At 71.3% G+C, this 57671-nt stretch carries 37 protein-coding genes and 3 pseudogenes (1 of these 40 running past the window's edge); 22 read left to right on the top strand and 18 right to left on the bottom strand.

The window, feature by feature from the left end:
- Positions 1-1095, top strand: partial view of a primosomal protein N' gene (locus WA762_RS13290; RefSeq protein ID WP_335935760.1) — the 3' portion only. It extends 1050 nt beyond the left edge of the window; only the last 1095 of its 2145 coding nucleotides appear in the window; its start codon lies beyond the left edge, outside the window; its stop codon occupies positions 1093-1095.
- Positions 1096-1423: 328 nt separating this feature from the next.
- Here the strand turns inward: WA762_RS13290 and WA762_RS13285 are convergent, their stop codons facing one another.
- Complete coding sequence (locus WA762_RS13285; protein WP_335935759.1) at positions 1424-1972, bottom strand: hypothetical protein; 549 nt, start codon at positions 1970-1972, stop codon at positions 1424-1426.
- A gap of 564 nt (positions 1973-2536) precedes the next feature.
- On the opposite strand from WA762_RS13285, the gene WA762_RS13280 reads away from it, so the two are divergent.
- The 6 genes from WA762_RS13280 (at position 2537) to WA762_RS13250 (ending at position 13915) form a co-directional block, all read left to right on the top strand.
- The gene (locus WA762_RS13280) at positions 2537-4045 is read left to right on the top strand and encodes an APC family permease (protein WP_335935758.1); all 1509 of its coding nucleotides are present in this window, start codon (positions 2537-2539) and stop codon (positions 4043-4045) included.
- 1258 nt (positions 4046-5303) lie between these two features.
- Entirely contained in the window at positions 5304-6020 is a 717-nt protein-coding gene (locus WA762_RS13275; RefSeq protein ID WP_335935757.1) for a lytic polysaccharide monooxygenase, read from the top strand.
- A 488-nt stretch (positions 6021-6508) separates the two neighbouring features.
- The gene (locus tag WA762_RS13270; RefSeq protein WP_335935756.1) at positions 6509-6688 is read left to right on the top strand and encodes a hypothetical protein; all 180 of its coding nucleotides are present in this window, start codon (positions 6509-6511) and stop codon (positions 6686-6688) included.
- Positions 6689-7296: 608 nt separating this feature from the next.
- A complete protein-coding gene (locus tag WA762_RS13265; RefSeq protein WP_335935755.1) occupies positions 7297-8325 on the top strand; it encodes a helix-turn-helix domain-containing protein in 1029 nt (342 codons plus the stop codon).
- Between the two features lie 492 nt (positions 8326-8817).
- A complete protein-coding gene (locus WA762_RS13255; RefSeq protein WP_335935753.1) occupies positions 8818-12207 on the top strand; it encodes a S8 family serine peptidase in 3390 nt (1129 codons plus the stop codon).
- 670 nt (positions 12208-12877) lie between these two features.
- The gene (locus WA762_RS13250) at positions 12878-13915 is read left to right on the top strand and encodes a PP2C family protein-serine/threonine phosphatase (protein WP_335935752.1); all 1038 of its coding nucleotides are present in this window, start codon (positions 12878-12880) and stop codon (positions 13913-13915) included.
- A 167-nt stretch (positions 13916-14082) separates the two neighbouring features.
- On the opposite strand, the gene WA762_RS13245 is transcribed toward WA762_RS13250, so the two are convergent.
- The 6 genes from WA762_RS13245 to WA762_RS13220 form a co-directional block, all read right to left on the bottom strand.
- Positions 14083-14955, bottom strand: a complete 873-nt coding sequence (locus WA762_RS13245; RefSeq protein WP_335935751.1) for a hypothetical protein — start codon at positions 14953-14955, stop codon at positions 14083-14085.
- A gap of 64 nt (positions 14956-15019) precedes the next feature.
- Positions 15020-16351, bottom strand: coding sequence for a Dyp-type peroxidase (locus tag WA762_RS13240; RefSeq protein ID WP_335935750.1), 1332 nt, complete (start codon positions 16349-16351; stop codon positions 15020-15022).
- Positions 16352-16385: 34 nt separating this feature from the next.
- Positions 16386-17399, bottom strand: a complete 1014-nt coding sequence (locus WA762_RS13235; protein WP_335935749.1) for a hypothetical protein — start codon at positions 17397-17399, stop codon at positions 16386-16388.
- Between the two features lie 68 nt (positions 17400-17467).
- The gene (locus tag WA762_RS13230; protein WP_335935748.1) at positions 17468-18001 is read right to left on the bottom strand and encodes a hypothetical protein; all 534 of its coding nucleotides are present in this window, start codon (positions 17999-18001) and stop codon (positions 17468-17470) included.
- A gap of 203 nt (positions 18002-18204) precedes the next feature.
- Positions 18205-19071, bottom strand: a complete 867-nt coding sequence (locus WA762_RS13225) for an alkaline phosphatase family protein (protein ID WP_335935747.1) — start codon at positions 19069-19071, stop codon at positions 18205-18207.
- 67 nt (positions 19072-19138) lie between these two features.
- On the bottom strand, positions 19139-21265 hold the full coding sequence (locus WA762_RS13220; RefSeq protein ID WP_335935746.1) for an alpha-galactosidase: 2127 nt from the start codon (positions 21263-21265) through the stop codon (positions 19139-19141).
- A gap of 181 nt (positions 21266-21446) precedes the next feature.
- Here WA762_RS13220 and WA762_RS13215 point away from each other — a divergent pair, with 181 nt between their 5' ends.
- The 8 genes from WA762_RS13215 (at position 21447) to WA762_RS13180 (ending at position 33523) form a co-directional block, all read left to right on the top strand.
- Entirely contained in the window at positions 21447-22637 is a 1191-nt protein-coding gene (locus WA762_RS13215) for an ROK family transcriptional regulator (RefSeq protein ID WP_335935745.1), read from the top strand.
- Between the two features lie 139 nt (positions 22638-22776).
- Entirely contained in the window at positions 22777-24063 is a 1287-nt protein-coding gene (locus WA762_RS13210; RefSeq protein ID WP_335935744.1) for an ABC transporter substrate-binding protein, read from the top strand.
- Positions 24060-25073: a carbohydrate ABC transporter permease gene (locus WA762_RS13205; protein ID WP_335935743.1), complete on the top strand. Its 1014-nt coding sequence runs from the start codon at positions 24060-24062 to the stop codon at positions 25071-25073. The genes WA762_RS13210 and WA762_RS13205 overlap by 4 nt, the downstream gene beginning before the upstream one ends.
- Positions 25074-25080: 7 nt before the next feature.
- The gene (locus WA762_RS13200) at positions 25081-25926 is read left to right on the top strand and encodes a carbohydrate ABC transporter permease (protein ID WP_335935742.1); all 846 of its coding nucleotides are present in this window, start codon (positions 25081-25083) and stop codon (positions 25924-25926) included.
- A 71-nt stretch (positions 25927-25997) separates the two neighbouring features.
- Entirely contained in the window at positions 25998-27938 is a 1941-nt protein-coding gene (locus tag WA762_RS13195) for a glycoside hydrolase family 5 protein (protein ID WP_335935741.1), read from the top strand.
- A 38-nt stretch (positions 27939-27976) separates the two neighbouring features.
- Positions 27977-29731 carry a glycoside hydrolase family 35 protein gene (locus WA762_RS13190; RefSeq protein ID WP_335935740.1) on the top strand — a complete coding sequence of 585 codons (1755 nt, stop codon included), beginning with the start codon at positions 27977-27979 and terminating at the stop codon, positions 29729-29731.
- Positions 29732-29756: 25 nt separating this feature from the next.
- On the top strand, positions 29757-32810 hold the full coding sequence (locus WA762_RS13185) for an alpha-mannosidase (protein ID WP_335935739.1): 3054 nt from the start codon (positions 29757-29759) through the stop codon (positions 32808-32810).
- A 53-nt stretch (positions 32811-32863) separates the two neighbouring features.
- Positions 32864-33523, top strand: coding sequence for an HAD family hydrolase (locus WA762_RS13180; RefSeq protein WP_335935738.1), 660 nt, complete (start codon positions 32864-32866; stop codon positions 33521-33523).
- Positions 33524-33585: 62 nt separating this feature from the next.
- On the opposite strand, the pseudogene WA762_RS13175 reads toward WA762_RS13180, so the two are convergent.
- Positions 33586-33879: pseudogene (locus tag WA762_RS13175) on the bottom strand (response regulator transcription factor); the annotation flags it as partial.
- Positions 33880-34220: 341 nt separating this feature from the next.
- Positions 34221-36032 carry a hypothetical protein gene (locus tag WA762_RS13170; RefSeq protein ID WP_335935737.1) on the bottom strand — a complete coding sequence of 604 codons (1812 nt, stop codon included), beginning with the start codon at positions 36030-36032 and terminating at the stop codon, positions 34221-34223.
- Positions 36033-36263: 231 nt separating this feature from the next.
- On the opposite strand from WA762_RS13170, the gene WA762_RS13165 reads away from it, so the two are divergent.
- The 5 genes from WA762_RS13165 to WA762_RS13145 all read left to right on the top strand — a co-directional run bounded on the left by WA762_RS13165 (position 36264) and on the right by WA762_RS13145 (position 43868).
- A complete protein-coding gene (locus tag WA762_RS13165) occupies positions 36264-37646 on the top strand; it encodes an extracellular solute-binding protein (RefSeq protein WP_335935736.1) in 1383 nt (460 codons plus the stop codon).
- Positions 37647-37863: 217 nt separating this feature from the next.
- The gene (locus WA762_RS13160) at positions 37864-38895 is read left to right on the top strand and encodes a carbohydrate ABC transporter permease (RefSeq protein WP_335935735.1); all 1032 of its coding nucleotides are present in this window, start codon (positions 37864-37866) and stop codon (positions 38893-38895) included.
- Positions 38895-39821 (top strand): carbohydrate ABC transporter permease, encoded by a 927-nt coding sequence (locus WA762_RS13155; RefSeq protein ID WP_335935734.1) that lies wholly within the window; start codon positions 38895-38897, stop codon positions 39819-39821. Before WA762_RS13160 ends, WA762_RS13155 begins: the two co-directional genes overlap by 1 nt.
- Before the next feature lie 169 nt (positions 39822-39990).
- Complete coding sequence (locus WA762_RS13150) at positions 39991-42786, top strand: hypothetical protein (protein WP_335935733.1); 2796 nt, start codon at positions 39991-39993, stop codon at positions 42784-42786.
- Between the two features lie 107 nt (positions 42787-42893).
- Complete coding sequence (locus WA762_RS13145) at positions 42894-43868, top strand: acetylxylan esterase (protein ID WP_335935732.1); 975 nt, start codon at positions 42894-42896, stop codon at positions 43866-43868.
- A 408-nt stretch (positions 43869-44276) separates the two neighbouring features.
- Here the strand turns inward: WA762_RS13145 and WA762_RS13140 are convergent, their stop codons facing one another.
- From WA762_RS13140 to WA762_RS13115, 6 genes are all read right to left on the bottom strand, one after another.
- Positions 44277-47288 (bottom strand): alpha-mannosidase, encoded by a 3012-nt coding sequence (locus WA762_RS13140; protein WP_335935731.1) that lies wholly within the window; start codon positions 47286-47288, stop codon positions 44277-44279.
- A gap of 156 nt (positions 47289-47444) precedes the next feature.
- Positions 47445-48551: a Gfo/Idh/MocA family protein gene (locus tag WA762_RS13135; RefSeq protein ID WP_335935730.1), complete on the bottom strand. Its 1107-nt coding sequence runs from the start codon at positions 48549-48551 to the stop codon at positions 47445-47447.
- Between the two features lie 95 nt (positions 48552-48646).
- Positions 48647-50281 carry an FAD-dependent oxidoreductase gene (locus WA762_RS13130; protein WP_335935729.1) on the bottom strand — a complete coding sequence of 545 codons (1635 nt, stop codon included), beginning with the start codon at positions 50279-50281 and terminating at the stop codon, positions 48647-48649.
- 14 nt (positions 50282-50295) lie between these two features.
- The gene (locus tag WA762_RS13125) at positions 50296-51468 is read right to left on the bottom strand and encodes a LacI family DNA-binding transcriptional regulator (RefSeq protein WP_335935728.1); all 1173 of its coding nucleotides are present in this window, start codon (positions 51466-51468) and stop codon (positions 50296-50298) included.
- Positions 51469-51729: 261 nt separating this feature from the next.
- A complete protein-coding gene (locus WA762_RS13120) occupies positions 51730-52800 on the bottom strand; it encodes a LacI family DNA-binding transcriptional regulator (RefSeq protein ID WP_335935727.1) in 1071 nt (356 codons plus the stop codon).
- A 216-nt stretch (positions 52801-53016) separates the two neighbouring features.
- Positions 53017-53967, bottom strand: coding sequence for a DUF6807 domain-containing protein (locus WA762_RS13115; RefSeq protein WP_335935726.1), 951 nt, complete (start codon positions 53965-53967; stop codon positions 53017-53019).
- A 493-nt stretch (positions 53968-54460) separates the two neighbouring features.
- Here WA762_RS13115 and WA762_RS13110 point away from each other — a divergent pair, with 493 nt between their 5' ends.
- Entirely contained in the window at positions 54461-54871 is a 411-nt protein-coding gene (locus WA762_RS13110; RefSeq protein ID WP_335935724.1) for a RidA family protein, read from the top strand.
- Between the two features lie 168 nt (positions 54872-55039).
- On the opposite strand, the pseudogene WA762_RS13105 reads toward WA762_RS13110, so the two are convergent.
- From WA762_RS13105 to WA762_RS13095, 3 genes and pseudogenes are all read right to left on the bottom strand, one after another.
- Positions 55040-55183, bottom strand: a pseudogene (locus WA762_RS13105) (transposase); the annotation flags it as partial.
- Positions 55184-55477: 294 nt separating this feature from the next.
- A complete protein-coding gene (locus WA762_RS13100; RefSeq protein WP_335935723.1) occupies positions 55478-55750 on the bottom strand; it encodes a hypothetical protein in 273 nt (90 codons plus the stop codon).
- Positions 55751-56035: 285 nt separating this feature from the next.
- A pseudogene (locus tag WA762_RS13095) lies at positions 56036-56191 on the bottom strand (MarR family transcriptional regulator); the annotation flags it as partial.
- 281 nt (positions 56192-56472) lie between these two features.
- On the opposite strand from WA762_RS13095, the gene WA762_RS13090 reads away from it, so the two are divergent.
- The gene (locus WA762_RS13090; protein ID WP_335935722.1) at positions 56473-57621 is read left to right on the top strand and encodes a serine hydrolase domain-containing protein; all 1149 of its coding nucleotides are present in this window, start codon (positions 56473-56475) and stop codon (positions 57619-57621) included.
- The last annotated feature ends 50 nt before the right edge of the window (positions 57622-57671 follow it).

The following is a 57671-nucleotide window of genomic DNA, read 5'->3' as shown; positions in this document are numbered from 1 at the left end:
TGCACCGTGGAGGCCGCCCAGCTGGTGGAGAGCGGCTGGGCGCTGCCTCTCGCTCCGGACCGCGAGCGGCTGCGGGCCGCGGCGCCGCTGGTGCGGACCGTGGGCGACGGCGAGCTGGCCCGGGACGAGGCCGCCCGCGCGGCGCGGCTCCCGAGCCTGGCCTGGCGGACGGTCCGCGACGGGCTGCGCGACGGCCCCGTGCTGGTGCAGGTGCCGCGCCGTGGATACGCGCCCCGGCTGGCCTGCGAGCGCTGCCGCGAACCTGCCCGGTGCCGGCACTGCGCCGGACCGCTCCAGGCGCCGGACCGGCAGGACCTGGAATGCGCCTGGTGCGGGCGGGCCGAGACCGCCTGGCACTGCGTCGCCTGCGGCTCGACCCGGCTGCGGGCCCGGATCGTCGGCGCCCGCCGGACCGCCGAGGAGCTCGGCCGGGCCTTCCCCGCCGTGCCGGTCCGCACCTCGGGGCGGGACCACGTCCTTGAGTCGGTGCCGGACGCGCCGGCGCTGGTGGTCAGCACCCCCGGCGCGGAACCCGTGGCCGAGCAGGGCTACGCGGCGGCGCTGCTGCTGGACGGGTGGGCGCTGGTCGGGCGCCCCGATCTGAGGGCCGGCGAGGAGGCGCTGCGCCGGTGGACGGCGGCGGCCTCGCTGGTGCGGGGCCGCCCGGAGGGCGGCACGGTGGTGGTCGTCGCCGAGCCGACCCTGCGGCCGGTGCAGGCGCTGGTGCGTTGGGATCCGGTCGGGCACGCCCGCCGGGAGCTGGCGGAGCGGGCCGAGCTCGGTTTCCCGCCGGTGTCCCGGATGGCCTCGGTGACCGGTACGCCGGACGCGCTCGCCGCGTTCTTCGACGTGGCCGCGCTGCCGTCCGAGGCCGAGGTGCTGGGCCCGGTCCCGGTCCCGACGGGCGAACCGGGCAGGCCCCGCAGGCCCGGGGACGCACCGCCGGGGGAGTCCTGGGAGCGGGCCCTGGTCAGGGTCCCGCCGGGGAGCGGCGCGGCCCTGGCCGCCGCGCTGAAGGCCGCGCAGGCGGCCAGGCTCTCCCGCGGCGGCGGCGACCAGGTCCGGATCCGCGTGGATCCGCCGGACATCGGCTGACGACGCGCGCCGGGGGGAAGGACCGCGGGGGTGCGGCCGCGGGATGTGGCCGAGGACGCGGGCGGGGCGCCGCCGGACCGGGCGGGCTCCCCGGCGGCGGGGCCATGACGGGGATTCCGCAGTGGGGATCCGCGGTGGGGGTCCGCGGTGGGGGTCCGCGGTGCTGGGGCGGGGCGCGGGATCCGTGCGGGGCTCCGGCACGGGGCCGTGACGCCCGGGGCCCTGCCCTAGGCCGTGGACGGGCAGGGGCGGGCGAGGCCCGGGTACGGCGGCGGACGCGCGGCTGCCCCGCCGGGCGTCGGGCGCGGCGGGGCAGTGGACGGGACGGTCAGCCGTTGCGCGGGCCGGGGAAGACCCCGGGACGCAGGTCCTCGCGCAGGACCGGGCGGTCCATCGAGGGCTGCGGGGGCATGGAACGTGCGGCCGGCACGGCGGGCAGGCCCGGCGAGCCCGCGGAGCCGGGCGCCACGGGCAGCGGGCGCGGCACCGGGGCGTCCCCGGCCGGCTCGCCCGCTCCCGGCGGCCGGGCGTTGCGCCGCGCGCCGTAGCGGCGGTGCACCGCCTGCTTGGTGACCCCGAGCGCGGAGCCCACCGCGTCCCAGGAGAAACCCAGCGAACGGTCGAAGTCCACCGCGGCGGTGACCAGGGTCTCGACGCTGTCGCGCAGTTCCTGGGCCAGCCTGACGGTGGGGGCCGGGGCCCTGCCGTAGACGACGAAGCCCGTGGACGGGCCGGAGCGGCGCGGTCGGTAGACGTTGCCCAGTTGGGCGGTGAGCGTGCGCAGCGCGTCCACCTGCCGCCGGACCCGCTCGATGTCCCGCACCAACAGATGCAGGCTGGCCCGCGCTTGGGCGTCGTGGGTTGCGTGGTCGGCCATGAAGAAGCCTCTCGAACCGGCGTTGAAAGGGATCGGGCCGCACCATGGCGGCTCGCTTCGGTCAATCTCTCTTGACCAACGCGACAGTCGGTGATCTGGTCACGTGCGGGGGCGCGAGTGTGATCACGAGGGGCGCGCAGTGTCGCGTACGCCCCCCGGCGTCCGGGCCTCGGAGAATCGTGCCTGCGAACGCCGGGGCCGGCGGCGGGGTCCGGGCCCCGGCCCGGGCCGTGTCGTCGCGCCGCCCCCGCCGACCGGCGCCGGTGCGGCGACGCGTCCTAGGGGGTGTCTGACACATACCTGCGGTGTCGCGGGGGCCGGCACGCACGCTCGCGGCGTTGCCGAACCGCCCACGTGGCTCCGCCACGCAGACGCTCCGGCGCCTTGCGATCGCACGCACCGGCCCCCGCTCCTTCTCCCGCACTCATTTATCAGACACCCCCTAGCCCACAGCATGTGTGCGGGCCCGCCCCGGCGCCGGAGCGCCACGGCCCCGGCCTCCTCCCGAAGCGGTCTTCATCCTTTGCGTCCCGCAGTGACCCAGCGCATCCACCTAGGAGTTCCGTGTCCGTCACCAGCGAACCCGGCGGCGCGCCCGCCGCACACCCGAACGCCTCCGCCCCACAGCCCGGTGAGCCCCAGGACCCGGGCGGCACCGCCCTGAGCAGCGCCGCCATCGGCGTCTTCGACCTGGTCTTCTTCGTGGTCGCCGCCGCCGCGCCGCTGACGGCCGTGGCCGGGGTCGCTCCGGCCGCGATAGCCATGGGCGGACTCGCCACCCCCTTGGGATACATCCTGTCCGGCGGACTGCTGGCACTCTTCGCAGCGGGCTTCACCGCCATGAGCCTGCACGTCCGAAACGCCGGTGCCTTCTACGCCTACGTGGCACGTGGCCTGGGCAAGGCCACCGGCATAGGCACGGCCTACGTCGCCGTCGTCTCCTACAACCTGGTGGAGATCGGGCTCGTCGCCTGCTTCGGCTTCTTCGCATCGAGTGGTGTGGAGGACCTCACCGGTTTCGGCGCACCCTGGTGGCTCTGGTCGGCGGTCTGTATCGCCGCCGTCGGTGTCCTCGGCTGGCTCCGGGTGACCCTCAGCGCCAAGGTGCTGGGAATCGCGCTGGTCCTGGAGGTCGTCGTCCTGCTGATCCTGGAAGGCGGCGTGCTGAATCACCGGGGCACCGCCGCACTCGACCCCGCCGTGCTGAACCCGGCGTCGCTGGGCGGCGCGGGGGTCGCGGGCATGTTCGTCCTGGCCATCGGCGCCTTCACCGGGTTCGAGGCGACCGCGATCTATGCCGAGGAGGCGCGGGAGCCCAGGCGCACGGTGCCGCGGGCCACCTTCATGGCGGTCGGCTTCCTCGCCGCCTTCTACGCCTTCGCCGTGTGGGTGGTGATGGGCGCCTTCGGCGCCGAGGACGCCGTGCGGGTCGCGCGTGGCGTCGACGGCCCCGACATGGTGTTCAGCGCGGCCGGCCGCTTCGTCGGCCCATGGCTCTCCGACAGCATGCATCTGCTGATCATCACCAGCGCCTTCGCCGCCACCCTGGCCTTCCACAACGCCGCCGCCCGCTACATGTACGCCCTCGGTCGCGAGGGGCTGCTGCCGCGCCCGCTGGCCCGTGTCTCGTCCCGCAGCGGCTCCCCGAGTACCGCCGTGGTGGTCCAGAGCCTCCTCGCGGCGGCCTTCATCGCCATCGGGGCCCTCAGCGGCGCCGACCCGTACGCAGTGGTGTTCCTGTGGCCGAACGGCACCGGAGTCCTGGGCATCATGGTGATGCAGGCACTCGCCGCCCTGGCGGTGTACGGCTTCTTCCGCCGCGATCGGCGGGGGGTCTCCGTCTTCCGTGCGCAGTGGGCGCCGCTGCTCTCCTGTCTCGGGCTGACCGTGCTCGCGGTCCTCGCGGTCCTGCGGTTCGACCTGCTCACCGGGGCTTCCGGTGCGGTCAACATCGGACTGCTCGTCCCGCTGCCCGTGGTGTTCTGCGTCGGACTCGTCGTCGCCCGGCACATCCGGCGCACCGATCCGCAACGATATGCCCGCCTGACCACCGTGGACGTGGAACGCGACTGACGCCGGAGCCCGGACGGGCGCCGTGGCGAACCGGTTCCCTGGCCGCCCATCCGACGACCCCGGCGGGTCGCCGTTGCCGGACGGGCGGCTGCTCCGGAGCCGGAGTCTCCGCCCGACGGGAGTCGGCCGGGGCGTCATCGCACCGTTCTTCGACCTGCTCGGCGCTCACCGAACCTCTGCCCACGGGCCGGCATGACGGTCCGTGGGCAGCTCCACGGTCTTCTGCATGGACCCCGGCGTATGGGACCGGTCCGCGGACGTACGCGGACTCTGGCCGGCTGACCGTGTGCCGGAAACCGTCGGCCTGGGCGACGAAGACCCGCCACGAGCAGGCCCACGTCTTCGAGGCCGCCAACACCTCGGCAGGCCGCACGGTTGTCGGCACCCTGCGATCCCGACTCCCGGCACGGTGCCGGAGCCCGAGCCGACCGACACCGATCGGCGCCCGCGGCCGTGCCCGCCGGCCGACGCGTACCCGGCAGACCGCCGCGGACAGCTACTGCCGCGCCCGCGCCGAGCGGGCCCAGTTCAAGGGGGGCGGCGACAACGCGGTCGAGCGATCCCGTCCGCAGGGGGAAGCGAACTGATGGCGAGTGGACCCGCGCTGAGTTCATCCGAGCTCGCCCCGGGCCGGATTGTCGAGTAACCGGCGCGTCGGGCAGGGACGGCACCCGCGCCTCCACGAGGTGAGGTTCGACGACCGTGATCGCCTCGTCCACCCGTCCGGCATGTGGGCCGGGTACCGCGCCGACCCGATGACACTTGCCCGCCCGCGACCGTGACCCCTGTCGTTTCCGTGGGTTCACGGCCGCCCTGCCGACAGCATCGACACGTACGAGGTCCCGGGCGCGGTGACGGCACCTGGGACCTCTCTGCGCTCTGCGCATTGGCGTGTCGACCCTGCTCACCGACCGGTCACGGCCGGGGCCTCGGAGCAGACTGCTCTGGCCGCTCTGTATCGCGCGGACTCCTTCTTCACCGGCCCGCACATCGGGGCGTCGCGCGACACCAGTCGCGTGACCACCGGCGCTGTCCGTCCTCGCTGCCGAGTGGTGTGTCCCGGGCCGGGGCAAGCACGCGACGTCTTCCCGTGCACGCACCGAACGCGGCACCCGGGCCCGAGCGGGGCGCGGCCCACGAAGTTGCCCCGACCTGCGCGCTACCTCTTGACCGGGCCCCGTTCGCCGCTATGGTCTAGACCTAACGCGCCGCGGGTCTGGACCAAGTCTCGGCAAACGCATCGAAGGAAGTGCATGTCATGAACATGAAAAGACGGGTGGCTGTCGCCGTCGGGGCCCTGGTCGCTCCGCTGCTCGCCGTCAGCCTTCCGGCCGGCTCCGCCAGTGCCCACGGTTGGGTGACCTCGCCCAACAGCCGCCAGGACCAGTGCGCCGCGGGCGTCGTCCAGTGCGGTCAGATCAAGTATGAGCCGCAGAGCGTCGAGGGGCCGAAGGGCCTCAAGAGCTGCAGCGGCGGCAACGCCCAGTTCGCCGAGCTGGACGACGACAACAAGGGCTGGCGCGTCACCCCCGTCAGCTCCACATACACCTTCACGTGGCACCACACCGCGCGGCACGCCACCTCCAACTGGCAGTACTTCATCGGCAACACGAAGATCGGCGAGTTCAGCGGCAACAACGCCCAGCCCGCTCCCGACGTCAGCCACGAGGTGAACTTCGGCAGCTTCACCGGCAAGCAGAAGGTGCTCGCCGTCTGGAACGTGGCCGACACCGGCAACGCCTTCTACTCCTGCATCGACGTGAACATCGGCGGCACCGGTGGCGGTGACGGTGGCGGCACCGACCCAGGCAGCTGCACCGCGACGGCCTGGAGCTCCAGCAGGGTCTACAACGGTGGCGACACCGTCTCCCACAAGGGCCACAACTGGCGCGCCAAGTGGTGGGTCCAGGGCGAGGAACCCGGCACCACCGGCGAATGGGGCGTCTGGGAAGACCTCGGAGCCTGCCCCGCCTGATCCCGCATGAGCAGGTCCGGCGTGCGCTCGGCGGAGCGCACGCCGGACCGGTGAACTGGTAGACGGTCGCTGTTCCTCGCCGCCCTCGCCACCGGGTTCGCCGCCGAGCCCGGCGGTCGGTTCTGGCCACTGCCCATGAAGATCCAACGGCCTCCCGGTGGCGGCGGTGGCTTCGGTGCACTTGTGACTTCAGCCTCCGGGCCGGGTGGTGTCGTACCGGGCCACGCACGGGGGATTCTCGGTGAGTGGGCGGCCAGGAGCGGTACTGGTGCGGCTGGGTCGGATGTCCGGGGCGGCACGGTCTCCGGCGGACTGCCCCGGGCGTGGAGTGGCCCTGCACCTCCACTCGACATCAACCACCCTGACCCGAGCCGCATAGACGCGTTCGAGATCCGGGGTCAAGGACCAAGAAACCCCAGCTCACGCTACAGATCGTCAAACGCGGCGATGACATGAAGGGGTTCGTGGTACGGCCAAGAAGGTGGGTAGTGGAGCGCACGCTGGGGTGGCCGATGCGCTCGCCCCGCCTGCTACGGGACTTCGAGACACTGCCCGCCAGCAGCGAGGCGTTCATCTCCTTCTCCCCGGCCATGCTCATGAGCCGTCGCCTCGCCCGCTCGGCTTCCCGGTGGCGGCAGGAACAGACACGGTGGGCTGCCGCGGTGTGAACCGTCCGTCCGGACGGAGAGAAGGCCAGCCAGCCTCGTTCGGCCAGGCGCCCCGCCTGGGACCGCACCCTCTCGATCTCCGCCGGCACCGACTCCAGCCCCCGCCCGCTGCCGGCGGCCACCCGATCTCGGCGCAGGTCACGGGCCTTGCCGGCAGCAGGGAGAACGCCTCGGCGATGGCAGGCCGCACCTCCGGCCCGGGCACGGACCCGGCGATCCAGTGCGACACGGACGTCTTGTCGTAGTGCGGGCGCAGCCCGAGCTCACGGCCTGCGTCGGCCCGCCGAGGAATCCCTCGCTCGCGGCCCGTCACGGGTAGGCGCCGCCGGCCCCGCCGAAGCGGCCGAGGCGAGCGGCGAGCGCGGCCGCCACGATCGGGGCGCCTGTCGACCTCAGCCACGTCGACGTCGCCGCCCATGTCCACGCCGCGCTCGACATCAACCCCGACCCCCACCGGCCCTTGGACGGCACCTCCTTCACCGCCTGCCCGCCGAAGGAATCTCGGGTGAGACCGGGCAGCGAGATAGGGTTCGGGGAAAAGAATCCGTTCGGTCCACACGAGCTGTGACAAGGACCGAACACCGCAGTTGCCCCGCGAGGAGGACCGGATGCTGCAGGCGCTGGGACTGGGGCCGGCCGAGGAGATCGTCTACACGGCACTGATGGCCCAGCCGACGGCCTCCGCGCACGACCTCGCCCGGCAGACTGGAATCGTCGTGGCCGAGGCCTCCCGCGTCCTGGCGGACTTGGAGACACGGGGTTTGGTATCGGTCGCCACCGAGCCGGACCGCGAGGAATCCGGCTCGGCCGGGCAGCCGACCGGGTCCCGGTCCGTCCGCTACCGCCTTGCTCCGCCCTCTGTGGCCCTGGCCCCGCTCCTGGTCGAACAGCGTAATGCGCTCCACCAGGCGGAGAGCGCGTTCTCCATGCTCATCGAGCAGTACCGCAATACCGCCGTGCACTCCGCCAGTGGTGTCGTGGAGGTGGTCGTCGGTATGGAGCAGGTCGCCCACCGGTTCCATCAACTTCAGCGCGGAGCCCAGCGGGAGCTGCTCGTCTTCCTCGTCGGCGCGCCCGTCGCGGTGCCCCGCGAGGAAACCGGCATGTCGGAGAGTTCTGTGCTGGATCGCGGAGTCGACTTCCGGGCCGTGGCGGTCAAGGACTACCTCGACACTCCCAACGTTGCGAGGGATGCGCGTGCGGCCATCAAGGCAGGCCTTGAGCTCCGGCTGGTCGACTCGTTGCCACTGAAATTGGTCGTCTCGGACCGGGAACGCGCCATGGTGCCGCTGGACACGGCGGACTCCGACGCCGAGCCGAGCGCGATCGTGGTGCACCGCAGCGGCTTGTTGGCAGCCCTGGTCCATCTCTTCGAGATGGAATGGGCCCGTGCCCGGCCGCTGCGCATCACCACCACGGGTGTGCACGCGGAGCAGACAGTCGATCAGCAGCCGACCAAGGGGGAGCTCGACGTCCTCGCCCTGCTGCTGGCAGGATTCTCCGACCGGCGGACGGCCTCCCAACTCGGCGTCTCCCTGCGCACCGTGGAGCGGAGGACACGCCGTCTGATGGACCTTGCCAGAGCGGATTCGCGCCTGCAACTCGGGTGGCACGCCGCACGTGCGGGCTGGCTTTGACCTCGTCGGTCTGAGGGCCGAGGAGTCTGCGCCTGTTGCGGGTCACCCTGTGAGGGCCGCCGTCAACTCCTGGCGCGGATACCTGCTTCACGGCCGGGGGATGTCACGCCGGATCCTGTCGGTCAGGCGTACGGCGAGTGGGGTGCCGAGGCGATCGACGATCACACGGTGCTCGGACTCGGGGCAGCTGCGGTCCACCGGCGACGACGGCCCGACATGAGCCCCCTCTTTCAGAGGCCTGACGTGAGATCCGTCGATCCCCGCATCGTCCACGTCCGGCAAGCCGACTGTCCGCAGGTCAACGCCGTGTCGGCCGGACGTCCCCCCATCGGCCCCCGAAGCCTCACGGAGCCGACGAACCACCAGATGTGACCTTGTGGCGGAGACCCGTCATGCGGGAAACCCGCCACGCCCGGCGTCCCCCACGCAATCCGCAAGTCTGCCAGGCTGCGGCTCCAGCATGGCATGTTCACAGCGTCAACGAGGAGATTCATGCGCCCCATAACCCGTATAGCCTTGGGCGCGGCGACCGCCACCGTTCTGGCCGTCACCGCAGTCGCGCCTTCCGGGGCGGCGGATATGCCACCTGACGGGACCTCGGGGAAGAGGCCAGTCATCGGCAGCGGGACCGCCGCAACGGGCGGCAAGCAGGTGACGGTCACGCTGATCACCGGCGACAAGGTACTGGTGACCACGGACGCGTCAGGCCGCAGTTCGGCGGCCGTGCTGCCCCGCGAGGACGGTACGCAGCCGATGGCCCAGACCTATCAGATGGGCGAGGACCTTTACGTCTACCCGGAGCACGCCTCCCAGGCGATCGCCGAGGGCAAGGTCGACGAGCAACTGTTCAACGTCACTGGGCTCATTCGCCAGGGATACGATGACACGCACACCGACGCGCTGCCGCTTATCGCCACCTACCGGAACAGTGTGAGCGTTGCCGCGAGCGCGCCAGCGGCTCCTCGCGGGGCCGAGCGGAGCCTGAGCCTCCCGGCTGTGAACGGTGTCGCGCTCAGGGCGGGCAAGGACACCGCCGCCGCCTTCTGGCAGGACATCACCAACGCCCGCTCACGTTCCGGCTCCACGGTGAACAAGCTGTGGCTGGACGGCAAGGTCGAGGCCACACTGGACCGGTCCACCGCTCAGGTGCACGCGCCGGAGGCCTGGGCTGCCGGCTACGACGGCAAGGGCACCAAGGTCGCCGTGCTGGACACGGGCGTGGACGCCGAGCACCCGGACCTGGTGGGCAGGGTCGCCGAGGCAAAGAACTTCACGGACTCCAAGACCACCGACGACAGGCAGGGGCACGGCACCCACACCGCCTCCACGGTCGGCGGGTCCGGAGCGGCCAGTGACGGCCGCAAGAAGGGCGTCGCCCCCGGTAGCTCCCTGCTCGTCGGCAAGGTCCTCAACGACCAGGGCTACGGCCAGGACTCCTGGATCATCGCGGGTATGCAGTGGGCCGTCGACCGGCAGGCCGACGTCGTCTCCATGAGCCTGGGCAACCCCACGATCGGCGACTGCGGCGACCCGATGGCCCAGGCCACGCGGGAGCTGTCGAAGAACAAGCACACCCTGTTCGTCGTCGCCGCCGGCAACGCCGGTCCGGGCGCCGAGACCGTCTCCTCGCCCGGCTGCGTGCCCGGCGTGCTGACCGTCGGCGCCGTCGACCGCGACGACACCACCGCGCAGTTCTCCAGCCGCGGCCCCGTGGCCGTCACCCACACCCTCAAGCCCGAGATCGCCGCCCCCGGCGTCGACATCTCGGCAGCCGCAGCGGGCGGCCGCGGCGTCTACGCCTACCGGACGATGTCCGGCACCTCCATGGCCACCCCGCATGTCGCGGGCGCCGCGGCCGTCGTCCGTCAGGCCCATCCGGACTGGACCGCACAGCAGATCAAGGCCGCCCTGGTCTCCTCCGCACGCACCGGCGGCAAGGTCGCGGGCGCCGACCAGACCGGCGGCGGGGTCCTCGACGTGTTCGGCGCCGTGAACCAGAAGGTGCTCTCCGCGCCCGCCGTCCAGGCCGGCAGCTACAACTGGCCGCAGGACGCCTCGGACCGCACCACCGTGCAGGTGCCCTTCACCAACATCAGCGGCAGCGACCTCACCCTGAACCTGAAGGTCAGCGGGGTGCACGGCAGCGACGGCAGCGACGTCAACTCCGGCGTCATCAAGCTGGAGCAGAAGAAGGTGAGGGTCCCCGCGGGGGCCACCGCTCAGGTGCCGGTGCGGATCGACCCCACCGCCCGCCTCAAGGACGCCCAGTACGGCGCTGTCACCAGCCGGATCCTGGCCACCAGCGGCGATGCGCACATCTCCGTGCCCGTCACGCTCTACGTCCAGCCGGAGACGTTCACCCTCCGGGTCAAGGTCATCGACCGCAACGGCAAGCCCGCGACCGGCACCTCCTCCCTGGACCTCGTCAGCCTCGACATCGACAAGGGCGAGCGCCGCAAAAACCAGGGTGCGGCCGAGCAGATGTACCGTGTGCGCCCGGGCGACTATGCCCTCAGCAGCTTCGTGGCGACGAACGACGCGAACAACGCGCCCGAATCGGTCAGCTACCTCGCGAACCCGCAGCTGCGGATCAGCCACGACACCACCGTCGTCCTCGACGCCCGCAAGGCCCACCGGCTGAGCCTGCACACCGACCGGCCCTCGACGGTGAACAACACCACGTTCAGCTACGCCCGCACGTGGGACGAAACCTGGCAGGTATCCGGAACGCTCACGGCAGACGGCACCGTCCAGAGGTTCTACGCAGACGTCGACGGACGCGCCAAGAACGGCACCTTCGAGTTCCGGCCCACCTGGCGCGCGAGCGGCTCCGAGAACGGCTCGCCCTACGTCTACAACCTGTCGTTCCCGACCTCGGGTCCGCTGCAGTCCGACCAGGTCTACAAGCCCAAGGACACCAAGCTGGCCCAGGTCACCGAAACGTGGAACGCCATGGGCAAGGAGGCCGACTACATCGACGCGCTGTTCATCCGCCCCTCCGGCAGCAGCGGTGCCTACATCCCGGTGAGCGCGTACGGCCAGGTCCACGCGCCCGCCACCCGCACCGCCTACTACACGACCGGCGACGACGCCTGGTACCACGGTGCGATGACCAGCTTCCCGTTCGCCGCGTTCATGGGTGACCAGGAGCGCACTTACAGGGCCGGACAGCGGAGCGCCGAGGAGTGGTACGGCGGCCCCCTGCGGCCGGGCGCGGCGCGCGACGCCGACGGCCGGCTGATGCTGGCCGCCGAGCGGCAGGGCAACCTGTTCGGCATCCAGAACGCTCTCTGGGTCGACGGCTCCGGCGACCACTGGTCCTACGGCGGGTCGTTCGGCGACATCGGCAACCTGACGTTGAAGCGCAATGGTGAGCAGATCGGCCGGCTCGCCTACCCCTACGGCGTGTTCGAGGTGCCGGACGAGGACTCCGTGTACGAGCTCACCCAGCACCTGGAGAAGATCTACTCCGGGGACCGCAACTGGCTGCGCTCCACCGCCGCGGACACCACCTGGAGCTTCCGCTCGCACCGGGAGCCGGACGTCTACTCACGCGGCCTGCCGATCCTCCACCCGGCGTACGACGTGCCGGTGGACGGCCTGAACACGCTGCCCGCGCAGAGGGGCATCAAGGTCGGTCTGTCGGTCGAGGGCCACGCCGAGTACACCCCCGGCGCTGTCAAGGCGGCATCGCTGTCCTACTCCTACGACGGCGGCACCACCTGGACCCAGGCGCCGACCGAGCAGCAGGACGGCAAGTGGACGGCCGTCCTCGACCACACCGGAGCCTCCGGCAAGCAGGTCATGCTGAAGGCCGCCTTCACCGACGCCAACGGCAACGCGGTCACCCAGACCATCACCCGCGCCTACGACGTCCGGTAGCCACGCAGTCCGGCCGGGCGGGCCTCCCCACAACGGGCGGCCCGCCCGGCCACCTGCTGCCCACACGTGATCCGCCTCCGGCCTCGACACCACCCGCAAGCAGCTGCAAACGCACCACCTGACGCCCGCAGCACCCCGGACCGGAGCATCGCCCAGGGCGTCCAAGGCGCAAGCGGCGTACCCGGGCCCGCCTGCCCGCCCCGGGCAGATACGGCACGCCCGGCCGGCCCGGCCCAGAGCCGGTTCGCCCCGACCGGCCCGGCCATCCGGAGTCCCGGGAACCACCGCAGGAGTGCACAGGCCGTGCACCCTGCATGCGGTGCTGGTCACAGCGCAGGGACTTTGTCCGGCAGGGCGCGGCCCGCCCACGGCCGGGTCTGCTTAAGGGCTGTCCCGTAATCCCTGGCGGGCGTGCGACGACATAGCCGCGGCGCCTCGCGGCGTTGTCGGAACGCCCGCATATGTCCCGTATGCGGGCGCCTCTCCGCCTTGCGATGCACCACATCTGACGCCGCACGCTGATCCACCACGGATTACGGGACAGCCCTTACGGTACGGGGAGTGCACTGTCTGCCCGGGAGGTCCCGTGCTCCGTAAGCAACCGAAGAGTTCCCCCCGTCCCCTCGAGGCCATCGAACCACCGCGCGACGCCGAAGTGACGATCGGCGCGGTGTCGGTGACGCTCCTGGTGATGGTTCTCGGCGCCCTCTCCGCGTCCCCGGTGTGGCTTCTCGGGCTCCTCGTGTTCCTGCCGGCGGCGGCGTCAGCGCTGTGCACCGTGCGCCAGACGAAGCTCGTGTCCGCATGGACCGCACTGGTGGTCGTCGTCACCATGCTGGTCCGGCACGGTGACGGGCGGCCGTGGCTCGACAGGATCCTCATGATGCTGCTCACTCTCGCGCTGGGCGCGGCGTCCGTCTACGCCTGCCACCGTCGAATCGGCCGCGAGCGCGAGACCCTGCGACTGCGTTCCACCGCGGCGGCGATGCAGCGCCAGATCCTGCGCCCCCTTCCCGTGATCACCGACGACGTCCTGGTGGACGGGGTGTACGAGCCCGTGCAGGAGGACCGGCTCGTCGGCGGCGACATCTACGACGTCGTGGTCTCTCCGTGGGGGACCCGGATCCTTATCGGCGACGTCCAGGGCAAGGGCCTGCCCGCGGTCGGCGCCGCGTTCGCCGTCATCGGCGCCTTCCGCGCGACGGCCCACCGGGAACCCGCCCTCACCGGGCTCGTCGATGCCCTCGACGCCTCCGTCGTACAGCACAACGCCTACGCCGCGCAGACCGGCGAGGACGAACGGTTCGTCACGGCGCTCATCGTCGACATCGACGCCAACGAAGAGGTACAGGTCATCAACTGCGGGCACATTCCGCCGCAGTTGCTGCGCGATGCCACCGTCACCACGCCGGCCCTCGCATCCGGCGTCCCTCTCGGTCTCGCCGAACTCGCCGCCGGACCCGCGACCGTCGACCGGTTCGCCTTCCCGCCCGGTGCGACCCTGCTGCTGACCACGGACGGGCTCACCGAGACACGCGCCGCCGACGGCACGTTCTACCCCCTCGACGAACGCCTCACCAAGCGCGTACATCTCTCACCCACCGACCTGCCGCGTGCCCTCTACGACGACGCGCGCGCGTACGCCGGGGGAGGAGGCCAGCACGACGATGTCGCGGTCCTGTCCGTCCGGCGGTCACCGCACCGCTGAGCGCAGCACGGCTCACGCCACACAATCGACCATGACGCCCGCCCGCCACCTGGGGGACGTCCTCCGGTACGCCGTGGGCATGGCTGCCGGGTCGATTCGGCAAGGCCGTCGGCGGCGCAGGGCGCGGGAACAGCCGACGGAAGGCGGTGTCCTGGTCGGCGTGCCCGTCAGGTCGCCGGGGGGCGGTTCCTGCGGCTGTTGAGCACCCCGGCGATCGGGAGGGCTGCTGCCAGGCCGCTGAGCAGGACCGCGGCGAGTGCGCCGAGGATGGCGGGCCGGCCGTCGAAGGCGATGCCGATCGCGGCCAGGGCGGGCCCGGCGTTGCGTACGGCGGCGATGCCTCCCATGGTGGTGCGGCGCGCCGGCGGCCCGGTGGCGAGCAGGGTGCCGGCAGCGAAGGCGGCGGCCGCGAGGACGAAGCCGGCCAGGAGGGCGAGCGAGCCGAGCAGGGCGAGGACGTCATGCCAGTTCCCGAGAAGCATGCCCGCCAGCACGATCAGGAAAGACACGTTCGAGACCGCGGTCGCCGGGGGGTGCCACGCTCGTGCGGTGGGCGTTGCGCAGTGGCGCAGCAGCAGGCCGACTGCGAACGGGAGGAGCTGCAGCAGGGCCACGGTTCCCACCAGTGTCGCGACATCGAGGGAGACTCCCCGGCCGACACCGGAGGCGCTGAGGATCCCGTTGGCCGTGGGGGCGAAAGTGAGACTGCCGATGGTGGCCAGCAGCACTTGCACGGCCGCGCCCGCGACGACATCACCGCTTTGCACCATGGCCAGCTTCGCCCCGAAGGGCCCGCCCGGTGAGGAGGCAGCCAGGACGAGGGCGATGAACGCCGCGGTGGGCAGGCCGAACAGCATGCCGATGCCCCAGCCCAGCAGCGGGACGACCACCAGGTTGGCGAGAAGGGTCAGCACCAGCAGGGGGACGTTGGCGAAGACGCTCCGCAGGGCCGCGACGGTGGTTCCGAGACCAGCGGCAAACATGGTGGCTGCGATGAAGATCACAGTGACGGCGTTGAACAGCAGATGCAGTGTCTCCATGAGGCGACCCCCTCGGGCCTGCGGAGCCGTCTCGGGCCGGTGCCGGGGCGCGCCCCGCGGACGGTCAGTCCCGCAGATTGCCGAGCCAGCCCAGGGCGCGCAGACCGGGCAGGAAGCAGTACTCGCCGCCGCGGGTGACGACGAACCGCGGCAGCGGGGGCAGGCGCCGACGCACCGGCCGCCGGGGAATGGTGAAGTCACCGCTGCCGTCGTGAGATCCGGCGACGGGGTCTTTGGCATCGCCCGCGCCGAAGAACACACTGTCGTTCATCCACTGGGACTGGACGAACTCGAACTGCCGCCCCAGGTGGGCCCCGATGAACGCGAACATCAGCCCCCGGTCCACCCCGTCGTTCTCCAGGTCCCCGTCGGGCAGCGGCGGGCCGTAGACGGCGCCGCGTCTGATCATGCGGTGCAGTCGCACCTCGCCCGCCACCGAGGCGTCACGGGGATTGGCCCGGCGGATGTGACAACCGGCAGGGGTGACGAATCCCGCCGGATCCTCCCGCGCGTACAGGAAGGTGTTGCGTCGGGAGGGATCCGCACCGAGAGCGGGGTCGTCGTGGTGCGGGCTCAGCGCCAGCGGAGCTCCGCTGCGCCAGCGGCCCATCATCTTGGCGGCCAGCAGTTCCTCGTCCTCAGGGCCGGTGGCGGCCTGACGCAGGTAGCGGCGGAACGAGGCGACGTCCTGGTGGAGTTTACGGAAGACCGCGTAGCTGCCATTGCGTCCCAGCGCCTCCGGCCGCGGCATCTGGACGCCGCCGATCTCGTCCCGGTAGCCGAGCACGAACTCGCCCGCCTTCAACGGCGCCTCCAACCGGTTCGACCCCGCGATGCCGCTGCCTTCGACGACCGGGTGGCTCACGCCGTCGCGGTAGCCGAAGTGCTCGGTCCCAGTGGGCAGCGCGTAGCAGTCCTGCCGCCAGACCGCGGTCACCCCGGTGAGCTGGTCGTAGGCGGGGCGGGCCCGCTCGACGGCCGCCTCCAGCCGTTCGGGGTCGGGTGCGACCGCGGTGAACACCACATGGACGTCCGGGGTGCCCAGTGGCGCTTCCCAGTGCTCGGGGCTGCTCTCGCCGTCATCGCCCAGCGCTCTGGCGCGGGCGGCCATCCCCTGCCGGAACTCCCACGCGAACGTCTCCAGCGAGGCGCTGGGCACACCGAGGACCTCCAGCCCGTGGCAGGTGACCGCGACGCTCACCCACGTCTCCCCCAAGGGGTTGGCCGAGTCGGCGACCGAGGTCACCACCTCGCTCGCGCGCCGCATCAGCTCCCTCCCGTGCGCCCGGTCACCGATGTGGAACGCCAGATAGGTCGCCGCGTACGGGGTCGGCCGGGGAGCGAGCACTCCGCGCTGAATGTCGTCGAGCTCCAGTGCCACTCGCCTTCCGCTCACGGAAATCGCCTCCTCGCCGCGGTGGCTTTCGTCGCTACCTGGTGACGAGGTTCCGCCAGAAATTGCGCAGGCTCTCATCGCCGCCGAACAAGGTGCTGAAGATCGTGGAGTCGGCGAGCAGGACGTCGCCGATCCGCTCACCTTCCGGAGGCATCCAGAGGAACATGTTGAACGCGCTGTTGCCGGCTTCGGTGAACGGATGCGGCCTGGCGGTGTCGATCGGCTGCATGGCCAGGACGTGAACGATGTCCGGCTCGTCCGTTGTCACGGCGTAGTGCGGCAGGTGCTGGTGAAAGTTGAAGTTGGTGACTCCTTCCAGCCACCCCTTGGCGTCCAGGTCTCTGAACGCGGAGAACGGGGCGATCCGGTTCCGCTCCCGCACGGCCGGCCGCAACCCGTAGCGGTTCTCCACCGGCACGCCGAGCCCGCGCATCACGCCCCGGAGGTATCCGGCAAAGCGCTGCTGCCGAGGGACCAGGGGATCGCCGTGATGGTGGTACTCGATGTCCCGCACCGCCAGGTCGTCCGACGCCCCCACGTCATGATGGGGCCCGAGGATCAGACGGGCGTCCTCCCGGCCGAGGAACGCCCGCAGCGCCTCGATCTCGCCGGGCTCCGCCTCCTGGCCGGTGACCATGTGGTCCAGCCCGAACACGAACAGGGTGTCGGTGTCGGCCAGCACCCGCTCGTCGAGCGGGGTGCGGAAACCGGCCTGGTCGATGCGCTGGTACACGGGGACGGGGTGTCCTGTGGTTTCCTCGACGAACTGCTGGAACGGCACCCAGGCCAGGAAGAACAGCTCGAGCGATCCCGCGATGCCCTGCTGGAATCGCAGCGGGTCGGACCACTTCGGGTCCTCGTAGGCGGGCCAGGTCACCCGCCGGACCTCGGTCATCGTGGAGAACCGGTTGTCCAGCTCGGCGGGGTTCCTGCCCGCCTCGGCAGGGTAGCTCCACGAGACGTAGATGCTCACCCGCCGCCGGCCAGGAGTGGGGGGGCGCGGGACGTGATTCTGGTTGTACGTGCGGGCGGTGGTGACCTCGTCCATTCCGCCTCCCTCAACGGTCGGCCGGCCATCTGTCCGCCGGCCCGCGCTCGGCACAGGCCGCGGGTTTCTCACTGCAACTGGTCGAGCATGTCCGACAGGGCGTTTTTGACGCGTAGCGCCTTCTTGATCTCGTCGGCGGTGACGTAGGGGTACTCTCCGTACTCGATGAAGCTCGGGCAGTGGTGCTGACGCACGAACCTGACGAACGCCTCAGGGTTGGTTCTCCAGTCCTCGGGGAACCCTTCGAGATTCTCGAAAGCAGTGCTCACTCCCGCCTTGCCGAACAGCGCGATGGCGTCCTCGGTGTACTTGTCGAAATCGGTGTCGAAGATCCCCTGATACATGAAACGCGTGTCATCGTCGAAGAGCACCCAACGCAGGTAGTGCAGCTTCAACGGCGCGAGAAGATACGGATCGCTCTCCAGCGCTCTGGCCAGGGCGCAGCCGTATTCCCGCATGGCTTCAGCCCGGCCCGGCTTCACCCTCGCGACGATGGTGAAGCCGTAACACGCGGGTGTCTTCGGGAAAATCGGGCCGTACTTCCCCTGTTCGAGCTGGTCGGTGTCCTTGGCGATGACGGCCGCCTGCGGCTTGATCTCCATGGTCATTCCTCCCGCCGCGTGCCGGCCGGACAAACCCGCTTCCATCGTTGCACGCAGCGTCGGTCCCCGCATGCGAGCACATTGTGGGGCGGGCGGCTTGCGGGCCAGGGGCCCTGCCACCACTGGTTGCCGAAGGGCGGCGCCGCGACGGATGCCGCCGCGCCGAGCGGCGAGGGGGCGTTCACGGAGGTCCTCCGGTCGGATCAGGCGGTGAACGCGCTGCCGTCCAGGGTCCAGTGGGCGTCGGGTGTGATGCCGAGGGCTGTGTAGACATGGGCGGCGACATCGGCGTGATGGAGGGCCGACGGAGTCGTGCCGGCGGGCAGACCGGGACCGCGCGCGGCGATCCAGGCCATACGCTCCTGCGGGCTGCGTCCCCCGTGGCCCCCTTCGTCGCGGTGGCCGTGGTCCGTCACCACGATGACCGTCCACTCCTCCGTCTCATGGCCGGGACGCTCTCGTACGGCGGTGAGCAACCGGCCGAGCCGCCGGTCGGCGGCTTCGATCGACCGGCGGTACTCCTGCCCGCAGCCGAGAAAGTGGGCGGTCTCGTCGACGGCGCCGAGGTAGACGAAGCCCGCGTGGAGGTCGTCGTCCGCTTCGAGGAGGTGTTCCGCCTCGGCGGTCACCCTCTCGTCCGCCTCCTCCCACGCTTCGGGGGTGTCCTCGCGGGGAGCGACGTAGGCGAGCCGGGACGGGGCGACGAAGAGCGGGCCGCCCTGCTGCGCGAGGAAGAGCGGAGCCCAGCCTCCGACGGCGAAGGTCCGCAGCCCGCAGTCGTAGGCGAGACGGGTCGTGAAGTCGGGGAAGACGTCGAGGCGGTTGCCGTCGAAGCGATTGGCCCACACCCCGTGCTTGGCGACACCGACGCCGGTGACGACGGTGGTCCAGCACGGGCCCGACATAGTGGGGGTCACGGAGTCCACCTCGACGGGCGCGAGGAACCCCGCGCGGGCGATCCCGTCGATGTGGGGGGTGGCGAGTTCGGGGAGCAGGTCGAGGCGTACGCCGTCGATGCCGACCACCAGTACGCGGGCGGTGTTCCGGGGGGTGTCCTGCGCGGTGTCCATGGGCGGATCCAGACGTGTCGTGGGCGGGCGAGGAAGGCGGGACGTGGGTGTGGAGGGGGCGTGTTGCTCAGGGGCCGACGCGGCGGAGCCGGATCAGGCTGCTGGCGTAGTCGCCGGCGGGAAGCCGCGGGTCGATGCCCTGGTTCACCAGGACGGTGCCGCTGTACACCCGGTCGAGGTCCAGGTCCAGGTAGTGGGCCCCGGCGTCGAGTGCGGGCAGCCGCACGGGGGCGGGGCGGTCACCGAACCGGGTCGTGGGGCGCCAGACGAGGAGCACGTGCTCGCTGTCGTCGGACGCCGCGTAGTGCACGGCGGTCACCGGGCCGACCGGGGTGATGCGGTGCTGCTGCCCCCGCTGCACGAGCGGGCGGATCCGCTTGTACTGGGCGACGAGCTCGGCGGCCTCGTCGAGTTCCTCGTCGGACCAGGACGTCAGGTCTCCACCGACTCCCAGCGCCCCGGCCATGGCGACGTGGAAGCGGAAGCGCAGCGGTGTGCGCCGGCCGGTGGCGGGGTTGGGGCTGTCGGTGACCCACGCGGCCATGGCCTGGGCGGGGAAGAGCTGACCGAAGCCGTGGTGGATGCCGATCCGGTCGACCGGATCGGTGTTGTCCGAGGTCCAGGCCTGGTCGGTGCGGGCGAGGATGCCGAGGTCGACGCGACCGCCGCCGCCCGCGCACGCCTCGATGCGCAGCCCGGGGTGGGCGGCGCGGAGCCGGTCCATGACCCGGTGGACGGCCCGGGTGTGGTCGATCCACAGCCGGTCGGGGTCGGGGTGTCCGTCCCAGCCGGCCTCGGTGAAGGGCCGGTTGGCGTCCCACTTGAGCCAGTCGACGTCGTGGTCGCGCACGAGCCGGTCGAGGGTCTCCAGGGCCCAGGCCTCGACCTCGGGCCGGGCGAAGTTCAGCACCAGCTGGTTGCGCAGCTCGGTCGCGTCGAGGCGGGGGGAGTGGACGACCCAGTCCGGATGGGCGCGGTACAACTCGCTGTCGCGGTTGACCATCTCCGGCTCCACCCACAGCCCGAAGGCCATGCCGAGTCGGTGCACCTCGTCGGCGAGCGGACGCACTCCGCGGGGGAACGCCTCGGGGCGGGGAGTCCAGTCGCCGAGCCCGGACCGGTCGTCGCGGCGGGCGCCGAACCATCCGTCGTCCAGGACGAAGAGCTCGGCACCGAGCCGGGCGGCCAGGTGTGCGAGGCGGATCTGGCCGGCCTCGTCGACGTCGAACCCGGTGGCCTCCCACGAGTTGTAGAGGACCGGCCGGTCCCGTTCGGGCTCCGGCAGCACGTGCCCGCGTACATAGTCGTGCCAGGCGCGGCTGGCCGCGCCGAAGCCGTGCGGGGTGTAGAGGCCGGCGTACACCGGTGTGCGAAGGCTCTCGCCCGCCCGCAGGGTCCAACTGAGGCCCTCGTGGCCGAAGCCACCGGTCCAGATGGTGCGGCCGACCGGATCGCGGTGGACCGTGACGCGCCAACTTCCGCTCCAGGCCAGTGTGGTGCTCCACACCTCGCCCCGTTCCTCCTCCGCGGTGCCGTCGTCGAGGGCCAGCCAGGGGCTCGCATGGTGGCCGGTGAGTCCCCGACGGCTCGTCAGCACGGTTTCGGCGACGGGAAGTCGGTCGCGGTGGAGCTGGAACTCGCTGTTCCAGCCGCCGACCAGATGGCTCAGCCGGTAGTCGGTCAGCGGGGGAGCGGTCCAGGAGGCCGAGTCCAGCCGGCCGACGGCAACCGGATCCGGCGGGCCGTCCGCGGCCCCGGTGTGGGTCAGCTCCGTCCAGCGCTCGACGACGTCGGTGCCGGGCCGGACGCGGTAGCACAGTTCGGCCCGCAAGGGGCGGTGCCGGTCGTCGAGGCGCAGCCGCAGTTCCCCGCCGTCGACGGTGTGACCGGCGAAGCGCCACTGGGCGCCTCGGGTGCCGTCGGCGAAGCGGACCTGAAGGCCGGCCGGTCCGAACCGCGCCCCGGTCTGCGGTGCGAGTTCGTCGGCGGCGGCTTCGGCCTCGAAGCTGCTCGCGGCCGGCGAGGTGGGTTCCGGCATCGCGGCGAGGGCGGCGGTGTCGAGCGGGGCGCCCCAATGGAGGTGCCGGGGGCTGCCGTCGGGGGCGACGCGGAGGGCGTACTGGCTGTTCGGTGTGCGCAGCACCGCGAGGCCGAGATCGGGGTCGAAGGTGACGGGCGGGAGCGTGGCGAGCACGGATGGGTCCCCTGACGTACGGAGAGGAACAGGGCCTCGTCCGGGGCGGTGCGGTGAGGGCACGACCGGACACCGCGATCCGAGGCCCCGGGACGGGCACGGAGGCGGGCCCGAGCGTAGGACGGTCCCAACTCCTAAATCAATACTGGAAGAAGTTATTTATTTGCTCTACGTTGCACCCGTGCTTCGACATCACTCCCAGCCTCTGGTCAGTGCGCCCGCCGAGACTGCGGTCCTCGCCCTGCTCCTCGCGGAGGGACCGCTCAGCAGAGTGGAACTGGCACGGCGGACCGGGCTCTCCTCGACAGCGGTCACCAAGGCAGCCAGACCCCTCATCGATGACGGCTACCTGTACGAACTCCCGCCGGAGCGCACCGCTCCCGGCGCAGGCCGACCGGTCAACCCGCTCGCGGTCGCTCCCGACCGGGAGTACTTCGTCGGCCTCAAGATCAGCGTCGACCAGCTCTTCGGCGCCGTCTGCGACCTGCGGGCCGGCATCCGGGACACGGCTGCCCGGCCGCTCGACGTGTGCGCCCCCGAAATCGTCGCAGCCCTCGTCGCCGAGCTGGTCGACGAACTGCTCGACGCCGAGCCCGCGTTCCGGGACCGTACGCGCCACCTCGGCGTCGCCGTGAACGGCGACGTGGACCGCGACAGCGGCCGGCTCCGCCATTCCGGCCTCCTCGGCTGGCGCGACGTCCCGCTCGGCGAACTGCTCAGCGCCTCCACCGGCCTGGCGGTCACCGTCGAGAACGACGTCAGGGCCCTGACCGTCGCCGAGCACTGGTTCGGCGAAGGCATCGGCACGGGCTACTTCGCGCTGGTCACCATCGGCGCGGGCATCGGCTCCGCCCTCGTCGTCAACGGGCACCTGCTCAGAGGCGCCCATGGGGTCGCGGGCGAGGTCGGACACATCTGCGTCGACCCCGCCGGACCGCTCTGCCGTTGCGGCGCCCGCGGCTGTGTCGAGGCGATCGCCTCGACCGACGCGATCCTCGCGGCAGTCCGCCGCGCCGCCACGAACCCGCGTCTCACATTCGACGAGGCCGTCGACATGGCCCGCGAGGGCCACCTCGCGGCCCGCGAGGCCTTCGCCCGGGCCGGACAGGCCATCGGGATCGGCATCGCCGCGCTGGTCAACCTCGTCGGCCCGGAGCGTGTCGTCGTCAGCGGCGAAGGAGCCGACGCCTACGACCTGTTCAGCCGCCACATCCAGGACGCTTACGCCGCGCACGCCTTCGGAGCGGCGTCCCGGTGCCCGCTGTTGCTGCGCCCGCTGCCCTGGGAGGAGTGGGCCCGGGGTGGCGCCGCCGTGGCCATCCAGGCCCTCTTCCCACAGCCCGCGGCCACATCCACGATCGGCGCCGGATGACCGGAGCAGCAACCGTCGTCCTCGCAGCCGCCGAGTACGACTCCCTGGCCGCCGTCCTCCTCTGCCGGCAAGCACTGACGAGGGCGCCGGCCAGGGAGCACATCCGCCCCGCACACGCCCTCACAAAAGGACATGCGACATGAGCGCACGCAGATCAGAGCTCAGCCGACGCGGATTCCTCACGGGATCGCTGCTCGTCACCGCCGGAACGGTCCTGACGACCGCCTGCAGCACCGACCCCACCGGCGGCTCCTCCTCCGGAGCGAAGACCACCCTCAACGTCTGGTACCACGCCTACGGCGAGGCCGGCGCCCAGCAGGCGGCGCTCCGCTACGCCACCGCCTTCACCAAGGCCAACCCGGACATAGCCGTGAAGGTGACCTGGGTTCCCGGCGACTACGCGAGCAAGCTCTACGCGACCCTGCTGACCGACGCGGCCCCCGACGTCTTCGAGATCGGCGACTTCAGCGAGGCCCTCGCCCGCCGTGGCCAGATCGCCGCGCTCGACGACGTGTACGGCAGCGCCAGGAGCGACTTCAACACCAACGCCATCGAGTCGGTCACCGTCGACGGCAAGCTCTATGGCGTCAAGATGATCGACGACGTCATGATGCTCTACTACCGCAGGAGTGTCCTGGCGAAGGCCGGGATCACCCCGCCCAAGACCTTCGACGGACTCGTCGCCGCGGCGAAGGCCCTGACCACCAGGAAGAACAAGGGCCTGTTCGTCGGCAACGACGGCATCGGCGACTCCGCGATCCTCAACGTCTTCTCCAACGGCGGCGACCTCGTGGCGCCCGACGGCAAGGTGGCGTTCGGCTCGGCCGGGGCCCTCGAAGCGCTGACCGGTCTGAAGCGCCTGCACGACGACAAGTCGCTGCTGCTCGGGTTCACCACCGACTGGTGGGACCCCGCTGCCTTCATCCAGGGCGTCGTGCCGATGCAGTGGTGCGGCCTGTGGGCGATGCCCGCCGTCTCGCCCGCGCTCGGCGACGACTTCGGCGTGCTGCCGTGGCCGGCGTACAAGGCCGGCGGCGCGCCCGTCGTACGGGTCGGCGGCTGGACCAGCTGCGTCAACGCCAAGGGCAGGAACGTGGCCGCGGCCAAGAAGTTCGTCCAGTGGCTCTGGGTCCAGCAGTCCGACTTGCAGAAGGACTTCGCCGAGAGCTACGGCTTCCACGTCCCGCCGCGTACGTCCGTGGCGGCAACGGCGAAGAAGCTCTCCACGGGCGCCGCCAAGGAGGCCGTGGAACTGGCGGCGAAGTATGGGAAGCACAACCCGGGAACCTGGGAGACCGCCGTGAGCAGCGCGTTCAACGCCACCGCGGCGAAGATCGCCGGCGGGCAGGGCGGCGATCCGGCGGCCCTCCTGGCCACCGCGGTGACGAAGGCCCAGCGTGAGATCGACAAGCAGCTCGGCCGATGAAACCGACGAACCCGGCGACCGACATCACGCCGAAGCCCGAGCGGGCCGGGCGCCTCGCGGCCAGCCCGCGGCGCGCCGCACGCACCGGCCGGGCCCGTGCGGGCCGGCCCCGCGTCGGCCGGTCCGGCTGGATCGCGTTCATACTGCTGACCGCGCCGACACTGATCGGGCTCGGCGTCTTCAAGTACGTCGCGATCGGCTGGAGTTTCCTGCTCAGCCTCAGCGACGCGCGCGGCACCATCGCCCTCGGCCACTGGGCCGGACTCGACAACTACCAGACCCTCCTGTCCGACCAGGCGTTCCGCGACTCGCTGCTCACGATCCTGCTGTTCACCGCCTTCATCGTGCCGGTCACCTTCGCCGCCTCCCTCGGACTCGCCCTGCTGGTGCACCGGATCCGCCGAGGCCGCGCCCTGCTGCGCACCACCTTCCTCATCCCCGCGGCCGTCTCGTACGTCGCCGCGTCACTGTTGTGGAAGATGTGCCTGTTCAACGGCCTGCCGTCGGGCATCGCCAACATGATCGGCGGATGGTTCGGAGCGGAGCCGGTGCCCTGGCTGCAGTCCATCTCGCCACCGCTCTACTGGATCGTCCTCGTCACGCTGCGCCTCTGGCTCCAGGTCGGCTTCTACATGGTGCTCTTCCTCGCCGGGCTCCAGGCCATCCCCAAGGAGATCTACGAAGCCGCCGCACTCGACGGCGCCACCGGCCGACGGCTCCTGACCAGGATCACCCTGCCCATGCTGCGCAACACCGCCGTCGCCGTGCTGATGCTGCTGTTCATCGCCGCCTTCCAGGCCTTCGACGAGTTCTACAACCTGTTCAACAGCGGGTTGTCGGGAACCGGCACCGCCCCCGTACAGACACCGCTGGTCCACCTCTACAACACCGCCATGGGCAGCCAGAACTACGGCCTCGGCTCGGCCGGAGCCTTCGTGCTCACCGCCCTCATCGTCGGAGTGACCCTGATCCAGGGACGGTTCACCGGATTCGGCAGGAGCGGAGAATGAGAAGCGCATGATCACCCTGCCCGGATTGTCCCGAACCGTGCGCCTGCTGGCACGCGGCCTGCTCATCGGACTGCTGACCGCGGTCTTCATGGCGCCGTTCTACCTGATGCTCCGCAACGCGCTGATGGACTCCCAGAGCCTGACGGCGCCGGAGTGGACGTGGTGGCCCTCGACGATGCACTTCGAGAACTTCACCGCCCTGTTCGACGACCCCGCCGTCGCCATGGGCCGGTCCCTCGGCAACTCGCTGTTGATCGCCGGCGTCACCGCACCCGTCTCCACGCTCCTCGCCTCCGCCGCCGGCTACGCCCTCGCCAGGATTCCGGTTCCGGGACGCGGTGTGCTGCTCGCCCTGGTGGTGGCCACGCTGATGATCCCCGGCTCGGTCACCTTCGTGCCGACATTCGTCGTCGTCGGCTCCATGGGAGGCGTCAACACGTTGTGGGGCATCATCGTGCCCGGCCTCTTCAACCCGTTCGCGGTCCTGCTGTTCCGCAACTTCTACCTCCAGTTCCCGCGGGAGATCGAAGAGGCGGGACGGCTCGACGGCCTCGGCTGGCTCGGCCTGTACCGCCGGATCGCCCTGCCGAGTTCCGGGGCGATGCTGGCCTCGCTCGGGGCGTTGTCCTTCATCGAAAGCTGGAACTCCTTCCTGTGGCCCTTGGTCATCGGCCAGGACCCGTCCGCCTGGACCGCGCAGATCGCGTTGTCCACCTTCCTCACCTCGCAGACCATCAACCTGCCCGGTCTCTTCGCCGGCGCCGTCGTCACCATCACGCCCCTGGTCGTCATGTTCCTCGTCGCCCAGCGCTACATCGTCGAGGGGATCGCCACCAGCGGCCTCAAGGGCTGATCCACCGCACCACACCGTTCCGCACCACGCACAAGGCAGGCACACGTCCCCCACCCGCAAGGAGCTTCCCCGTGACACCTCGCATCACTCTGCTCCGACGCGCGACCGCGGCCCTCGCCACGTCGTCCGCGCTCCTCCTGTGCACCCTCACCCCCACCGCCGCCGCGGCGGACACGGGGACGGCACCGCCGTCCCCGGCCCTCACCGGCGCACAGCTCGCCGCCTCATGGACCGCCCCGCTGTCCACCCGGGACCGATACGTCGTCGACGCCGACGGCGACCGGTTCAAGCTCAAGTCCGGCAACTGGGCCGGCGCCCAGGGCACCTGGCAGGGCAGCGGCGACGTCGGCGACGTCGCCAACCACCAGGCGAGGCAGATGTCGCACAACATCCCGCTCGGCCTCGACCGGAAGCCGATGGCCCAGATCCTGGCCGACTTCCACGCCCTGGGCCTGAACAGCATCCGGCTCCCGTTCGCCAACGCACTCATCCACGACACGAGCGCCGTCCCGGACTCGGCCGTCGCCGCCAACCCGCGGCTCAAGGGCAAGACCCCGTTGCAGGTGCTCGACGCCGTCGTCGGAGCCCTGACCGCAGACGGCTTCGCCGTCATCCTCAACAACCACACCACCAGCTACCGCTTCTGCTGCGGCCTGGACGGCAACGAGCGGTGGAACAGCGGCCAGTCCACCCAGCGATGGATCGACGACTGGGTGTTCCTGGCGAAGCGCTACCAGGCCGACAAGCGGGTCGTCGGAGCCGATCTGCGCAACGAGGTCCGCCGGGACACCTGGGACGACCCCAACTGGGGCTGGGGCGACGACCACGACCTCAACAAGGCCCTGGAAGAAGCCGGGAACAAGATCCTGCAGGCCAACCCGGACATGCTCGTCATCATGGAGGGCATCAACTGGCAGGGCATACCGACCGACCTGACACCCCACGGGCGCCCGACGCTCACCCCGGTCGCCACCCTGTCCAACACCCTCATCCGCTCCGACAAACTCGTCTACGCGGCCCACTTCTACGGCTACACCGGCCCGAACCACACCGGTGCCACCGGAATGGGCGAGACGCACGACCCGCGCTACGAGGAATTCACCCCCGCACAGCTCGCCCAGGTCGTCGACGACCAGGCCCTGTTCGTCACCCGGTCCGGCCAGCACTTCACCGCACCCGTGTGGATCAGCGAGTTCGGCGCCGCCGGCCGAGGCGGCATCGACGCCAAGGAACGTGCCTGGTTCGCCAACTTCACCGACATCCTGGTGAAGAACGACACCGACTTCGCCATCTGGCCTCTGGTCGGCTGGACCGACACGAACGGCACACCGCAGGACTCCTGGGCCATGGTCAACTACAGCGCGGACGGCACACGGCTCGGTGTCATGGACGCCGGCGACTGGCGCGCCACCGACTGGAACAAGCTCGTCAACGCCCCCGGCAAGACCGGCCGGATCACCCCCGCCCCCCGCTGGAACATGCTCAACCTGGACTACGCCGACTACAACGTCTCCACCACCATGCTGGCGAAGCCGGACTGGTCCCCGGGCAACCGCAAGGGCAACTGCCCGGACAGCCAGCGGCTGACCGGCCTCGGCCGCAGCGACAGCCGAGGACTGTGCACCGACGCCGGCCGGCCGACGAAGGGCAACGGCGCCTGGACCGTCGTCACCGACGAGCGGTACGTCACCGGGGGCGACTGGGCGTCCGGATACAACAAGCTCCAGTGCCCCGACAACGCCTTCGCGGTCGGCTACAGCGTGCGCAGCAACGCAATGGCGGCCCTCCTGTGCGCCCCCGCGGCAGGTTCCCTGCCCACCACCGGCCGCGCGCTCTGGTTCGACCGCGGTGACAACCGCCCCGCCACCGGCGGCTCGACCGCCAGCGACTGGGCCCCCGGCCACTACAAGGGCCAGTGCGCCGACGACGAGTACCTCGCAGGCGTCGCATACACGTGGAAGTGGAACCACGGAGGCGTTCCCGACGCCCTGCTGTGCCGACCGCTCGGCTGAACCAACCGGATCCGTACCCCCTGAGGAGCACCACAGCCATGCCCCGACTGGAGATCGCCGACGACGGTTTCCGTCTCGACGCCCGGCCGTTCCGCATCATCTCCGGAGCCCTGCACTACTTCCGCGTCCATCCGGAGCAATGGGCCGACCGGCTCCGCAAGGCACGGCTGCTGGGCCTCAACACGGTCGAGACCTACGTGCCGTGGAACCTGCACGCCCCGCGCCGTGGGGAGTTCCACCTCGACGGAGGTCTCGACCTGCCCCGGTTCCTCGACACCGCGGCCGCCGAAGGGCTGCACGTCCTGCTCAGACCCGGCCCGTACATCTGCGCGGAATGGGAGGGCGGCGGCCTGCCCTCCTGGCTGCTCGCCGAGGACGATCTCACCTTGCGCAGCCGCGATCCCCGCTTTCTGCGAGCGGTCGACGAGTACCTGGGCGCCCTGCTGCCCCCGCTCCACCCCTACCTGGGAAGCAACGGCGGGCCGATCCTCGCCGTCCAGGTCGAGAACGAGTACGGCGCCCACGGCGACGACACCGCCTACCTGGCCGAACTCGCCGCCATGCTGCGCCGCCACGGCGTGGACCTCCCCCTGTTCACCTGCGACCAGCCCTCCGATCTCGTCCGAGGCAGCCTCGACGGCGTCCTGGCCACCGCCAGCTTCGGCAGCCGCGTCACCGCCGGGCTCGCCGCCCTGCGCGAGCACCGGCCGCACGGCCCGCTGATGTGCACGGAGTTCTGGGTCGGTTGGTTCGACCGCTGGGGCGGCATCCACACCCGCCGCGACGCGGCCGACGCCGCCGCGGACCTCGACCGCCTGCTCGCCGCGGGCGCCTCCGTCAACATCTACATGTTCCACGGAGGCACCAACTTCGGCTTCACCAACGGAGCCAACGACAAGGGCACCTACCGTCCCACCGTCACCTCCTACGACTACGACGCCCTCCTCGACGAAGCCGGCGACCCCACCCCCAAGTACGAAGCCTTCCGCGATGTCATCGCCCGCCACGCACCCGTCCCCGCGCAGCCCGTGCCGCCCGCCGCGCCCAAGGCCGCATACGGGCCGGTGGAACTCACCCGCACGGCCGGCCTGCTGGAACAGGCCGACGCCCTCGGCACCCCCGTGGCCGCCGACCGCCCGCTGACCATGGAGGAACTCGGCCACCCCTTCGGATTCGTCCTCCACGAGACCGACCTGCCCACGCCCGGACCAGCCGTACTGCACGTCGAGCGGGTCCACGACCGCGCCCAGGTCTTCGTCGACGGCCAACCGGTCGGCGTCCTGGAACGCGAGAACCACGAACACGCCCTCGCCTTCACCGTGCCCCGCCCGGGAGCCCGGCTCGCCGTACTCGTCGAGAACCAGGGCCGCGTCAACTACGGACCCGGGCTCCACGACCGCAAGGGCCTCCTCGGCCGCACGACGGTCAACGGGCACCCGCCCGCCGCCTGGCGGAGCCGCGCCCTGCCTCTCGACCGCCCCGACACCTTCGTCCACCGAACCGCCGATGCCGCGCGGCGGCCGGTGGGTCCGGCGTTCCACCGCGGCACCTTCACCGTGGACGAGCCCGCCGACACCTTCCTCCACCTGGACGGCTGGACCAAGGGCGTCACCTGGATCAACGGCTTCCCCCTGGGGCGCTACTGGTCCCGAGGACCTCAGAGCAGCCTGTACGTTCCCGCGCCCGTCCTCGGACCCGGACTCAACGAGATCACCGTCCTCGAACTCCACGCCGCCACCACCCGCCACGTCCACCTGCGTGACACACCCGACCTCGGGCCCACCGACGAGTGACCGCCCCCGTCTCACGGAGCACGCCATGCACAGCAACCGACGCCTCACCGAGCAGCGGCTCGACCGCGTGCTGGACCGACGCATCCGACCGGCCGTCCACACCCACGCCACGCCGCTCCAGGTGGAGATCTGGAACGCCCCGGGCGAACCCGTGCCCGTGCCGGACGCACTGACCGCGCCCTACCGACCCGTCACGGTCGGCCACCGGTGGGGACCGGCCTGGTCCACCAGCTGGTTCAGGATCAGCGGACGGATTCCGCCGGAGTGGGCGGGGCAGCGGGTCGAGGCCGTACTCGACCTCGGCTTCGACGTCACCGGCCCCGGCTTCTCGACCGAGGGCCTCGTCCACCGCCAGGACGGCACCGTGGTCAAGGCTCTCAACCCGCGCAACGCGTGGATCCCGGTCGGCGACCCGGCGACCGGGGGCGAAGAGTTCACCTACTACGTCGAGGCCGCCGCCAACCCCACCGTCCCCCTTCCCGGCGAACCGCGTCACGCACCGACTCGGGCGGGGGACCGGCCCCCCTGGCTGACGGGCGGCGCTGCCACCGGCGATCCGCTCTACCGGCTCCGCCGAGCGGACCTGGCCGTCTTCGACCGGGAGGTGTGGGAACTAGCCCAGGACCTGGACGTCCTGGGGCAGCTGATGCACGAGCTGCCCGAAGGCTCCGAGCGCCGATGGCAGATCCTCCACGCCGTCGAACGAGCCCTCGACGCCGTGGACGTGCAGGACGTCGCCGGAACCGCGGCCGTCGCCCGAGAGGTGCTCCGCCCCGCCCTGGCCGCGCCCGCCGCCGGCAGCGCCCACCGGGTCTCCGCGATCGGTCACGCGCACATCGACACCGCCTGGCTGTGGCCGCTGCGCGAAAGCGTGCGCAAGGTCACCAGGACCATCTCCAACGTCACCCATCTGATGGACGACCACCCGGAATTCCGTTTCGCCATGTCCCAGGCCCAGCAACTGGCCTGGCTGAAGGACCAGCGCCCGGATGTCTACGCACGCGTGCGCCGGAAGGCTCTTGCGGGCCAGTTCCTGCCCGTGGGCAGCCTGTGGGTGGAACCCGACACCAACATCACCGGCGGGGAGGCCCTCGCTCGCCAGCTGATCCACGGCAAGCGGTTCTACGCCGAGGAGTTCGGCGTCGAGACCGAGGAGATGTGGCTGCCCGACACCTTCGGTTACAACGCGGCGATGCCCCAGCTGATGAAACTGGCGGGCGTGCGCTGGTTCCTCACCCAGAAGATCTCCTGGAACACCACCAACAAGTTTCCCCACCACACGTTCTGGTGGGAGGGCATCGACGGCACCCGCATCTTCACGCACTTCCCGCCGGCGGACACGTACAACAGCGAGCTGACCGGAGCGGAACTCGCCCACGGCGTACGCAACTTCCAGGACAAGGGCCCGGCCAACCACTCCCTCCTGCCCTTCGGGTACGGCGACGGCGGTGGCGGGCCGACCCGCGAGATGCTCGCCCGCGCCGAGCGACTGGCCGACCTGGAGGGTTCCCCCCGGGTCGTCATCGAGCGGCCGGCCGACTTCTTCGCCCGCGCCCACGCGGAGTACCCCGACGCCCCGGTGTGGCTGGGCGAGCTCTACCTGGAGTTCCACCGGGGCACGCTGACCAGCCAGCTGCGGACCAAGCAGGGCAACCGGCGCAGCGAGCACCTGCTGCGCGAGGCCGAACTGTGGTCGGCGACGGCAGCCGTGCGCACCGGCTTCCCCTATCCGTACGACGCACTCGACCGGCTCTGGAAGACGGTGCTGCTGCACCAGTTCCACGACATCCTGCCCGGATCCTCCATCTCCTGGGTGCACCGGCAGGCGGAGGAGACCTACACGGCGGTCCGCACCGAACTGGACGGCCTCGTCGACGCCGCACAGCGGGCGCTGGCCGGCCCCGGGCCCGGCACGGTCGTCTTCAACGGCGCGCCGTTCGCCCGGGGCGGCATCGACGCCCTCGGCGCCGTACTCCGCACCGGGGACCCCGCACCCACGGTCACCCCGACGCCGTACGAGGGCGGCCACGTGCTCGACAACGGCCTGGTGCGTTTCGTGATCGACGACCGCGGACTCGTGGTCTCGGCCGTCGACCTCGCCGCCGGCCGCGAAGCCCTGCCTCCCGGCGCCGTCGCCAATCTGCTCCAACTCCACCAGGACTTCCCCAATGAGTACGACGCCTGGGACATCGACGCCTTCTACCGCAACACCGTGCGCGACCTCACGGACGTCGACGACGTGACCGCCGTCGACGGGGGCGTGGAGGTCCGGCGCGGCTTCGGCGGTTCGCGCATCCGGCAGCTGCTCTCGCTGCGGGAGGGATCGCGCCGCCTCGACATCGACACCGACATCGACTGGCACGAGCGGGAGAGCCTTCTCAAGGCGGCTTTTCCCCTGGACATCCGGGCCGACCACTCGACCTCCGAGATCCCCTTCGGCCATGTCCGGCGCCCCACCCACACCAACACCAGCTGGGACGCGGCGAAGTTCGAGATCTGCGCCCATCGGTACCTCCACGTCGGCGAGCGATGCTGGGGTGCGGCCCTGGTCAACGACTCCACCTACGGCCACGACGTCACCCGGGACGTACGCGGGGACGGCGGCACGACCACGACCGTCCGGCTCTCCCTGCTGCGGGCGCCCCGCTTCCCCGACCCGGACGCCGATCAGGGAGGACACCGGCTGCGTTACGGCTTCGTCCTCGGCGCCGACATCGCCGACGCCGTACGCGAGGGGTACGCCTTCAACCTTCCGGAGCGCTCCGTCCCGGGGGCGACGGAGGTGACCCCCCTCGTCACCACGGACGACGAGGCCGTCGTCATCGAGACCGTCAAGCTCGCCGACGACCGCTCCGGCGACCTCGTCGTCAGGCTCTACGAAGCCCACGGCGGACGCGCCCGGACCACGCTGAACACAGCCGTCCCGTGGGACACCGTGACCGAGACCGACCTCCTGGAACGCCCTCTGGACGGGGCGGCGCCCACCCGGCCGAGCACACCGCGGAGCACGTCGCTCCATCTCACGCTGCGCCCGTTCGAGATCCGTACCCTCCGGATCGGGCTCCGGGCCCGTCCGTGACCCTGGGCCCGGTCGCAGGCCGGGCCACCCGAACCCATCTCCAGGGAGCCTCCGTGCACACCCAACTCCAGGCGGTCCTCTTCGACATGGACGGCACACTCGTCGACACCGAGCGGCTCTGGCGGCAGGCGGTCGAGGAGGAGGCCCTCGGGCTGGGACTCGTCCTCACGGACGCGGACCTCCCGTTCGTCCTCGGCCGCGCGATCGAGGACAGCGCCGCCCACCTCGCCTCCCGCGCGGTCGGCCGGGCCGGGGAGGCATGGCTCGCCGCTTCCCTCGAACGACGCTTCACGCAGCTCGTACGCGAGCAGGTCGTCCCCCTGCCGGGGGCCGTGGAACTCCTCGCGGCGGTCCACACCGCGGGCGTGGCCACGGCCCTGGTCTCGGCCTCGCCCCGGCCCGTCGTGGACATCGTCCTCGACGTTCTCGGGCGGCATCGGTTCACCACTTCCTTCGCCGCGGGGGAGACCCCGCGCACCAAGCCGTTCCCCGACCCCTACCGGGCGGCTCTGGCCGCCCTCGCCGCCAACCCCACCGCATGCGTCGCCGTGGAGGACACCCCGGCCGGCGTCGCCTCCGCGGAGGCGGCCGACTGCACGGTCCTGGCCGTGCCCTCGCTCACCCCCATCCCCGCAGCACCGCGCCGGACTGTCGCCCACAGCCTGCAGGACGTGGACCTCGGCCTGCTCCGACGGCTCGTCGCCGAGTCATGAGGTCGTCGAACCTTCGACGAGGATCACTCATCGCCCAACGACGCAGCTCGCGCCCGGTTCGGTCAGCGGCGGACGAGGCCGAGGTCGGTGGCGGTCGCCACTGCGGCGGTGCGGGAGACGACGCCGAGTTTGGTGCGGACGCGGGCCAGATGGGACTTGACGGTTCCCTCGGTGAGGTGGGGCCGTTGGCCGATCGCCTGGTTGGACAGGCCCTCGGCGACCGGCGCGAGGACCTCGGTCTCGCGCCGGGTCAGGGCGGCGGCCGGGGCGCGGAGCCGGTTCATGAGGCGGACGGCGACGGCGGGGGCCGGCGTGGTGCGTCCGGCGGCGGCCGGGACGGGCCTGAAGAGATCCTCGGCCCGGCGCACTCCGACCGCGACCTGGTCGTGTTTCTCGAGGCGGCGGGGATTGTCGATCCGGGGACGCCGATCGACGGCCCGGCCCCGCCCGGGCGGGGTGGCGTGGAGGCCGAGTTCGTCAGTGGATCGCCGCCTGACTCAGGCGGCCCTGCCCGGTGGCGTCGGCCCGCTCCCGCCACGGCCCGTGCCGCTGCCGGGCACCGGCGCCCCGGCCCGGCCGGCCCGGGCATGGGCGCCAGCGGAGTGACGTCGCCCGGGAGTCCGCCGGCACCGGAGCGGGCCGGGCCGGTGGGCGTACCCGCGGCGGCGCGTCCGGCCGGACGGCGGAACCCGGACCGTCACGGAACCAGCCGTGAGTCCGAGAGCCGCGGAGAGGGCGGTGCCGCACCGTCCAGCGTCGCCGCGTACAGCGCGGCGTGCTCCTCGCGGGACACGACCGACCGGCCGCCGCGCAGCGTCAGCCGGTTTCCGCGCGGTGTGGTCCAGCGGACCTCCGCGCAGTCGCCCGCCGTCACGACCTCCGGGCCCGGAACGGTGTCCCCGTCCCGTTCCGCACCGGCCGGGACGAGGGAGAGCGAACCCGCCGCGAACGTGTCGCCGAGCGTCGCCCAGTCCAGCTCGACCAGGGCCGCGCTCTCGAAGAGGACGACCTCGATCCGCACCCCGTCGGCGAGCGGAACCACCCGGACCGTCGGTGTGCGGCCGCCGAATCCGCCTCCGGCCGACCTGAAGCGCAGCCGCGCCGTACCCAGGTCGAGATCGACCCCGCCGTCGGCCGCGGACGTCTCCGTCACCGGCGGCGCCCCGATCGCGTCGACCACCAGGCGCAGCGACCGCGCGCGGAACGTGTCACCCGGCTCGATCATGTCGAGGTGGTGGTGCCGGTCACCCGCCGGGCAGGCGAAGCCCGTCAGCCAGGCCACGTGCGGGCCGCTCTGCACGGTGGAGAGGACGCCCGACGCGAAGTCGAAGTCCTCCGCGCCGTCGTCCTTGACCAGATGGACGTGCAGATGCCCGGAGGTTCCGTCCGGGCGTGCCCAATGGCCGAACAGCGCACGCCGTTGCAGCCAGGTGTCCTGGTGGTTGACGCTGCCCAGCGTGGTGATCGCGTCCAGCCAGGTGGTTCCCGTCTCCGGGAACGGGCTCTCGGCGAAGAGCTCCCGGTGCTCGCGCCCACCCTCCAGCTCCAGCAGCCGCGGCAGCGCCCAGTCGGGCATGCGGTAGTCCACACAGGCATGGACGCCGACCGACATCTCTCCTCCGACGGGGCCGGTCTCCGGAGTGCCCAGCACCCCCCGTACCGCCTTCACCAGGAAGGGCGGCACGCCGAGATCGTTGCTGTAGCAACGGGCCATGGGGCCGGAGAGCTGACGGGTCGACGGGTGCCAACGGGCCAGGAAGTGCAGCCAGAGCCGGTCGTGCAGGCGGTCGTTGAGTTCCAGCACCTCCTCGTCCCGGACGTGCTCCCTGATCAGGGTCAGTGTCTGGAGCACGACACCCCAGTAGACCGGGCTGTTGAACTCGGTGAAGCTGCCGGTGGAGTCGATCGCCTCGCACAGCCGCACCATGCGGTCCTTGCCGTAGGCGAACAGCGTCCCGTCCTCAAGCAGCCTCCCGGCCGCGAGCGCGACGAACGTGCCCATCACGGCGACGTTGGTGTACGTCAGGGGGACGTTCCGGCGGACGATCGACGCCGCCGCGTGCCTCACCGACTCCCGGAGTTCGCGCAGCACCGCGGGCGGCAGACGGTCGCCGTGCCGGGCGTGCACCAGCAGCAGATGGATGCCGAGGAAGTCCGCCCAGTTCCAGTCGGCCGGGTCCATCTCCGCCGCCGGCTCCTCGGCGTAGTAGCCCCAGATGCCGTAGGTGGGACTGTCCGTGGACCGGTCCTGGAGCCCGGCGATCCGAAGGATCACGTCGTGGGCGCGCTCGTCGTCGCCCGTGCCGCCCCGTTCCAGCAGGAGCAGCGCGTACTGCAGGGAGTTGTGGGTGGGGTGCGCGAGACCCCCCTTGATGCGGGTGTGAATGGGGTTGTACGGGGCTTCGACCTGCAGCAGGTTCGCCTCGGGGTCCCAGCAGCGGTCGCCCCCGGCAAGGGCTGCTCGCAGCAGGGCACGGTCGTACTCGGCGACCGACCAGGCAGGGTGCACGGGAATGTCCTCCAGCTCGCGACCGTCGGACCGACGATCTCCGGCAATGCTTGGGAAGCGTTTTCCAGAGGCTAAGGCGGCGTCCACGCTCCGGCAAGGGCATATGGCGAACCTCCGGGTCGGAAGTCCGCCTCCATCCCATTGACGCGACGATATCGGGCGGTGCAAGGTGACCCCGGCTGGAAAACGCTTTCCAGCCACGTTCCGGTCTGCCCCTGAATGGAGTCCCCGATGAGACCCTCCCTGCGCATCGCCATCACGGGCGTCACCGCGGGTGCGCTCGTCTGCGTGCTTGCCTCGTGTTCCGTCCCCGGCGGCGACACCGCCGGGGACGGCACGGTGACCATCACGGTCTCCGGGCGCCCGCCGGCCACCAGCGCGGCCGCGCTCAAGATCTTCAACGCGCGGGTGGCGGAGTTCGAGAAGGCCAATCCCAAGATCAAGATCAAGACGAACGAGTACCAGTACGACCAGCAGAGCTTCCAGACCAAGGTGGGCGGCGGCAGCCTGGAGACGGTCGTCCGGGTGCCGCTGACCGAGATGTCGGGCCTGATCGAGCGCAAGCAGATCGCCGAGATCACCGCGGAGTTCAAGGGGCTGAAGCACAGCGAGGACTTCAATCAGCTGGCGCTCGGCGCCGCGAAGGGCCTGGATGGCAAGATCTATGGCATACCCGCCGAGGAGTACGCCCTGGGACTGGTCTACAACCGGGACCTCTTCGAAAAGGCCGGACTCGACCCCGACAAGCCGCCGGCCACCTGGCCGGAGGTCCGTGCCGCGGCCAAGGCGATCTCCGAGAAGACCGACGCCACCGGCTACGCCCAGATGACCAAGGAGAACACCGGCGGCTGGATGCTCACCGCCATGGCCTACTCCTTCGGCGACACCATGCAGGAGGAGTCCGGGGGCAAGTGGGCCAACACCTTCGACCGGCCCGGCAGCGGCGCGGAGAAGTCCCTGAAGGCGCTCAAGGAGATGCGCTGGACGGATCAGTCGATGGGCAGGAACCAGCTGCGCAATCTCACCGACATGGAGAAGGACTTCTCCGCCGGCAAGATCGGCATGGCGCTCGCCGGGCCCAGCGTCATCAGCCACTACATCCTGCAGTACAAGGGCGACCCGGAGGCCATCGGGCTCGCGGCCATGCCCACGGACGGCAGCAGCAAGCGGACCCTGGCCGGCGGCGCCGTCGCCGTGATCAGTCCCAGGGCCACCCCGCGACAGCGCGAGGCCGCGGCGAAGTTCATCGACTTCTACTACCTCGCCCCCAAGTACGACGTCGCGCTCGCCGAGAAGGACGCGGCGTCCATGAAGAAGGACGGCGCCGTCATCGGCGTGCCGACCGTCCCGTTCTACAAGCCGGCCGTCAGCGCCTCGGTCCGCGCCGCGATCGACAAGCTGGCCAACGTGCCGGTCGAGCACTTCGCCCCGTACGACAAGGCGCTCGACGAGTACGAGCTGGCCATCGAGCCGCCCGTCGAGGCGCAGAACGTCTACAAGGCCCTCGACAGCGCCGTGCAGGCCGTGCTGACCCGTCAGGACGCCGACCCGGCCGAGCAGCTGAAGAAGGCCGCCTCACAGGTCAAGTCCCAGGTGGAGCGGGCGCAGCGCTGAGGGCTTCCCCGTATTCCCGAGCGCACGGCGACGGTTGCGGCGCCTCGTCGCGTCGTCGGAACGCCCGAACGCATACCCGTATGCGGGCGCCCCTCCGCCTTGCGACGCACCGCATCCGACGCCGCGCACCGATCCACCCGGGGCGACGGGACAGCCCGCGGGCCGCGTCCGGCACATCAGGCATGAGCACAGCACAAGGAGAGGCGAGGAGACGTCGATGAGCAGGTCACATGCGCCTGCGGCACCCGCCGGGAACCGCACCCGCAAGAACCGGACGCGGAAACAGCGCTCCGCCGGCCCCGCCGCGGCCCGGTCGCCGAGGGGGGACGGGCCGCCACGCACCGCCTCCCCGCGTCGCGCCGGCCCCGGGCGGCACTTCGTCCGCTGGTCCAGGCAAGGAGGCGTCACCACCATCCTGTTCGCCCTGCCGATGGTGTTGTGCTTTGCCTACTTCTCCTGGTGGCCGATCGTCCAGAGCGTGCGGCTCAGCTTCCAGCAGACCAATCTGGTGGACGCCGCCACCTGGGTGGGCCTGGACAACTTCCAGCACGTGCTGGACGACCCGCTGCTGTGGACCGCCGTCAGGAACACCGCGCTCTTCGCTCTGCTCGCGCTGGTGATCGGCTTCCCGCTGCCGCTCTTCCTCGCGGTGCTCATCGCCGAACTGCGGCGTGGCGGCGCGCTGTTCCGTGTCCTCGCCTACCTGCCGGTGGCAATTCCCCCGGTCGTCTCCGTCCTGCTCTGGAAGGTGTTCTACGACCCGGACGGCGGCCTGTTCAACCAGCTGCTGGCCCATGTGGGCCTCGGCCCGTATCCCTGGCTGCAGTCCACCGACACCGCCATGCTGTCGATCGTCCTGGAAGCCACCTGGGCGGGCTTCGGGTCCACGGTCATCATCTACCTGGCGGCGCTCGGCTCGGTGCCGGGCGAACTGTACGAGGCCGCCGAGATCGACGCGGCGGGCATCTGGCGCAGGCTCTGGCACATCACCCTGCCGTCGCTGCGCGGTGTCATCCTGATCATGCTGCTGCTCCAGATCATCGGCACCCTGCAGATCTTCACCGAACCCTTCGTGATGACGGACGGCGGTCCGGAGGACTCCACTCTCACGGTCCTGATGCTGATCTACAACTACGCCTTCCAGAACGGCGACTTCGGAGCCGCGACCGCGCTCAGTGTGATGCTGGCCCTCGTGCTCGGCGCGCTCTCGGCGGTCTATCTGCGGGCGACGAGGAGCTGGAGCAACTGATGAGCGCGCAGACCCCCCTTCGCACCCGCCGCGGGGACCGTTCCGAGGAGAGCGGACGCGGACTCATATCCGATGCCGACCGGCGGCGGACCTCCGTACGCGTCTCGCTCCGCTCCGTGCAGACCCTCTCGCTCCTGTTTCTGCTCGCCTTCGGGGCCGCGCCTCTCTACTGGACGTTCAAGGGCGCCGTCTCACCGACCCAGGAGCTGCTGCGCGATCCGCTGGCGCTCTGGCCCGGCCACGCGCAATGGGACAACCTCTCCCGCGCCTGGAACGAACTGCAGGTCGGTCAGTACCTCTGGAACACGGTGGTCCTGGTCACCGGCTCGGTCGTCGCGCACCTCGTCGTCGCCACCACCGGCGGATACGTGCTGTCCGTGCTGCGCCCCAAGTGGGCGGCGCCCGTGCGATGGATGGTGCTCGCCACCCTCTTCATCCCGGGCTCCATCTCCCTGGTCGCTCTCTACCTCACCGTGCTCGCCCTGCCGGGCCTCGGCATCTCGCTCGCCAACAGCCCGTGGGGCGTCTGGCTGCCGCACGCCGCCGGCGCCTTCACCGTGCTGATCGTGATGAAGTTCTTCGACGGCATCCCGCGCGAACTCTTCGAGGCCGCCAAGGTCGACGGCGCGGGCCCGTTCATCATCTTCCGCCGGATCGTGCTGCCCATGTCGCGGCCGATCCTCGCGGTGGTGACCCTGCTGACGGTCATGAACTCCTGGAAGGACTTCCTCTGGCCCCTGATCGTCATCCCGGACACCGAGAAGCAGCCCATCTCCGCCGCACTGCCGCGTCTCGCGGAAACGACGGAACAGTCGCTGCTCATCGCCGGGATGCTGCTCGCCATCCTGCCCCCGGTCGCGCTGTTCCTGATCTTCCAACGGCAGATCACGCGCGGCGGGGGAGGCTTCACCGGCCTCAAGGGATGAGTCCCGTGCGGACACACGCACGGGCCCGGGCCGCGCGGCCGACGGCGGCAGCGGTGCGCGCCGACGGCACACGAGCCGGTGTGCTCCGCCGGGATGCAGCCGACGGAGCACACCACCACCCGGGAACCACCGATACGCACCGCGTCGATTCGATCGAGAGGATGCCTCGATGAAAAAGAACGGCATGATCCGGCCAGGTCCACTGGTTCCGGCCAGAGTAGCGGGCCGCCCCGGACGGCCCGCCGCATGGGGCGCCGCCGCCGCCCTGCTCGGCTGTCTGCTGGTGGCAGCGCCGTTGCCCGGCACTGCTCCGGTCGCCCACGCGGCCGGAGCCCTCACCGTCACCTCTCCCGATCTGCTCTTCGTCGAGGGACAGGCGAAGATCACCCTGGCCTCCGACGAGGCCTCGGTGGCCTGGAAGGCCGTCGACGACCAGGGCCTGACCGTCGCGTCGGGCACCGCACCGGTCTCGGGCGGCACGGCCACCATCGACGCCACCGGGCTCGGCAGCGGCTACTACACCCTCACGGCGACCGCGGCCGCCACCACCCGTACCGCGAATTTCGGCGTGCTGACCGCACTGGCCGGCCACGAGCAGCAGGACCCCCGCTTCGGCACCGGCATCCACTACGGATGGAACGACGGCGACGACCAGAAGCTGCTGCGTTCGGTCAAGCTGATGGGCATGCACGGGATACGCTCCGACATCAACTGGAGCGCCATCGAGAAGACGGCCGGCGAGTACACCTGGAGCAACTACTCCACCGACCAGCACATCCCGTACGCCAAGACGCAGGGGCTGACCGCCCTGCCCATCTCCGCCTACCGGAACCCCCTCTACGACAACAACCGGACACCGGCGTCCGACGCGGCGCTGGAGGCCTACGGGAAGTACACCGCCGCCGTCGTGGAGAAGTACCAGCAGTCCACGAAGGAGGTCGAGATCTACAACGAGTACAACTCGACCGGCTTCAACAACGGCACCTGCGGCATCACCGCCGATTGCTACCTCGGTCTGCTCAAGGCGAGCTACGGCAAGGTGCACGCCAAGGTGCCGGACGCCACCGTCGTCGGCGGCGCCCTGGCCGGTCTCCGGACCGACTGGCTCAAGCGGCTGTACGCGATCGGTGGCCTGAAGTACATGGACGCGCTCAGCGTCCACGAGTACGGCTATCCGAAACCGCCCGAGGAAGCCCTGGCCGAGCTGCCGCAGGTGCGCGCCGATCTGGACGCGGCGGGCGGCGAGAACTTCCCGCTGTGGATCACGGAGAACGGCTACCCCACCCACAGCGACGGGGTCACCCCGGCCGTGCAGGCCGAGTACCTGCCGCGTGCCCAGATCTTCTCGTTCGCCTCGGGCGCCAACCGCTACTACTGGTACGACCTCACCAACGACGGCACCGACGCCACCAACAAGGAACACAACTTCGGCGGATTCAAGCGGCCCACCGCCGAGGTCAAGGCATGGCAGCCCAAGCCGTCCGTCGTCACCGAGGGCGTCCTGATCCGCCAGATCGCGGGCCGCTCCTACGCCGGCCGTGACGACGCCGGTTCCGACGCCGTCCGCTCGTACCGCTTCGGCGCCGGCGCCGACACCGTCCGGGCGCTGTACACGACCGCGACGGCACCCGGCACCGTGGAGCTCTCGGCCTCCGGCCCGCTCACCGTCACCGACCAGTTGGGTCACGCGAAGACCTACGTCCCGTCCGGCGGCAAGATACAGCTCGGGGTCGACGGCAAGGTGCTGTACGTCAAGGGCACGGTGACCGGCGTGAGGTCCGTCGCCTCCCCGACCTTCTCCCTCGAACTCCCCGAGCGCACCAACACGGAGGAGCCCGTCGCAGCGGTCCTCGAGGTCGACCGCACGAAGGGGCGCCTCCCGGTGTCCTGGCCCGTGAGCTTCCGCGTGGCCGGGGAGACGTACCACGTGACGGCCGGGCCGGGCCGGGTCACCCGCAAGACCGTCGAACTGCCCACGTCGGCCCTGACCGGCCCTCGCTCGGTCAGCGGCACGGTCGCGCTCGGACCGGTCGGCATCGGCCGGGTCACCGCCGACACCGAGGTGGTGCCCCCGACCGAGGTCGCCTTCGACCCGGTGGTCGAGAAAGCCGCGCCGTTCGCGGCCGGACTCGAGATCACCGTCACCAACAACCGCGTCCGCTCCGCGCTCGACCTCACCGAGCTGGAGTGGCAGGTGACCGAGGGCACCGCCTATGTGGACCGGGGCGCCGTCGACGGACCGCTCGAGGTCGGAGCCGGATCCAGCGCCTCGTACACCGTGGACACGCGCAACGTCAAGCCCTGGAACCGCTACTGGACGGCCGCCTATCTCAGCACCCCCGATGGCGCCAGAACCCCCGTGGGCACCTGGAACGGCTGGGGCGCCGTGCAGCCCGCCGGCACGGACACCACCACGCCCATCGACATCGCCGCTCAGGGCAATCTGTACTACGCGGGCGGCTACCAGGGCGCGGCCGACCTCTCCGGCACCATCCGGCCCCAGTACACCGACGCCGGGCTGGTGCTGAAGGGCGAGATCACCGACGACGTCCTGGCCCAGCCAGCCACCACCGCCGAGAACATGTGGCAGGGCGACAGCATCCAGTTCGCCGTCACCCCCCGACTGCCCGGCCGCAGCCGGCAGTACGTCGAGGTCGGCGCCTCGCTGGTGGGCGGCCGGCCTCAGGTCTACACCTGGCGGCCGCCGCCCGGCCGGACCGCCGGGCCGACCCCGGGCGCCACCGCCCGGATCACCCGGGACGGCACCACCACCCACTACACGGTGACGGTGCCGTGGTCCTCGCTCGGCCTCAGCGGCAAGCCGACCGCCTCCATCGGACTCGGCATCGTCGTCAACGACTTCGACAACGACGGCCGGGGGCGCGGCTGGTCCGAGTGGGGCACGGGCATCGCCAACAACTCCAAGAGCCCCACCGGCCTTCGGGCCGTCCAACTGACCGACTGACCCACCCATGAACGGGCGGGGCCGGGCGCACCTGACGGCACCCGGCCCCGCCGCTCCATGCCACACCGTCGCACTGTTCCGAGTACCACCGCGAGGAGACCAGCACCATGGCCCTGTTCGACCTGCCGCTCCACGAACTCCGCGACTACCGACCGCAGATCGACGAGCCGGAGGACTTCGACGCCTTCTGGTCGAAGACCCTGGCCGAGACCCGCTCCCACGACCTCGCGGTCTCCTTCGAACCCGTCGAGACCGGGCTGAGCGGCCTGCGTACCTGGGACACCACGTTCGCCGGCTTCGGCGGCCACCCCGTCAAGGGCTGGTTCAGTGTTCCCGCGCACGCCGAGGGCCCGCTTCCGCTCGTCGTCCAGTACCACGGCTACAACGGCGGACGCAGCCTCCCGCACTGCTGGGGCATGTGGCCCCTGGCCGGCTTCGCCCACTTCATCATGGACGTACGCGGTCAGGGCAGTGGCGGCAACGTCGGCGACACCCCCGACCCGGTCGGCTCCGGCCCCTCCCACGCCGGCTTCATGACCCGCGGCATCGAGGACCCGGAGAGCTACTACTACCGCCGGGTCCATGCCGACGCCGTACGGGCCGTGGAAGCGGCCCGCTCCCACCCGCTCGCCGACCCCGCCCGCACCGTCGCGCTCGGCGGCAGCCAGGGAGGCGGCCTCGCCCTCGCGGTCGGCGGACTCGTACCCGACCTGGCGGCCGTCGTCGCCGACGTGCCCTTCCTCTGCCACTTCGGACGGGCCGTCACCCTCACCGACGCCGATCCGTATGCGGAGATAGCTCGCTACCTCAGCACGCACCGAGGCAAGGAGGACACCGTCCTGCGCACCCTGTCGTACTTCGACGGGGTGTCGTTCGCCGCCCGGGGCACCGCCCCCGCGCTCTTCTCCGTCGGGCTCATGGACCAGGTCTGCCCGCCGTCCACGGTCTTCGCCGCCCACAACGCCTATGGCGGTGAGCGGGAGATCGAGGTCTACCCGTTCAACGGACACGAAGGCGGCGCCATGTTCCAGGAGGCCGTCCAACTGCGCCGGGTGCCGCGGATGCTCCAGCGGGTTCGCTGACGCCCCTCCGGCGGCGACCAGATCGCCTCTGCGGCGCCCATCGCTGGACCGGGCCCGGCCTGCCTCCTCGGACTGCTCTCCGCACGGTTCCCGCGCCGCGCCCGGCGCCATGGTCGCGCTCGGCGCGGTCGCCGCCCTCGCGGACCGGTACGGCGCACTGGCGGAGCAGCAGGCCGACCACGACTCCACCACCGCCGACGCGGTGCCGGAACCGGCGGGCGGCGACCGGACCTCCTCGGGCACCGCATCGTGGTGCGGCGCGAGGCCGCGGTCGCGCCACACCATGCCGCCGCCCAGCCTGTTCACCAGCTCGAAACGGTCGTCGATCACACGCCGCACAGGCCCCCGGCGTTCACCGAAGAGAAGGTACGGGGTGGGTGCGCGGTTCCGCGCACCCACCCCGTGCGATCACGCGCCGTCGCCCGGCGTGAGCCGCAGCGTCAGGATCTGGAACGGCCGCAGCCGCAGTCGCACCGCATTGCCGTCCACCTCGGCGGAGGCGTCGGCGAACGGACGTTCCAGCAGATCCGCGACCCTCGCGCCGGACAGCGGGAAACCGGTCGTCAGACACGCCGGGGCGCGCCCTCCATGGGCCTCGTGGAGACGGACCACCACGTCCCCGCTCCCGTCGTCCGCGAGCTTCACCGCCGTCACGACCACCGCGTCGCCGTCGACCGAGACCAGCGGGGCCACCCCGGTGCTCCCCGGCACCCGGCGCTCGGGGAGGGCGAACTGCCAGCCCTCCCGCACCGCATCCGCGATCGTCGCACCCGGCAGCAGCGCGTACCGCAGCCGGTGCACCCCCTGGTCGGTCTCCGGGTCGGGGTAGCGGGGCGCCCGCAGCAACGACAGCCGCACCGTCGTCGTGGTGGAACCGTCCTCGCGGACCGTCCGCGTCACATCGTGCCCGTACGTCGAATCGTTGATCAGCGCCGCACCCCAGCCCGGCTCGCCGACGTGCAGGAACCGGTGGGCGCAGATCTCGAACTTCGCCGCCTCCCAGCTCGTGTTGGTGTGCGTCGGTCGCTGGACGTGCCCGAACTGCGTCTCCGCCGTGGAGTGATCGGCGCGCACATCGATCGGGAACGCCGCCTTGAGGAACTTCTCCCGCTCGTGCCAGTCGACCTCGGTGTCGATGTCCAGCCGCCGGGCCCCGGGCCGCAGCGACAGCACCTGCGTGACAAGGGACGAGCCGAAGGCGCGCACCACCTCGACGCCGTCACCGACGCGCCGGACCGCCTCCGCGTCGGTCAGATCGGTCACCGTGTTCCGGTAGAACGCGTCGACGTCCCAGGCGTCCCAGCGGTTGGGCAGATCCGGGTGGACCTGGAGCAGATTCGCTGCGCAGCCCGGGGCGACCGTCTCGCGCCCGGCCACCAGATCGACCACCGAGACCACCAGGCCCCGCGCGTCCACCGTCACCCGGAGCAGACCGTTGTCCAGCCGGAAACCGCCGTCGACCGCCTCGGCCGCCACCGGTCCCTCCGCGGGCCGCCCGGCGAGCGCCGCACCCCCCGCCGCCACGCCGGCCCGGCCGTGCGGGGCGGAGTTGAAGACGACGGTGCCACCGTCGTCCGGCGCACCGGCCAGGGCCCGCTGCGCCGCCCCGATCAACGCTTCGAGCTCCTCGGCGACCCGGGCGTACGTGGCCTCCGCCTCCTGGTGCACCCAGGCGATGGACGAACCCGGCAGGATGTCGTGGAACTGGTGCAGCAGCACGGTCTTCCAGAGCCGGTCCAGCTCCTCGTACGGGTAGCGGAACCCGGCCCGGACCGACGCGGTCGCCGCCCACAGCTCCGCCTCCCGCAGCAGGTGCTCGCTGCGCCGGTTGCCCTGTTTGGTCCGTGCCTGCGACGTGTACGTGCCCCGGTGCAGTTCCAAGTACAGCTCGCCCAGCCACACCGGCGGCCGCTCGTACTCCGCCTCGGCCGCGGCGAAGAAGTCCGCGGGCTTCTCGATCGTCACCCGGGGCGAGCCCTCCAGGTCCGCCAGCCGGCCGGCCCGCGCCAGCATCTCCCGGGTGGGGCCGCCACCGCCGTCCCCCCAGCCGAACGGGACCAGCGAGCGCGTCGCGTGCCCCTTGTCCCGGAAGTTCCGCTCGGCGTGCGCGAGTTCCTCTCCCGACAGCTCCGCGACATAGGTGTCCACCGGCGGGAAGTGCGTGAACACCCGGGTGCCGTCCAGTCCCTCCCACAGGAACGAGTGGTGCGGGAACCGGTTCGTCGTGTTCCACGAGATCTTCTGCGTGAGGAACCAGCGCGAACCGGAGAGCGCCACCAGCTGCGGCAGCGCCGCCGAGTAGCCGAACGAGTCCGGCAGCCACACCTCCTCGGTCTCGACCCCGAACTCCTCCAGGAAGAACCGCTTGCCGTACACGAACTGCCGGGCCAGCGCCTCGGAGCCCGGCATGTTGGTGTCCGACTCCACCCACATCCCGCCCACCGGCACGAACTGCCCGGCGGCGACCTTCTCCTTGACCCGTGCGTACAGCGCCGGCTGATGCTCCCGCAGCCAGTCCAGCTGCTGCGCCTGCGACATCGCGAAGACGAACTCCGGATGGTCGTCCATCAGCGCGACGACGTTGGAGGTGGTGCGGGTGACCTTGCGCACGGTCTCCCGCAGCGGCCACAGCCACGCCGAGTCGATGTGCGCGTGACCCACCGCCGACAGACGGTGCGCGGAGGCGTGCGCGGGGGAGGAGAGCACGGGGCGGAGCCGTTCCCGCGCGGCGCTCGCGTTCGTGCCGACGGCGTCCAGGTCCAGCGCGTCCAGACAGCGTTCCACCGCGCGCAGGATCTCCCAGCGGCGCGCGGAGCCGAGCGGCAGCTGCCGCATCAGCTGGTCGAGGACCTCAAGGTCCTGGACCAGTTCCCAGACCTGCTGGTCGAAGACCGCGACGTCCATCCGCTCGACGCGGTACAGCGGTTCGCCGCCCGCGGTCTCCCGGTCGCCGAGCGCACTGACACCGTCCAGGATCTCCGGATTGGCGGCCGCCTCCAGGTAGTACGTGAACTCCTCGCCGCCCGCGGCCGGTTCGCCGACACGCAGCCAGGTGTTGCGCGGATTGAGCGCCTTGACCACGCTGCCGTCCGGCCGGTGGGCCAGTGCCTCCGCGGAGAACCCCGGCCGGTCCTGGGCGAAACCGAGGTCGATGACGGCTTCGACGGTCTCACCGGCCCAGTCGGCCGGGACACGGCCGGTCACCCGGAACCAGCTGGTGCCCCAGGCCGGTCCCCAGTCGTCGCCGACCGCGCCGTGCTCGTAGGGGCCGGCCATCGCCTCGGCGAACGGCACCGGTTCGCCGGGGGCGTGCCAGACCTCGAATTCCAGGGGCGCCGTACGGGGATGGACAGCGGGGCGGATGCGCTCGCGCAGGGCGCGGTCGAGCCGTTCCTCGGTCAGTGTGCGGTCGTCATGCATGGGTGAAGGGTCTCTCCGATGGGTGGGTGAGGCGGGGAGGTGACGCGGGCGCCGTACCGCCTGAACAGCGGTGCCGCGGCGGCCGCCCGCGCACATGCCGGTCGTCGAAGGCGAGCGGCAGCGCGCGGTCGAAGCGGTGGCGGGTCCCGCGGTCCGTCATCGCCCCGGCTCCGGCGCCCAGCCGGGTACGGAGCCGTGCAGTGCCGTGTAGAACGGATCGCCGGGCCCGATCTCACCGGCCAGGACGGGTCTGCCGGTGAGTGCCGCCTTGTACATCGAGGTGATCAGCTCCAGGGAGCGGCGGCCGTCCCCGGCACTCGCCCTGGGCCGCCGGCCCGCCCGCATGTCTGCCAGGAGTGAGCGGAGTTGCGCGCTGTGCGAGCTCGGGACGTCCTCGGCGGGGGAGGCCCAGCCGGCCGCCCGGCCGGGGTCGACGCCCGGCGCTGGGGTGTACGTCCAGTCCCCGTTCCCGTATCCGTACAGATGGTTCAGCTCGATCGTGGCGTTCCGCAGATCGATGCGCAGATGGCTCAGCTGACGCGGCGAGAGGGCGCTGTTGACCACGGTGGCGAGGGCGCCCGAGGCGAAGCGGACGGTGGCGGTGGTGACGTCGTCGGTCTCGATGTCGCGGGCCAGCCTGCCGGCCATGGCCCGGATCTCCACCCAGTCCCCGAGCAGTTCCAGCAGCAGGTCGATCTGGTGGATGCCGAGCCCCATGGCGGGGCCCGCGCCCTCGGTGGCCCACTTCCCGCGCCAGGGGACCGCGTAGTAGGCGTCGTCGCGGTACCAGGTGGTCTGGCAGTGGGCGACCAGCGGCTCGCCCAGTTCGCCGGAGGCGATGAGGGACTTGGCGTGCTCGGCGCCCGATCCGAACCGGTGCTGGAAGACGATCGGGGCGTACGGGCCCCCCTCGCCCTCGGCCGCGGTCATGGCGTCGTACTCGGCGAGACTCGGCGCGGGCGGCTTCTCGCACCACGCCCAGGCGCCGGCCCCGAGGGCGGCCACCACCTGTTCGCGGTGGGCGACGGGCGGCGAGGCGATGACGACGAGATCGGGGCGGACCTCGCTCAGGGACGCGGCGAGATCGGTGGAGTGGTGGGAGAGACCGAAGTCGGCGGCGAGGGAACGGGCCGCGGTGGCATCGGCGTCGACGGCGCCGGCCACCGAGAAGTCCCGGGGCAGTTCGAGGAACGCGGGCATATGGACGGCACGGGCGATGTTGCCCGCGCCGACGAGGAGAACACGGTAGGGAGTCGCAGTCACAGGGGGCCGTCCGGGCTGAGGGCGTGAGCCGCCGAGTTGGTAAGCGTTTTCCAGCAGATCGGAGAGGTCCCTTCCCGAAGGAAGGGCAGTGGGTCTCAGAGAGCGACGTAGAGCGCTCCCGCACTGGTCGCGGGTCCGGTGCGGAGCCGGTCCGGCCAGTCGAGGGCCAGGCCGAGCGAATCGCTCAGCCGGCTCTGGAAGGAGGCGAGCCGGTGCTCGGTCTCGCGGACCGCGCGCGGCGGCAGCCGGTGTTCCAGGCAGTACGACACCAGCGCGCCGACGGCCTCGCCGATGCTCCACTGGCCCGCGTGCCCGCCGAGCGCGGGCGCGCTGAGATGCGTTGCGCCGATGTTCCGCCCGGCCGGGAGCAGGTTCTCCACCCGCACCGGCAGCAGTGCGCCGAGCGGCAGCTGGAACGGCAGGCACTCCAGGTCCAGACCCGCGCCACCACCGCTCCCCGGGTGCAGGGTGATCCGCGAACGCAGGGTGCCCACGCTGTCCGTGAAGGTCTCGGCGCCCGACGACCCGGCCCGTGCGGCAGTGGTCAGATGGTGCTCCAGCAGGGTGAACTCGGCCCGGATGCGCCGCGACTCGCGTATGTGCGGCGTCTTGGCGAACCCGTCGGCGGTGCCGGTCGCGTCCGGCCGCAGACGCAGCTCGGGGTAGCCGTGCCCGCCGTCGTGCCGGGGCGCGCGTGTCTGCATCCAGTGGAGGAACGACAGCGCCTGCTCGCGGGCCTCCCGCTCGGCGCGGGCGCGGACCTCGTCCCCGCGTCCGGCGAGCGGCAGCCGTGAGTAGGCCGTCTGCTCCCAGTCGACGAGGGTGATGTCGCTGTCGAAGGCGCCCGGCAGGTACCGGCTCCGGGCGAGCGCCCGCAGCTGGTGCCAGCGGTCGTTGGGCGGTGCGGCCCACGGCGGGACCTCGTCCGGCTCGTGCAGGAAGAGCGGGATGGAGCGGGCCGGGGCGCCACCGGGTTCCCCGGTGTCCCAGGAGAAGGCGTCGGACCACCGATCGTAGTCGGCGGGCCGGTCGACGGTGTGGTCCTCGCCGGGACGGTGGTCGAGCGCGAAGACCCAGGAGACCGGCTGCTGGTCCAGCGGATCGGCGACGGCGGCCGCGTGCGGTTCGCCGGTCTCCTCGCGGGACTCGGCGCCGATGACGTGTTCGACGCCCGCGAGGTCGAGCAGCTCGCCCAGGTCCGTCGCGTCGACGACGTACGGAGCGCCGACGGTCAGCAGCTCGCCGTCCGTGGCCTCCAGGGTGACCGAGGCCACCCGGTCCCGGTCCGCCTGGGCCGCCACCGGGCGGTGGCGGAGCAGCAGGGTGAGCCGGCCCGAGGCGAGATGCGGGGCGAGCAGCTCCTGGACGACGGCGAGCGCGGCGCGCGGTTCGTGACTGAGATGACCGGTGGTACTGAGCCCGGGGTTCAGCAGCGGGTCGGCGTACGGCTCCGGGCGCAGCGGGTAGTTGCGCCGGTAGAAGTCGCGTAGCCGTTCGCGCAGATCACGGTATCCGGGGGAGACGGGGTCCAGTTCGACGCGGTGGCCGTCGGCGAGCGGGACCGCCTGGGCGGTGAACAGGCCACCGGGCCAGTCGGTCGCCTCGGTGAGCACGACGCGGTGGCCGAACCGGGCGGCGGTCAGCGCGGCGGCGAGGCCACCGAGACCGGCGCCGACCACCAGGACATCGGTCCGGAGTTCGCGGGTACGGGGTGCGGGGGCGGCGGACACAGGAGTCTCCTCCTTCAGGGCCGGCGGGCGGCGACGGTGCGGAGCCGGACCGGCACGGACTCGCGCGTCCTGATCCGGACGGGGAGCACGATCTGCTCGGCGCTGCGGTACGGGTCCTCGCCCGCCGCGCGCTCCGCGATCCGCCCGACCAGTTGCTCCACCGCCCGGCTGCCGATCTCCCTGGCGGGCAGCCGGGCCGCGAAGCTGGTGAGCGGCAGCAGATCGCAGGGGCCCTCGTCGTCCATACCGGCCAGCACGATGTCGTCGGGCACGGCGATGCCGAGCGAGGCCAGATCGGAGGCGGCGGTGGCGACGGCGAAGCCGTGCGCGCACAGCAGGGCGGTCGGCGGCTCGGGCGCGGCGAGAAGTTCGGTCAGCAGCTGTCTGCGGTCGTTCTCGGGCAGCGCCGTGTAGGAGCGCAGCGCGGTCAACTGGGGGAGCAGGGGCTGGCCATGGGCGCGCAGCGCCTGCTTGTGCCCGGTCATCCGGTCGTGGACGCTGGTGCACTGTGTCTCGCCCCAGAGCGTCGCAATGCGCTCGTGGCCGTCGGCCAGCAGGTGCTCGGTGATCCGGTAGCCGACGTCGTAGTTGTCGGCGGTGACGGCGTCGATCGCGAGGCCGGGAAAATACCGGTCCACCAGGACCATGGGGATGTGCAGCCGCCTGATCTCGTCCAGCACGTCGAGGTCGGGCGCCCCCTGGACGGGGTAGAGGACGATGCCGTCGACCCGGTCCTCGACGGCCTGGCGCAGCGCCTGGTCCTGACGGGCCAGGGAGGCGTCGTGGTCGGCGTGCCCCGTCTCGGTCATGTGGATCGCGGAGTCCGAGAAGAAGAGCCGCAGCCCGTGGGCCGAACAGACGGACTCGACCCCGCGCAGCACGTCGGACTGGTACGGGCCCTGGCCGCTGATGATGCAGGCGATCACACCGGACCTGTGCGCCGGGGAAGGTTCCCCGGCCCGGTCCGAGGCATCGGCGACGAAGGTTCCCCGTCCCCGGCGCCGCACCAGCAGCCCTTCCGCCACGAGGTCGTTGAGTGCCCGGACGGCGGTGGTCGAGCTGACGCCGAAACGCTCGCGCAGCTGGTTCTGAGTGATGAACGGAGCGCCGGCCTCGTACTCGTCACGTGCCACCTCGGCCCGCAACTCGTCCTTGATCCGCTGGTACTTGGGTCCGGACGTACCCATCCAGCCACCACCTTCTCGGGTTTGACGCGTCAAAATGCGCTGATCCGAGTGTGGTGGCGATTGATGCATCATTTCAAGAGGGCTGCGGCGAAAAAGTCGGCAATTAGCGCGTCAAGTGAGCGGTTTGTCACTTCAACGCGTCAACTCGACGGCATGGAACGGGAACTCGTTCGGTCCCGGGGGCGACGAACGCGAGGCCGGCGCCGTACCGGCTCATGGGCGGGCGGCGGCCCGGTGGGGCGGGTGGGGCCGGTGTTGCCCTCAGCCGGCCGTACGGGGCGGTGGCGCCGTACTGGCCCGCACCACCAGGCGCGACGGCACGGCGAGCGTGCGAGGCGAAGCCGTCGCGTCCCCGAGGGCCAGCAGCAGCGCGCGGCGGCCGATCTCTTCGAGCGGCAGCCGCACGGTGGTCAACGCGGGCGTGACGTCGTACGCCACCGGCAGGTCGTCGAAGCCGACGACGGAGACATCGCCGGGCACGCTCCGTCCGAGATCGTCGCGGAGTGCCGCCAGCGCTCCGAGGGCCATGGCGTCGTTGAGCGCGAAGAGCGCGGTGATGCCGGGAGAGCCGCGGAACAGCCGCACCGTCGCGGCTCGCCCGCCGTCCCGGGTGAAGTCGGACTCGACGCGATGGCGTTCCCGCACGGAGATGCCCAGCTCGGCGGCCCGCTCCAGGAAGCCGTGCAGCCGGTCCTGGACGGAGACCAGCGCCAGGGGCCCGCAGATGACGCCGATCTCCATGTGCCCCAGCAGGGCGAGGTGCTCGGCGACCGCCCGGCCCCCTTCGCGGTTCCCCGGCAGGATCGTGTTCACCGGGAGGTCCTGGTGCGCGACCGCGGTCACCCGGCCGCCCTGCGCCACGAACGACTCCAGCTCCTGGGCGAGCGCGGGGCTCCCGGCGGCGAAACCCGATCCGGCGAGGACCACGGCGCGGGCCCGCTGCGCCCGCAGCCGTGCCACGTACTCCGCCTGGAGCCCGGGCTCGTGAAAGGTGCCGGCCAGCACCACGAGGAGCTTGTGGTCGCGGGCGACCTCCATGACCCCGGCCGTGATCGCGGAGTAGTAGGCGTCGTTCACATCGTGCACGATCAGGCCGACGATGGACGTCGTGGACTGCACGAGCGCGCGGGCCGGCGCGTTGGAGACGTAGCGGAGCCGGGCCGCCGCCTCCAGAACGCGCTCCTGCAGCTCCTGGGTGACGTTGCGGTCGCTGTCGCTGAGGACGCGCGACGCCGTGGCGAGAGAGACCCCGGCGTCCCGCGCGACCTGCTGGAGCGTCACGGCGGACGACGCGCGGGGGCGGGCGGGACGTCGATTGGCCTGGCTCTGCATACGGCTACGATAGCCGCACTGAAAGCGTTTTCCCATCGCGCGCGCAAGAGGAACCGGCCCCGTCGGCGCCGCCGTGCCGCCCCCGGCCCGGCGCGAGGGCCCGCGCCCCGGCCCGGCGCACCACACGGGCCCGGAACCGGGGCCCGCGCAGGCGGGCACGGCCGGATTCGTCCAGTGAAGGCTCCGCCCACGGGCCGAGGCCGTCCGTGCTCCCGTTCACCACGGGTGCTCCGCGAGATATCCGGTGATCCGCTCCCGGTCCCAGGCCCCGTCGGCGACGGTGACCCGGTAGCGGCGGGCCAGGGTGTCGCCCGGAGGCAGCTCCAGTTCGTCGTAGAACGCGAAGGAGGGGGCCACGGCCGCGAAGGGATCGTTGCGGACGAACCAGTGCGCCGGGTGGGTCCCGCCCTGTCCCGTGTGATCGTTCTCCGGGGCGTGCCGGAAGATCAGCGTGGCGTGGCCGTCGGCGCCGTCGCGCTCACCGCCGTAGGCCAGCCACGGCGCCTGCGTCCCCATCAACTCCGGCCCCACGCCGTGTGGCCCGAGGATCTGCCCGCCCCGGAAGGCGCGCGGCCCGCGCCAGAAGAGACCGGTGTAGCCCGCCGCCTCCCGGCCGTGCGTCGTGGGGCTGCCGAAGCGCAGCGGCTCGGCACGCCGATTGGTGATCGCGCTCGACCAGGTCAGTGTCCAACTGCCGCCACTGCCCTCCGGGCCGGCGCCCCCGTGCTCCACGTCGTGCAGCTCGACGCGGCGCCGCTCGTCCGCCCAGTGCGTCCCGTCGTGGTGGCGCCAGCTCAGCCGCTCCACGATGACCACGCGTCCGGCGTTCGAGGTCACCTTGTCGAACCCGATGTGCGTCATCGATCCCACGCGTTCGGGCAACGGCAGGTAGCCCTGGCCGTGCACATAGGTGTCGCCGCCCCACAGGTTCTGTCCGGACAGGTGGGAGGCCGTCATCTGGAGGCCCTTGTGCCAGCGGTGGTCATGGGGCCGATAGTCGGTGACGACGGTGCCGGTCAGTGTGCGGATGGGGTGGATGTACGGCTTGGGGGCCTCCCAGGTCGCTTCCGGGCGGTAGACGTAGCTGATCAGGTCGATGCCGCCGCGCTCCTCCGAGACCGTGATCCGGTCTCCGCGTGCGTGCGTGATGCGCAGTGGACTGCCCATGTCCCATGTCTCCCGGGTACGGTCGGAAAGCGCTTACCGCAACGTAGGCCCCGCGCCGATGGAGTGTCAACACGGAGCGGACGGGGCGATGCCCGGCAGCCGGGCGCCGCCGTCGTGCGACCGGCGCTCTCGCACAACGCCCCGCTCCGAGATCCGCACCAGCGAGATCCACCGGTGCGGCGCGCACGGCGCGCAAGTCACCGGCGCCGAACCGCAGGGCGGCACGATCACGTCGGGCGGAACGTCGCCCTGGTCGGTCGTACGGGCTGGTGCGTGATCGCGTCGGAGCCGAGGGTGCCTGGGCTGGCTTCGTCGATGTCCGGGAACAGCGTTTGTCGACTGGTTCCGGAGCCGGTGGGTGATCACGCGGTTCGTGGATGCCGAGCAGAAATGACGGCGTCTCGCGGGGCGGCAGGAAAAGGGAAGGCGGCAGCCGACCGGCCGCTGGCAGGATGTCCGCGCCGAACACCCGAGGGGAAAGGACCACACGACCGTGGCTCGTGCCATCACTTTGATTCGCTCCACCGCCCTGTCCGACGTCGCTGAGTACGCCTACGCGGCCACGGCGCCCGCCGAGTCACGCCTGATCTTCCTCGCAGGGGCGTGTCCGCTGAACGATGACGGCTCCACAGCGGCGATCGGGGACTACGCGGGCCAAGCGGCGAGAGCCATCGAGAACATGCAGGCCGCTCTTACTGCCTCGGGCGCGTCACTCCAGGACGTCATCAGCACACGGGTTCTCGTCGCATCGGCCCGGCGGGAGGACCTGGTGGCCGCCTGGCAAGTAGTCCGGGACTCGTTCGCCGACCATGACGTCCCCAGCACGTTGATGGGCGTCACCGTGCTCGGTTACAAGGACCAACTCGTCGAGATCGAGGCCGTCGCCGCCGTGCTCGATTCTTGAGACCTCTTCCAGGGACACCGCAACGCGGGACAGCCGGGCGTCCGCCAGGACGGCCGGCTATCGAGGGCGTAGGCTGCGGTCAGCCCGCCTCGGCGGGTTCCTCGGCTCGGGCTCGTGTGCCGGCGAGGCGGCAGGCGTCGATGCCTGTCCCGATGATGGTGCCGGCACCCGCTCGGCCCGCACCCAGTTCCGCAGCGTCTCCCGGCTGATCCCCAGGTCCTTGCCGACGCCCTCGAACGTGTCCTTCGGGTCCGACAGGTACAGCGCGACGGCATCCGACGTGAAGTCCGCCGAGCACACCTTCATCACCATGCGTGACGCCTCTTCCTCCGGACCCTCAGGGAACAGTGTCCAAGGTGTCCACCGGTCGACGAAAACCGGCTGGCGCCGAGCGCCGGTCCCCACAGCCCGCTCCCTGACCCCGCCGCGTGCTCCGCAACGGTGCCCGTCGGCAACGGTCTGCCACGGTCTGGCCAACTCGTCGACCGGGCAAGCGAGATGAAGACGGGAGATCCCCTGAGCAGCAGACGCGCGAGAACCGCTCGCTCAACCGTGATCGCCACATTCGGATCACGCCACCCACCAGCAAGTACACATCACCCGCCCTCACTCGCCGGCTCGTTGGCCGCGGCGGCGGGCCAGGAGTGTCGTGCCGGCGACGACGCATCCGATGGCCAGGATTTTGCCGGCCCCGTAGTAGTGGGACCAGTCGTTGTCATCCGTGCCTCCGCGCAGGATCAGCCACAGCAGCAGCCCTGTCCCGCTCACGGTGAGGACCACTCCTCCGGTCAGCCCGAGCCCTGCCCACCAGGAAGCGTCTCCGGCGGGTGCGAGTGCGGGTTCGGGTTCGGCGTCCTGGCCTCGCTCGCGGTCACTCACCTTGTGTCCTCCCCCTATGCCGATGATCTTCGGCAGAGAAGACGCGGCCCACCACGGAGGGGTTCCCGCAAGCCGCCGTCAAACCCTTCGTCCGGCCGGTCGCATGCTCCACTCGGGCACGTTCCTTGCGGTATGCGGTGTTGTCGACCTCATCGGCCGCCGGCAAGCGTCGACGAGGGCGCGATACGACCATTCCGTTCCACAGCCCGGCGGTGGGCCATGGCGCCACCGGTCCTTCTTTGCCCGCGCATCCTGGCCATGACCCGGTGTCGGGGCGCTGCTCGTTCAGTCTCGGCGCGTGGCCTGTCGCCTGGACCATGCCGTGGCGTCAGCTCCGTACCGAGCCAAGAGGCGTGCGAACCGGATCCTCTCTTCCGGCGACCAGGCGGCGGTGATCTCCTGGAACGCTCTGCGCTGTTCGGCGGCGAAGCGGTTGCGTTCGCAGCGACACCCTCAGCACCCGTGCCGTCCGGCGCCGCGGCACCCGCCTGGCGGCACGACCGCGGTCCTGCCCCTTGAGGGAAGGGCTCGACTGTCCGGTTCCTGCTCGCCGGGGCACGGCGACCGTCCAGTCCCGCGTCGAGCAGCGTTCGCACGCCGCTCGCACCGGACCGATCCGGCGAACGGCCGAAAACGGCTCAACCGCCACGACCGGGATCAACCCGTCGCTCGCCTCCCGCAGTCCCCTCCCGTGACCGCAGTTCACGACCACGGGAGCCCACATGTCAGCCTCGCACACCGTCCGTACCCTCCTCGCCGTCGGACTCGTCGCCGGGATCACCGCCACCGCGCTCGCCGCGCCCGCCGTCGCCGTCGCGCCGCCGGCCAAGCCGTCCCACGCCACCACCCAGCAGGCCCTGGACGCGGCCGTCGCCGAGGGCGTGCCCGGGGCCGTCGCGCAGGCCCGTGACGGAAAGGCCCGTTGGGTCGGCACCGCGGGGGAGCGGAAGGGGGCCGACCGTTTCCGGGTCGGATCCATCACCAAGACATTCACCGCTACCGTCCTGCTCCAGCTCCAGGCCGAGGGCCGGCTCGACCTCGACGACCCGGTCGAGAAGTGGCTGCCCGGTGTGGTGCGCGGGCACGGGCACGACGGCCGGAAGATCACTGTCCGTCAGCTGCTCAACCACACCAGCGGCATCTACAGCTACACCGAGGACCCCGCCTTCCAGGAGAAGGTCTTCGGTCACGACTTCCTGCGGCACCGTTACGACACCTGGACCCCGAAGCAACTGGTCGCCGTCGCGATGGCGCACGAGCCCGACTTCGCCCCCGGGACGGACTGGAACTACTCCAACACCAACTTCGTGCTGGCCGGGATGGTCGTCGAGAAGGTGACCGGACGTCCTTACGGCAAGGCGATCGAGAACCGGATCGTCAAGCCCCTCAAGCTGCGCGCCACCTCCGTGCCCGGCACCGACTCCCGTATGCCCGAGCCGAACTCCCGCGCCTACTCCAAGCTCTCACGCGAGACCGGCGGGGCCGCGTACGACGTCACCGAGCTCAATCCGAGCATCGCCGGCGCCGCCGGCGAGATGGTCTCCGATGCGAACGACCTGCAGACTTTCTACCGTGCGCTGCTCAAGGGCCGGCTGCTTCCGGCGGCCGAGATGAAGGAGATGACCACCACCGTCCAGGCCTCTCCCGACCTGCCCGGCGTCGGCTACGGGCTCGGTCTCATGCGACAGAGGCTGAGCTGCGGCAAGGAGGTCTGGGGGCACGGCGGCGGCATCCACGGGTCCCATTCCGAGGCCCAGGCCACCCGGGACGGGGAGCACTCCCTCGCCGCGAACTTCAACGCCGACTGGGCCGGTGACACCCAGAAGGTGATCGAGTCGGAGTTCTGCGGCACGGCCCCGGCGAAGCGGTAGCCGTCAGCGGGGCAGGAAGTCCGGGCAGGTCGGGGAGCGGGCCCGGGTGG

Source organism: Streptomyces tyrfis (genome assembly GCF_037034285.1).
Taxonomy (GTDB): domain Bacteria; phylum Actinomycetota; class Actinomycetes; order Streptomycetales; family Streptomycetaceae; genus Streptomyces.
This window is presented reverse-complemented; position numbering and strand designations above follow the sequence as displayed.

Excerpts from the sequence above, each read along its gene's own strand:
- WA762_RS13235 (WP_335935749.1), bottom strand. The coding sequence starts at position 17,399 with ATGGACGAGGTCACCACCGCCCGCACGTACAACCAGAATCACGTCCCG.
- WA762_RS13125 (WP_335935728.1), bottom strand. The coding sequence starts at position 51,468 with ATGGGTACGTCCGGACCCAAGTACCAGCGGATCAAGGACGAGTTGCGG.
- WA762_RS13120 (WP_335935727.1), bottom strand. The coding sequence starts at position 52,800 with ATGCAGAGCCAGGCCAATCGACGTCCCGCCCGCCCCCGCGCGTCGTCC.
- WA762_RS13155 (WP_335935734.1), top strand. The coding sequence starts at position 38,895 with ATGAGCGCGCAGACCCCCCTTCGCACCCGCCGCGGGGACCGTTCCGAG.
- WA762_RS13160 (WP_335935735.1), top strand. The coding sequence starts at position 37,864 with ATGAGCAGGTCACATGCGCCTGCGGCACCCGCCGGGAACCGCACCCGC.
- WA762_RS13275 (WP_335935757.1), top strand. The coding sequence starts at position 5,304 with ATGAACATGAAAAGACGGGTGGCTGTCGCCGTCGGGGCCCTGGTCGCT.
- WA762_RS13145 (WP_335935732.1), top strand. The coding sequence starts at position 42,894 with ATGGCCCTGTTCGACCTGCCGCTCCACGAACTCCGCGACTACCGACCG.
- WA762_RS13090 (WP_335935722.1), top strand. The coding sequence starts at position 56,473 with ATGTCAGCCTCGCACACCGTCCGTACCCTCCTCGCCGTCGGACTCGTC.
- WA762_RS13285 (WP_335935759.1), bottom strand. The coding sequence starts at position 1,972 with ATGGCCGACCACGCAACCCACGACGCCCAAGCGCGGGCCAGCCTGCAT.
- WA762_RS13115 (WP_335935726.1), bottom strand. The coding sequence starts at position 53,967 with ATGGGCAGTCCACTGCGCATCACGCACGCACGCGGAGACCGGATCACG.
- WA762_RS13230 (WP_335935748.1), bottom strand. The coding sequence starts at position 18,001 with ATGGAGATCAAGCCGCAGGCGGCCGTCATCGCCAAGGACACCGACCAG.
- WA762_RS13200 (WP_335935742.1), top strand. The coding sequence starts at position 25,081 with ATGATCACCCTGCCCGGATTGTCCCGAACCGTGCGCCTGCTGGCACGC.
- WA762_RS13265 (WP_335935755.1), top strand. The coding sequence starts at position 7,297 with ATGCTGCAGGCGCTGGGACTGGGGCCGGCCGAGGAGATCGTCTACACG.
- WA762_RS13255 (WP_335935753.1), top strand. The coding sequence starts at position 8,818 with ATGCGCCCCATAACCCGTATAGCCTTGGGCGCGGCGACCGCCACCGTT.
- WA762_RS13205 (WP_335935743.1), top strand. The coding sequence starts at position 24,060 with ATGAAACCGACGAACCCGGCGACCGACATCACGCCGAAGCCCGAGCGG.
- WA762_RS13190 (WP_335935740.1), top strand. The coding sequence starts at position 27,977 with ATGCCCCGACTGGAGATCGCCGACGACGGTTTCCGTCTCGACGCCCGG.
- WA762_RS13140 (WP_335935731.1), bottom strand. The coding sequence starts at position 47,288 with ATGCATGACGACCGCACACTGACCGAGGAACGGCTCGACCGCGCCCTG.
- WA762_RS13165 (WP_335935736.1), top strand. The coding sequence starts at position 36,264 with ATGAGACCCTCCCTGCGCATCGCCATCACGGGCGTCACCGCGGGTGCG.
- WA762_RS13245 (WP_335935751.1), bottom strand. The coding sequence starts at position 14,955 with ATGGAGACACTGCATCTGCTGTTCAACGCCGTCACTGTGATCTTCATC.
- WA762_RS13225 (WP_335935747.1), bottom strand. The coding sequence starts at position 19,071 with ATGGACACCGCGCAGGACACCCCCCGGAACACCGCCCGCGTACTGGTG.
- WA762_RS13185 (WP_335935739.1), top strand. The coding sequence starts at position 29,757 with ATGCACAGCAACCGACGCCTCACCGAGCAGCGGCTCGACCGCGTGCTG.
- WA762_RS13210 (WP_335935744.1), top strand. The coding sequence starts at position 22,777 with ATGAGCGCACGCAGATCAGAGCTCAGCCGACGCGGATTCCTCACGGGA.
- WA762_RS13150 (WP_335935733.1), top strand. The coding sequence starts at position 39,991 with ATGAAAAAGAACGGCATGATCCGGCCAGGTCCACTGGTTCCGGCCAGA.